This is a genomic window from Streptomyces sp. NPDC002851 (assembly GCF_053591935.1).
In genome coordinates, this window is record NZ_JBSFUT010000003.1 from 57672 (window position 1) to 112813 (window position 55142).

Annotated in this window: 59 protein-coding genes and 1 riboswitch (2 of these 60 cut by a window edge); of the genes, 15 read left to right on the top strand and 44 right to left on the bottom strand. The window is 70.2% G+C overall.

Going from position 1 to position 55142, the window contains the following annotated elements:
- The 3 genes in view from ACWD10_RS03780 to ACWD10_RS03790 are tightly spaced (at most 37 nt apart) and all read left to right on the top strand, a layout consistent with a single transcriptional unit that may run on beyond the window.
- Positions 1-295: the 3' portion of a hypothetical protein gene (locus ACWD10_RS03780; RefSeq protein WP_451086627.1), read on the top strand. The gene continues 173 nt to the left of window position 1, outside the view; the window shows 295 of its 468 coding nt (coding positions 174-468); its start codon lies off the left edge, out of view; the stop codon is at positions 293-295.
- A 37-nt stretch (positions 296-332) separates the two neighbouring features.
- The gene (gene cseB, locus ACWD10_RS03785) at positions 333-1034 is read left to right on the top strand and encodes a two-component system response regulator CseB (protein ID WP_451086629.1); all 702 of its coding nucleotides are present in this window, start codon (positions 333-335) and stop codon (positions 1032-1034) included.
- A 5-nt stretch (positions 1035-1039) separates the two neighbouring features.
- Positions 1040-2266 (top strand): ATP-binding protein, encoded by a 1227-nt coding sequence (locus ACWD10_RS03790; RefSeq protein ID WP_451086631.1) that lies wholly within the window; start codon positions 1040-1042, stop codon positions 2264-2266.
- A 157-nt stretch (positions 2267-2423) separates the two neighbouring features.
- Here ACWD10_RS03790 and ACWD10_RS03795 read toward each other — a convergent pair whose 3' ends face one another.
- Together ACWD10_RS03795 and ACWD10_RS03800 are read right to left on the bottom strand one after the other, a co-directional pair.
- Complete coding sequence (locus tag ACWD10_RS03795; protein ID WP_451086633.1) at positions 2424-4889, bottom strand: polysaccharide lyase 8 family protein; 2466 nt, start codon at positions 4887-4889, stop codon at positions 2424-2426.
- A 232-nt stretch (positions 4890-5121) separates the two neighbouring features.
- The gene (locus tag ACWD10_RS03800) at positions 5122-6780 is read right to left on the bottom strand and encodes a glycine/sarcosine N-methyltransferase (RefSeq protein ID WP_451086635.1); all 1659 of its coding nucleotides are present in this window, start codon (positions 6778-6780) and stop codon (positions 5122-5124) included.
- A gap of 322 nt (positions 6781-7102) precedes the next feature.
- Between ACWD10_RS03800 and ACWD10_RS03805 the strand changes: the two genes are divergently transcribed.
- On the top strand, positions 7103-8440 hold the full coding sequence (locus tag ACWD10_RS03805) for an FAD-dependent oxidoreductase (protein WP_451086637.1): 1338 nt from the start codon (positions 7103-7105) through the stop codon (positions 8438-8440).
- A gap of 38 nt (positions 8441-8478) precedes the next feature.
- On the opposite strand, the gene ACWD10_RS03810 is transcribed toward ACWD10_RS03805, so the two are convergent.
- The 9 genes from ACWD10_RS03810 to ACWD10_RS03850 form a co-directional block, all read right to left on the bottom strand.
- Positions 8479-9099: a TetR/AcrR family transcriptional regulator gene (locus ACWD10_RS03810; protein WP_451086639.1), complete on the bottom strand. Its 621-nt coding sequence runs from the start codon at positions 9097-9099 to the stop codon at positions 8479-8481.
- A 255-nt stretch (positions 9100-9354) separates the two neighbouring features.
- On the bottom strand, positions 9355-10197 hold the full coding sequence (locus ACWD10_RS03815) for a bifunctional 5,10-methylenetetrahydrofolate dehydrogenase/5,10-methenyltetrahydrofolate cyclohydrolase (protein WP_451087195.1): 843 nt from the start codon (positions 10195-10197) through the stop codon (positions 9355-9357).
- A gap of 108 nt (positions 10198-10305) precedes the next feature.
- A riboswitch (ZMP/ZTP riboswitch) is annotated at positions 10306-10416 on the bottom strand.
- A 165-nt stretch (positions 10417-10581) separates the two neighbouring features.
- A complete protein-coding gene (locus ACWD10_RS03820) occupies positions 10582-11004 on the bottom strand; it encodes an acyl-CoA thioesterase (RefSeq protein WP_451086641.1) in 423 nt (140 codons plus the stop codon).
- Between the two features lie 117 nt (positions 11005-11121).
- Complete coding sequence (locus ACWD10_RS03825; protein WP_451086643.1) at positions 11122-11862, bottom strand: hypothetical protein; 741 nt, start codon at positions 11860-11862, stop codon at positions 11122-11124.
- Between the two features lie 216 nt (positions 11863-12078).
- Positions 12079-13260: a transcription termination factor Rho gene (gene rho / locus ACWD10_RS03830; protein ID WP_451086645.1), complete on the bottom strand. Its 1182-nt coding sequence runs from the start codon at positions 13258-13260 to the stop codon at positions 12079-12081.
- A 400-nt stretch (positions 13261-13660) separates the two neighbouring features.
- The gene (locus ACWD10_RS03835) at positions 13661-14920 is read right to left on the bottom strand and encodes an FAD-dependent monooxygenase (protein WP_451086647.1); all 1260 of its coding nucleotides are present in this window, start codon (positions 14918-14920) and stop codon (positions 13661-13663) included.
- A gap of 103 nt (positions 14921-15023) precedes the next feature.
- Positions 15024-16184 (bottom strand): S8 family peptidase, encoded by a 1161-nt coding sequence (locus ACWD10_RS03840; RefSeq protein WP_451086649.1) that lies wholly within the window; start codon positions 16182-16184, stop codon positions 15024-15026.
- A 272-nt stretch (positions 16185-16456) separates the two neighbouring features.
- The gene (aceB, locus tag ACWD10_RS03845) at positions 16457-18085 is read right to left on the bottom strand and encodes a malate synthase A (protein WP_451086651.1); all 1629 of its coding nucleotides are present in this window, start codon (positions 18083-18085) and stop codon (positions 16457-16459) included.
- Positions 18086-18347: 262 nt separating this feature from the next.
- Complete coding sequence (locus tag ACWD10_RS03850; protein WP_451086653.1) at positions 18348-18980, bottom strand: nucleotidyltransferase family protein; 633 nt, start codon at positions 18978-18980, stop codon at positions 18348-18350.
- Positions 18981-19259: 279 nt separating this feature from the next.
- Between ACWD10_RS03850 and ACWD10_RS03855 the strand changes: the two genes are divergently transcribed.
- Positions 19260-19532: a DUF5955 family protein gene (locus ACWD10_RS03855; protein WP_451086655.1), complete on the top strand. Its 273-nt coding sequence runs from the start codon at positions 19260-19262 to the stop codon at positions 19530-19532.
- A gap of 64 nt (positions 19533-19596) precedes the next feature.
- On the opposite strand, the gene yczR is transcribed toward ACWD10_RS03855, so the two are convergent.
- The gene (yczR, locus tag ACWD10_RS03860; RefSeq protein WP_451086657.1) at positions 19597-21066 is read right to left on the bottom strand and encodes a MocR-like transcription factor YczR; all 1470 of its coding nucleotides are present in this window, start codon (positions 21064-21066) and stop codon (positions 19597-19599) included.
- Positions 21067-21399: 333 nt separating this feature from the next.
- On the opposite strand from yczR, the gene ACWD10_RS03865 reads away from it, so the two are divergent.
- The gene (locus ACWD10_RS03865) at positions 21400-21900 is read left to right on the top strand and encodes a universal stress protein (RefSeq protein WP_451086660.1); all 501 of its coding nucleotides are present in this window, start codon (positions 21400-21402) and stop codon (positions 21898-21900) included.
- Positions 21901-21992: 92 nt separating this feature from the next.
- Here ACWD10_RS03865 and ACWD10_RS03870 read toward each other — a convergent pair whose 3' ends face one another.
- Positions 21993-22694 carry a response regulator gene (locus ACWD10_RS03870; RefSeq protein WP_451086662.1) on the bottom strand — a complete coding sequence of 234 codons (702 nt, stop codon included), beginning with the start codon at positions 22692-22694 and terminating at the stop codon, positions 21993-21995.
- Positions 22691-23935, bottom strand: coding sequence for an ATP-binding protein (locus ACWD10_RS03875; protein ID WP_451086664.1), 1245 nt, complete (start codon positions 23933-23935; stop codon positions 22691-22693). Before ACWD10_RS03875 ends, ACWD10_RS03870 begins: the two co-directional genes overlap by 4 nt.
- Before the next feature lie 308 nt (positions 23936-24243).
- Here ACWD10_RS03875 and ACWD10_RS03880 point away from each other — a divergent pair, with 308 nt between their 5' ends.
- Together ACWD10_RS03880 and ACWD10_RS03885 are read left to right on the top strand one after the other, a co-directional pair.
- Positions 24244-25323: an ABC transporter permease gene (locus ACWD10_RS03880; RefSeq protein ID WP_451086666.1), complete on the top strand. Its 1080-nt coding sequence runs from the start codon at positions 24244-24246 to the stop codon at positions 25321-25323.
- A complete protein-coding gene (locus tag ACWD10_RS03885; RefSeq protein WP_451086668.1) occupies positions 25320-26009 on the top strand; it encodes an ABC transporter ATP-binding protein in 690 nt (229 codons plus the stop codon). The genes ACWD10_RS03880 and ACWD10_RS03885 overlap by 4 nt, the downstream gene beginning before the upstream one ends.
- Before the next feature lie 90 nt (positions 26010-26099).
- Here the strand turns inward: ACWD10_RS03885 and ACWD10_RS03890 are convergent, their stop codons facing one another.
- Positions 26100-26909, bottom strand: coding sequence for an IclR family transcriptional regulator (locus ACWD10_RS03890; protein WP_451086670.1), 810 nt, complete (start codon positions 26907-26909; stop codon positions 26100-26102).
- Positions 26910-27361: 452 nt separating this feature from the next.
- Between ACWD10_RS03890 and allB the strand changes: the two genes are divergently transcribed.
- Positions 27362-28699, top strand: a complete 1338-nt coding sequence (gene allB, locus ACWD10_RS03895; RefSeq protein ID WP_451087197.1) for an allantoinase AllB — start codon at positions 27362-27364, stop codon at positions 28697-28699.
- A 4-nt stretch (positions 28700-28703) separates the two neighbouring features.
- On the top strand, positions 28704-29843 hold the full coding sequence (gene alc, locus ACWD10_RS03900) for an allantoicase (protein ID WP_451086672.1): 1140 nt from the start codon (positions 28704-28706) through the stop codon (positions 29841-29843).
- 103 nt (positions 29844-29946) lie between these two features.
- Here the strand turns inward: alc and ACWD10_RS03905 are convergent, their stop codons facing one another.
- Positions 29947-30684, bottom strand: a complete 738-nt coding sequence (locus tag ACWD10_RS03905) for an SDR family oxidoreductase (RefSeq protein ID WP_451086674.1) — start codon at positions 30682-30684, stop codon at positions 29947-29949.
- 210 nt (positions 30685-30894) lie between these two features.
- Between ACWD10_RS03905 and ACWD10_RS03910 the strand changes: the two genes are divergently transcribed.
- Positions 30895-31530 carry a dihydrofolate reductase family protein gene (locus ACWD10_RS03910; RefSeq protein ID WP_451086676.1) on the top strand — a complete coding sequence of 212 codons (636 nt, stop codon included), beginning with the start codon at positions 30895-30897 and terminating at the stop codon, positions 31528-31530.
- A gap of 104 nt (positions 31531-31634) precedes the next feature.
- The gene (locus ACWD10_RS03915) at positions 31635-32060 is read left to right on the top strand and encodes a ribonuclease domain-containing protein (RefSeq protein WP_451086679.1); all 426 of its coding nucleotides are present in this window, start codon (positions 31635-31637) and stop codon (positions 32058-32060) included.
- Positions 32061-32107: 47 nt separating this feature from the next.
- Here ACWD10_RS03915 and ACWD10_RS03920 read toward each other — a convergent pair whose 3' ends face one another.
- Complete coding sequence (locus ACWD10_RS03920; protein ID WP_451086681.1) at positions 32108-32317, bottom strand: hypothetical protein; 210 nt, start codon at positions 32315-32317, stop codon at positions 32108-32110.
- Between the two features lie 179 nt (positions 32318-32496).
- Here ACWD10_RS03920 and ACWD10_RS03925 point away from each other — a divergent pair, with 179 nt between their 5' ends.
- Entirely contained in the window at positions 32497-33780 is a 1284-nt protein-coding gene (locus ACWD10_RS03925; protein WP_451086683.1) for a sensor histidine kinase, read from the top strand.
- Between the two features lie 152 nt (positions 33781-33932).
- Positions 33933-34598 carry a response regulator gene (locus ACWD10_RS03930; RefSeq protein ID WP_451086686.1) on the top strand — a complete coding sequence of 222 codons (666 nt, stop codon included), beginning with the start codon at positions 33933-33935 and terminating at the stop codon, positions 34596-34598.
- A gap of 34 nt (positions 34599-34632) precedes the next feature.
- On the opposite strand, the gene ACWD10_RS03935 is transcribed toward ACWD10_RS03930, so the two are convergent.
- The 4 genes from ACWD10_RS03935 to ACWD10_RS03950 all read right to left on the bottom strand — a co-directional run bounded on the left by ACWD10_RS03935 (position 34633) and on the right by ACWD10_RS03950 (position 37170).
- Positions 34633-35151 carry a GyrI-like domain-containing protein gene (locus ACWD10_RS03935; protein ID WP_451086688.1) on the bottom strand — a complete coding sequence of 173 codons (519 nt, stop codon included), beginning with the start codon at positions 35149-35151 and terminating at the stop codon, positions 34633-34635.
- Between the two features lie 84 nt (positions 35152-35235).
- Entirely contained in the window at positions 35236-36291 is a 1056-nt protein-coding gene (locus ACWD10_RS03940) for a Gfo/Idh/MocA family protein (protein ID WP_451086690.1), read from the bottom strand.
- Between the two features lie 421 nt (positions 36292-36712).
- Positions 36713-37039 carry a hypothetical protein gene (locus ACWD10_RS03945; RefSeq protein WP_451086692.1) on the bottom strand — a complete coding sequence of 109 codons (327 nt, stop codon included), beginning with the start codon at positions 37037-37039 and terminating at the stop codon, positions 36713-36715.
- On the bottom strand, positions 37036-37170 hold the full coding sequence (locus ACWD10_RS03950; RefSeq protein WP_451086694.1) for a hypothetical protein: 135 nt from the start codon (positions 37168-37170) through the stop codon (positions 37036-37038). Before ACWD10_RS03950 ends, ACWD10_RS03945 begins: the two co-directional genes overlap by 4 nt.
- Positions 37171-37197: 27 nt before the next feature.
- Here ACWD10_RS03950 and ACWD10_RS03955 point away from each other — a divergent pair, with 27 nt between their 5' ends.
- Positions 37198-37998 (top strand): SAM-dependent methyltransferase, encoded by an 801-nt coding sequence (locus ACWD10_RS03955; RefSeq protein WP_451086696.1) that lies wholly within the window; start codon positions 37198-37200, stop codon positions 37996-37998.
- A gap of 424 nt (positions 37999-38422) precedes the next feature.
- Here ACWD10_RS03955 and ACWD10_RS03960 read toward each other — a convergent pair whose 3' ends face one another.
- The 23 genes from ACWD10_RS03960 to ACWD10_RS04070 all read right to left on the bottom strand — a co-directional run.
- A complete protein-coding gene (locus tag ACWD10_RS03960; RefSeq protein ID WP_451086698.1) occupies positions 38423-38899 on the bottom strand; it encodes a hypothetical protein in 477 nt (158 codons plus the stop codon).
- Between the two features lie 59 nt (positions 38900-38958).
- Positions 38959-39165: a phiSA1p31-related protein gene (locus ACWD10_RS03965; protein ID WP_451086700.1), complete on the bottom strand. Its 207-nt coding sequence runs from the start codon at positions 39163-39165 to the stop codon at positions 38959-38961.
- Positions 39162-39611 (bottom strand): hypothetical protein, encoded by a 450-nt coding sequence (locus ACWD10_RS03970; protein ID WP_451086702.1) that lies wholly within the window; start codon positions 39609-39611, stop codon positions 39162-39164. The genes ACWD10_RS03965 and ACWD10_RS03970 overlap by 4 nt, the downstream gene beginning before the upstream one ends.
- 248 nt (positions 39612-39859) lie before the next feature.
- Entirely contained in the window at positions 39860-40285 is a 426-nt protein-coding gene (locus ACWD10_RS03975) for a hypothetical protein (protein ID WP_451086704.1), read from the bottom strand.
- Positions 40286-40668: 383 nt separating this feature from the next.
- Positions 40669-41280 (bottom strand): hypothetical protein, encoded by a 612-nt coding sequence (locus ACWD10_RS03980; RefSeq protein WP_451086706.1) that lies wholly within the window; start codon positions 41278-41280, stop codon positions 40669-40671.
- A gap of 64 nt (positions 41281-41344) precedes the next feature.
- Positions 41345-42970: a ParB/RepB/Spo0J family partition protein gene (locus ACWD10_RS03985; RefSeq protein ID WP_451086708.1), complete on the bottom strand. Its 1626-nt coding sequence runs from the start codon at positions 42968-42970 to the stop codon at positions 41345-41347.
- A gap of 68 nt (positions 42971-43038) precedes the next feature.
- Complete coding sequence (locus ACWD10_RS03990; RefSeq protein WP_451086710.1) at positions 43039-43710, bottom strand: hypothetical protein; 672 nt, start codon at positions 43708-43710, stop codon at positions 43039-43041.
- A gap of 57 nt (positions 43711-43767) precedes the next feature.
- Positions 43768-44169: a hypothetical protein gene (locus ACWD10_RS03995; protein WP_451086712.1), complete on the bottom strand. Its 402-nt coding sequence runs from the start codon at positions 44167-44169 to the stop codon at positions 43768-43770.
- 148 nt (positions 44170-44317) lie between these two features.
- The gene (locus ACWD10_RS04000; RefSeq protein WP_451086714.1) at positions 44318-45178 is read right to left on the bottom strand and encodes an N-6 DNA methylase; all 861 of its coding nucleotides are present in this window, start codon (positions 45176-45178) and stop codon (positions 44318-44320) included.
- A 291-nt stretch (positions 45179-45469) separates the two neighbouring features.
- Positions 45470-45847, bottom strand: a complete 378-nt coding sequence (locus ACWD10_RS04005; protein WP_451086716.1) for a hypothetical protein — start codon at positions 45845-45847, stop codon at positions 45470-45472.
- Between the two features lie 106 nt (positions 45848-45953).
- Positions 45954-46484, bottom strand: a complete 531-nt coding sequence (locus ACWD10_RS04010; RefSeq protein ID WP_451086718.1) for a hypothetical protein — start codon at positions 46482-46484, stop codon at positions 45954-45956.
- Between the two features lie 74 nt (positions 46485-46558).
- Positions 46559-47023, bottom strand: coding sequence for a hypothetical protein (locus ACWD10_RS04015; RefSeq protein ID WP_451086720.1), 465 nt, complete (start codon positions 47021-47023; stop codon positions 46559-46561).
- A gap of 21 nt (positions 47024-47044) precedes the next feature.
- On the bottom strand, positions 47045-47569 hold the full coding sequence (locus ACWD10_RS04020; protein WP_451086722.1) for a hypothetical protein: 525 nt from the start codon (positions 47567-47569) through the stop codon (positions 47045-47047).
- Between the two features lie 31 nt (positions 47570-47600).
- Entirely contained in the window at positions 47601-48398 is a 798-nt protein-coding gene (locus ACWD10_RS04025) for a hypothetical protein (RefSeq protein WP_451086724.1), read from the bottom strand.
- Positions 48399-48725: 327 nt separating this feature from the next.
- Positions 48726-49046 carry a hypothetical protein gene (locus ACWD10_RS04030; protein ID WP_451086726.1) on the bottom strand — a complete coding sequence of 107 codons (321 nt, stop codon included), beginning with the start codon at positions 49044-49046 and terminating at the stop codon, positions 48726-48728.
- A gap of 75 nt (positions 49047-49121) precedes the next feature.
- On the bottom strand, positions 49122-49430 hold the full coding sequence (locus ACWD10_RS04035) for a hypothetical protein (RefSeq protein ID WP_451086728.1): 309 nt from the start codon (positions 49428-49430) through the stop codon (positions 49122-49124).
- A gap of 78 nt (positions 49431-49508) precedes the next feature.
- Entirely contained in the window at positions 49509-49856 is a 348-nt protein-coding gene (locus ACWD10_RS04040; RefSeq protein ID WP_451086730.1) for a hypothetical protein, read from the bottom strand.
- Positions 49857-50485: 629 nt separating this feature from the next.
- Entirely contained in the window at positions 50486-51004 is a 519-nt protein-coding gene (locus ACWD10_RS04045; RefSeq protein ID WP_451086732.1) for a hypothetical protein, read from the bottom strand.
- Positions 51001-51414, bottom strand: a complete 414-nt coding sequence (locus tag ACWD10_RS04050; RefSeq protein WP_451086734.1) for a hypothetical protein — start codon at positions 51412-51414, stop codon at positions 51001-51003. The genes ACWD10_RS04045 and ACWD10_RS04050 overlap by 4 nt, the downstream gene beginning before the upstream one ends.
- Before the next feature lie 149 nt (positions 51415-51563).
- Positions 51564-52439: a hypothetical protein gene (locus tag ACWD10_RS04055; RefSeq protein ID WP_451086736.1), complete on the bottom strand. Its 876-nt coding sequence runs from the start codon at positions 52437-52439 to the stop codon at positions 51564-51566.
- Positions 52440-52529: 90 nt separating this feature from the next.
- Complete coding sequence (locus ACWD10_RS04060; protein ID WP_451086738.1) at positions 52530-53675, bottom strand: PD-(D/E)XK nuclease family protein; 1146 nt, start codon at positions 53673-53675, stop codon at positions 52530-52532.
- 78 nt (positions 53676-53753) lie between these two features.
- Entirely contained in the window at positions 53754-54860 is a 1107-nt protein-coding gene (locus ACWD10_RS04065; protein ID WP_451086740.1) for a hypothetical protein, read from the bottom strand.
- Positions 54861-54902: 42 nt separating this feature from the next.
- A protein-coding gene (locus ACWD10_RS04070; protein WP_451086742.1) for a hypothetical protein crosses the window boundary here: on the bottom strand, positions 54903-55142 show its 3' portion. It continues 96 nt past the right edge of the window; only the last 240 of its 336 coding nucleotides appear in the window; its start codon lies beyond the right edge, outside the window; it ends in the stop codon at positions 54903-54905.

The following is a 55142-nucleotide window of genomic DNA, read 5'->3' on the forward strand; positions in this document are numbered from 1 at the left end:
GGGGCACCCGCTGAGCCGCCCCGCGAGCTTCGGCCTCACCGAGTTCACCTCGCTCTCCCACCTGAAGTGGCGGAACTGGGGGCAGCCGAAGGCCGTGGCCACCGGTGAGGTCAGCGGCATGTGGTGCCTCCCCGAGTGCGAGAAATCCGGCTACCCCGCCACCATCGAGCTCTCCGGCCTGCAGCGCCAGGAGAACGTCTCGTACTACACCCGGGCCACCGTACGGTCCTCGCACCTCCCGGCCGAGCAGGCGAAAGAACTGCGCTCGGTGCGTCTGATAGTCCCCGAACCGTGAGATCGTTCCCGAAGCCCAGAGCAGGAGACCGCAAGCGATGATCGACGTACTGCTCGTCGAGGACGACCCGCTGCTCCGTGAGGCGACCCAGCTGTCCCTTGAACGCTACGGCTACCAGGTGCGCACCGCCTCCGACGGGCTCGACGGGCTGGCACAGTTCCGGGACAGGGCGCCGGATGTCGCTGTCCTTGACGTCATGCTGCCCCACCTCGACGGGGTCAGCATGGTGCGCCGTATCCGGGAAGTGAGCCGCGTTCCGGTGCTGATGATCTCCGCCCGGACCGACCCGGTGGACGTTGTCCTCGGCCTGGAGGCAGGGGCCGACGACTATCTCACCAAGCCCTACGACACACCGGTCCTCGTCGCCCGCATCCGCTCGGCGCTGCGCCGGGCCACCGACTACGCCGAGCCCGGGCCGGAGGCCGTGGAGGAACCGCTGCTGCGCTTCGGCGACCTCACCGTGGACCCGCACGCCATGGAGGTCCGCCGGGACGGACAGCTCCTTGAGCTCACACCCACCGAGCGCAAGCTGGTACTGGAATTCGCGGAGCAGCCCGGCGTCGTACTCTCCCGGGCAACCCTGCTTGAGCGGGTGTGGGACTACGCGTGGGGCGGCGACAGCCGGGTCGTCGACGTCCATGTGCAGCGGCTGCGCGGGAAGATCGGGCGCGACCGGATCGAAACCGTCCGCGGCTTCGGCTACAAGCTGGCGGGCGGACCGCCGCCCGAGCACCCCTGACCGCCATGGGACTGCGTACGAAGACGACCCTGCTCATCGCCACAACCGCCGCTGTCGTCGCCGCGCTCATCGGGCTCCTGGTGCACCAGCGCACCGCCGACCAGCAGCGCGGGGACGCGGCCCGCGCGGCCGACGCCCGGCTCGTCCAAGCCCTTGAGGACCATGCCGACGGCGTCGACAGCGACGCCCTGGTCAACCCGCCGGACCTGCCGGCGCCCCTGCGCGCGACCGTCACCCAGCGGCCGGTGCGCGCCACCTACCTCCAGGACAAGGACCCCGGAGACCGCACGGACCGCACGGGCCCGGTGATGTGGGCCGCGTCCCGCAGCGGCGACGACATCCTCGCCGTACGGCGCTCCTACGCACCGCAGACGCGGGCTCTGAAGACGCTGGACAAGGAGCTCCTCGGCGCGGGCGCGGCGGCCGTCGCGCTGAGCTGCGGCCTTGGCATCGCCGTGGCGGCCGCCGTAGGGCGGCGCATCGGCGCGTCGGCACGGACCGCGCAGCAGATCGCGGGTGGCGACCTGACGGCCCGTGCCGAGCCCAAGGGCAAGGATGAGATCGCCCGGCTGGGAGAGGCGGTGAACACGATGGCCGATGCTCTGAGCGCCCGACTGGAGGCCGAACGGCGGGTCACCGCCGACATCGCCCACGAACTGCGCACGCCCGTGGCCGGTCTGGTGACGGCCGTCGGCCTGCTGCCGCCCGGCCGTCCCACCGAGCTGGTCTCCGGGGGCGTGGACCAGCTGCGCCAGCTGGTCGAGGACGTCCTTGAGGTCGCCCGCCTCGACGTGCCGGGCATCGAGCAGGCCCACCGCCAGGCCGTGCCACTGGGCGAACTCGCACGCCGGGCCGCGGCCGCCACGGGCCGGGAAGTCGAGGTACGGATGCACAGCGACGAGGTCGTGGAGACCGACCCGCGCCGGGTCGAACGCATCCTGGCCAACCTGATCACCAATGCCCACCGGCACGGTGCCCCGCCCGTCGTCATGGAAGTCGACGGAACCGCCGTACGCGTGTCCGACAACGGCCCCGGCTTCCCCGCCGACCTCCTGGCCGAGGGCCCGCAACGCTTCCGCACCGGGGCACGCGAGCGCGGCACGGGCATCGGCCTGGGCCTGACCATCGTCATGGGCCAGGCCCACGTCCTGGACGCCCAGGTGACATACGAGAACCCAGCGGAAGGCGGCGCCCGGGCGACCCTGGACCTGGCACCCTCAGGGACCACCTGACCCAGGCAGTGACTCCGACACGGAGGTGCCGAGGTGCCGAGACAACCGGTCATGATCCGGCAGGCAACGGCATTGCCCGCCAGTTGATGCCGTCATCCACCAGGCAGCGGATCGCGTCCAGCATCGTCCGACGACCGTATGCGTGTGTGGGGGGCGCTCAGGCCAGGCGTACCGTCACCCGGTGCGTTGTCCCCGCGCTGCCGCTGAGGCCGCCGTACGTCAGCGTGAGCGAGGGGCCCGTCTGGGCGTCCGTCACCGAACTCGGCTTGCTCACAACGGACTTGACGGGGCGCTTCCAGGACAGGCGCAGGCCCGTGACCGTACGGTTCGGGTCGCTGACCGCGAGGACCGCCGTGCCGTCGCGACGCTCCGTGATCTGGACGCTCACGGCCGCGTCCACGGTGACCTTGCCGACCGTGCCCGGCTTCCAGAAGGTGACCCCCGTGAAACCGAGCGACGGGACCCGAATGCCCTGCGCCGACGGTGAGTTGGCGAGCAGCGTCAGCCAGCCGTCATCCGCGGCGCGCTCCCGCGTACGCGCCGCGCTCGCCCCCGGCAGCAGGACGTACGCGTACGAGGCCGTCGACGGGTCCGTGCCGTGGTCGGCGAGGAGGGTGACGTACCGCCGGGTGATCCGTTCGTCCGAGCCACCGGCGTTGATGTCCTTCCAGGCGCCGGTGCGCTCCGCACGCAGCGCCGTCAGGCGCGTGCCGCCCGGGAAGACATAGCCCGCGTGCCCCTCCAGATGCGCCCAGCGCGCGTCGAGGGTCGCCGACCAGCCCAGGTCGCCCGGGAGCGGGCGGCCGTCGATGGTGAGCGCCGCGGTGCCGGTCGCGCCCAGGTTGCGGTTGTCGATGACCGTCTCGACGCCGGTTCCGTCGGCGGCGGTGATCCCGGCGCCCAGGCAGACCACCGCGTCCGCGAGGAAGAACCAGGACTTCCGCGCCTCCAGCGTCGACGCGAGCCCCTTCAGATGCTGGCCGAGCGTCGCATACGTCCCGTCCGTGGTGCCGCCCACCCACGTCACGTCCGGCCGCGCCGCGCCCCACGTACCGCCCTCGCCGTCCGCGAGCCGCTTGCGGGACGCGGTGGTGCCGGGCAGCCGGTACGGGTCCACGGTGGGCCAGAAGGCGTCGCTGTACTGCCCGCCGTCGGCCGGCTCGGGGTCGGCGTCCGGGCTCCACCAGTAGAGCATTCCGGAACCGGTGTGCCAGCCGCGCACGTTCTCGCCGTTGCCGTTCTCGTAGTACGTGATCCGCTTCGACGCCATCGACAGCGAGGCCGTGAAGGACGGAGTGCGGTGCACCGCCCGGTCCATCGCCGCGAACACCTTGTGCCCGGTCGGCTCGGGCGCCGCCCGCACCGTCTCGTCCCCGAGCAGCGCCATCACCCGGGACAGCGGGGCGACGCCCAGGGTGCGCCCGGACGCGACGGGCGAGTAGCGGTCCCGCGTGAACCAGCCCTTGGCGAGCGCCCGCCAGCGCGCCGCCTCCGCCTCGCTCGCGCCCTGCGCGAGCACCAGGATCGAGCCGATGACGCCGTGCCCGCGTGCGTGGTCGTCCTGCTGGATCCTGCGTACGTCGGTGGCGGTCAGGCCCCGGCTGATCGCACGGCCCGAGACGTTGTCCATCATCAGGCCGTCGTGCAGGAACGGCGCGTACGCCGCCTCGACGGCGTCTAGGAACAACTGCCGCTGCGGATCGGTGACTTCCCAGGACGAGCCGCCGAGCAGCCCGAGCAGCTTGCCCAGACCGTCGATGAGCACGGCGCCGTACGACCCGGTGTACGGCACCCAGGTGTGCTGGATCAGCGAGCCGTCCGCGTAGAGCCCGTCGCCCTTGGTGACGTACGGGAAGACCGGCGAGATCGCGTCCCGCGCGAGCGCCACCTTCGCCGCCGTACCGTCGAGCAGGCCGCGCAGCGCGAGCACCCGGCACAGGTCGATCCGGTTGGCCCCGGTGCTGGTCCCGGTGTACTCGGCGACCTTGGAGTCCGGCACGAAGTGGTCGACCGCCCGAACCGCGGCGGATACCTGCCCGGCCGTGAGCTCCCCGCGCATCAGGATCGACACGTCGAGCAGCCGCTGCGGAGCGCCGATCTCCCAGTTGTACCAATTGCCGTACCGCTTCTGGCCCTCGTGGTACACGTCCGCGATGAGATGGTCGTACGCCGTGCGGATCGCGTCCTTGAGCGCCGCGTCCCCGGTGAGCCCGGTACCCGGCTGCCGGTAGGCCTCGGCCATCGTGCGCAGCCGCTCGTAACTCGCCTGGATCTGCTCGGAGAAGCGGTACGACTCGGGATCGGTGTCCGGCTCCGGATCGGCGTACACCGCGTCCGGCCAGGCATGCCCCGCGGCCGGGGCGAGCTCGCGCTGCCATCTGGCCGCGGTGGCGCCGAGCTCGGCGAGCTTCGACCTGAACGGCTCGACGGTGGGGCTGAAGCCCTCGCCGAGCATCAGGGCCTGCCACTTGGCCCGCAGGGTGGCGAACTCGTCGGCGGCGGGATCCTGTTGGGCGTAACCGGTTCCTGTGCCCACGTCGCCCAGGGCGAGGGAGAGCGAGAGGGCACCGATGAAACCGGAAGTGGCGAGGAAACCGCGGCGGGACCAGGGGGACGTCGTCATGAGGCGCTCCGGGAAGGGGGAGTTGGGTCGCGCTGAGGACGTTCGGTGGGCACCGGGTACGTGGACCCCGGTAGTAAGCGGTTTCTAGCATGGCGGTGTCCGAGGCTCAACACATCGGACGGAGTTGGGTGTTGAGACCGTGGGGGTTTTCGGGTGCAGACGCACGGCACCCCGGGGGCGGCAAAGGCTGCTCCCGGGGTGCCGTGCGTGGATCGGGGGATGGGGCGGTCGATCAGCCCTCCGCATTCCGTATGAAGTGGAAGATCCCCCAGGTGAGTTGGCGGGCGTTGCCGCCGTCGACCCAGTGGCCCAGGCCCTTCTTCATCTGGATGAGATAGTCGTGGCTGACCTTCCCGTTGAGGCCGCCCTCGGCCTCCTGGCGCTCGGTCTCCTCCAGGACCCGCGCGTAGTGGGCCACCAGCTGCTCACGCAGCTCCTCGAAGCCGCCGTCGACCGGCGTGAAGCCGAGCCGTGCGAGGGTGGCCGCGTAGAACCCGGGCGAACCCATGTCGTCCAGGTGGATCCGGTCGAGGATCGGCTGCAGAACCTCCTTGGGGCAGTCGTCCGTCGCCATCGGATCGGTGAAGATCAGGTGGCCGCCGGGCTTGAGGACCCGGGCCGCCTCCTCCAGGACCCGGACCCGGTTCCCGCTGTGCAGGAAGGCGTCCTGCGACCAGACGACGTCGGCGTGGCCGTCCGGGTACGGGATGTCCTCGAAGGAACCGTCCACCACCTCGATCTTTTCGGTGAGCCCGCGGGCCGCGTTCAGCTCCCGGTGCCGCCGGTTCTCCACCTCGCTCAGGTTGAGCGCGAGGACCCGGCTGCCGTACGTCTCGGCGAGATGCCGGGCCGAGCCGCCGAACCCGGAGCCCAGGTCCAACACGGTGGAGTTCTCGGTCAGTTCGAGCTTGCCCGCCATCCGCTCGACGGTGCGGCGGCTGGCGCGGGCGATGGGCTCCTGCGCCTCCTCGTAGAGCCCGATGTGGATGTCCTCGCCGCCCCAGACGGTGGCGTAGAACGTGTCCGCGTCGTTCGAGTTGTAGTAGCTGCGGGCGGTGCTCACCGCCCCGCTGTACTTGGCGTCGGCCTCCTCCTCGGTGAGGTACTCCTTCTCCGCCACATGCACGAAAAAGTCCGGCTGCTCACCGCGGTAGGTGTGCTGGAAGTCGCCGTACGTGTCGATCCGCTGGAAGCCCACCTCGGACATCAGGCGCCGCGTGTAGTCCTTGCGGAGCGGGAACATGTTGAGGTGGTACACCGAGTTGTCCGGGAACATGTACCGCATCCGGCACAGCCCCTCGTCGACGTACTCCGGCTCCACGGTGACGTCCTCACCGCAGTAGTAGTACTTGTGCTGGCTGGTGTAGCCGTCGTCCAGGATCGCGTCATAGTTGCGCTGATCCAGGACGAGGATGCCGTCGTGCTTGAGCATCGCGTAGAACTCGGCCAGGGCCTTACGGCGGTCACGCTCCGAGAACAGGTGCGTGAAGGAGTTGCCCAGGCAGACGATCGCGTCGTACTCGCCGTGGACATCGCGGTTGAGGTAGCGCCAGTCGGCCTGGACCACCCGCATGATGTGGCCGCCGCGCGCCATGCCGTTGGCGAACGCCATCGACAGCATGTCGGCACTGCCGTCGGCACTCACGGTCTCGAACCCGGCGGCGAGCAGCCGCACGGAGTGGAAGCCGGTCCCGGTCGCGACGTCGAGGACGCTCTTCACGCCTCGCTTCCGCAACAGGTCGATGAAGAAGTTGCCCTCGCTCTCTGCTCGCTTCTCCCAATCGATGAGGCCGTCCCACTTCTCCACGAAGCTGGGGACGTACTCCTCGGTGTAGTGACCGGTTTCGCGCACCTCTACGGGGTTGTCTCCGAACTGTTGGGCCGATTGCACGGTGATGAGAAACCCTTCAATTGTGGGGATTCACGCTCTGGCACGGCGGCCCGGGACGGCACAGCCTCAGGGGCGTCGCGGACCGCACGGGTTCTACGCATCGCTATCCCGGATCGGCGGATCCATTCCCTCAACTTTCGTATACAGCCAGATCGTTCATGCGCAGAGCAGCTCTGGCCAGCGGGTTTCGGCTGCGAAGAAAGTTCTTGCCGGGAGGGGGTCGGGGGAGCGGGGTGACGGAGGTCTGACCGATCGGTTAGATTGCTGACCGAGTGGTCAGGGCGGGGTGTGGCGGGGTGTGTGACGGGGAGGCGGCGACGTGATGACCGATGTGAGGAGCCTTGGTGACGGCGGTGACGGCGGTGACGGCCGTGACAGTGGTGACGGCGGTGACAGCGGTCGCCGCGTGAGCGGCCGTACGAGCTGCTGTGTGGTCGGCGGCGGACCGGCCGGGATGATGCTCGGCCTCCTCCTGGCCCGCGCGGGCATCCGGGTCACCGTCCTGGAGAAGCACCGCGACTTCCTGCGCGACTTCCGCGGCGACACCGTCCACCCGTCGACCCTGCGGCTGCTCGACGAACTCGGCCTCGGCGAGCGGTTCGCGCGGCTGCCCGCGCGCCGCCTGGAACAGATGCGGATGAGGATCGGCGCGACGACGGTCACCATGGCCGATTTCCGCCGCATGCCGGGCCGGATCCGGCACAAATACATCGCGATGGTCCCGCAGTGGGACTTCCTCAACCTCCTTGCCGAAGCCGCGGCCGAGGAACCGACGTTCACGCTGCGGATGGGCACGGCGGTAACGGGCCTGCGCACGGAGTCCGACGGCCGCGTGACCGGAGTGACGTACGAGACCGAGGACGGCACCCGAGGCGAGTTGGCCGCGGACCTCACGGTCGGCTGCGACGGCCGGGACTCGGTGGTCGCCCGCGCGGCCGGGCTGCGCCAGGACCGCTACGAGGTGCCGATGGACGTCTGGCAGGTCCGGGTGCCCGCGCACGACCTGGACACGGAGAAGGAGGGGCGGGTCTTCGCCGTGTTCGGCGCGGGCCAGGTGGCGGTGACCATGGACCGCGGCGACTACTACCAGGCGGCGTACCTGATCAAGAAGGGCACGGACGCGGCCCTTCGCGCCCATGACGTCTCCTGGCTGCGCGACCGCCTGGCCGAACTCTTCGGCTGGGACGCCCGGATGACGTCCGCGATCCGCTCCTGGGCCGACGTCAAGCTCCTCGAGGTGACCATGGGCCGACTGCCCCGCTGGTACGCCGACGGCCTGCTGTGCATCGGCGACGCGGCCCACACCATGTCGCCCGTCGGCGGCGTCGGGGTGAACCTCGCGGTGCAGGACGCGGTGGCGACGGCCCGCATCCTGGCCCCCGCACTGCGCCGGGGCCGCGCCCCGGAGTCGGCCCTCTCCCGAGTCCAGAACCGCCGCACCTTCCCGACGACGCTCACCCAACGCTCCCAACTGACCGAACACGAACTCCTGCTACGCCCCGCCCTGGAGGGCAGCCTCGGCTCCGACTCCCTGCCGCTTCCCTTCCGCTTGCTGCGGGACTGTCCGCCGCTGAGGGGTCTTACGGCGTACGTGGGTGGGGTGGGGGTACGGCCGGAACGGGCACCGGGGTTCGCGAAAATCAGCCCCTCCGGCGTTTGAGGAGCGGGGGGGGGGGCGGCCGGGGCGGACCCAGCGGCTCAGCGCAGCGCAATCGCCCGAACAGTAAACGCTTCCAACTCCTCAGCCGCAGCGTCCAGATCAAGCTCAGGATGCGCAAGCCACTGCGCGATCACCCCATCGATCGCCCCACCAATGGCCAACGCCACCACCGCCGGATCGAACGACCGCAACCGCCCCGCCCGCTGCCCCTCCGCGAGCAACTCGGCAAGCCCTTGCCACCGCCCCGCCGTGTCATGCCCTCCGGGCGCCTTCAGCCGCGTACCCCCGGCGTCGTCGAGAAGCATCTCGGTGATCACGCGCACATGCCGCCGGTTCTCCTGCTGATATCCGACCATCGCGCGCACATACGCGACCACCGCGGCCAGCGGATCATCGGACGCGGCCTCGACCCGCTCCCGCACATGGGCCATGAACCGCTCGATGACATGGTCGAAAGTCGCCCGCGTCAGCCGGTCCTTGGACGAGAAGTGGTACAGGACCGCGGCCTTGGACAGCCCGGCCCGCTCGGCGATGGCGGCGAGGGAGGTCGCGGGGTAACCCCGCGTCGAGATCAGGTCGATGGTGCACTCGATGAGCTGCTCCCGGCGCGCCCGCTCCGTGAACGTAGGCTCCGCGGCGCCTGCCCGGCGGGAAGTCACCGTGCTCCCACCTCTCTTCCTGCCATCTCCTGCCAGGCCCGGTACGCCCCCGGCCCGGCCCCGACCGTACACCGCGCCCTGACCAGCACGGCAACGGGGAGCCGGGGTCCGGGGCGTACCCGACAAGCCTGGGACCAGGGCTAGGGTCAGGGCGAGGGCGAGGGCGAGGGCGAGGGCGAGGGCCAGGGCCAGGGCCAGGGCGAGAGCCAAGGCCAATAAGGTCAGGGCCAGGGCCAGGGTCGGCCCGCCCGAGGCTCAGACGGAGGCAGCCGCCCCCGCCTGCCGCTCCGCCGCATCCAACGTCTGCTCAAGAAGTACGGCGATGGTCATCGGCCCCACCCCACCGGGCACCGGCGTGATCAGGCTCGCCCGCGCCGCGGCCGCCTCGAACTCCACGTCGCCGACATTGCCCGGGTTGGACCCGGCGTCGATCACCACGGCACCCGGCTTGATGTCCTCGCCCCGGATGAACTCCGGCTTCCCCACGGCAGCGACGACGATGTCCGCCTCCCGCACGATCTCGGAAAGCCCGACCGTGCGCGAGTGGCAGTACGTCACCGTCGCGTCCCGGGCGAGCAGCATCATCCCGACCGGCCGGCCGAGGATGGGGCTGCGGCCCACGACCACCGCGCGCTTCCCGGTCGGGTCCACGTCGTACGCGTCGAGCAGCCGCATGATGCCGCCCGGCGTGCAGGAGGCGAAGCCGGGCAGCGCGAAGCCCATGGCCGCGAAGGACCGCATGGTCACGCCGTCCACGTCCTTCTCCGGCGCGATGGCCTCGAACGCGGCCCGCTCGTCGATGTGCGCGCCGACCGGGTGCTGCAGCAGGATGCCGTGCACCTCGGGGTCCCGGGACAGCTCGGTCAGCGTGGCGACGAGCTGCTCCGTGGTCGTCTCGGCGGGCAGCGGCGCGTGCCGGGAGAGGATCCCGGCCTTCGCGCAGCGGTTCCGCTTCATCCGGACGTACGTCACCGACGCCGGGTCCTCGCCGACGAGCACGGTCGCCAGGCAGGGGGTGGTGCCGGTGCGTTCGGTGAGGGCGGCGGCGCGGGCGGCGGTGCGCTCCACGATCCCGCGGGCGACGGCGGCGCCGTCCATCAGTCGGGCGGTGTCGGCGGTGGCCTGGGCGTCGGCGGCGGTCTGGGCGTCGGTGGAGTGGGTGGAGTGTGCGGCGTGAGCCATGGGCTGCTCCTGGGTCGTATCGATACGGATCGCCCAGGCGCGCGGCAGCGACGACGGAACCGACGCGAGAACGCCGCAATCCGTCGGGCCGCTCCCCGGTGGTGCTCCACCTCAACGCCAGTCACGGCCAACTCCAGGGTAGGCCAGCCCTCGCCGTGACGGGCGCGTACCCCGCAACACCCGAGAACGCCTGGGTGCCTCGTAACGCCCGAGAACGATTGGGCGCCCCGTAACGCCGAGAAAGCCTGGTACCCCGTAACGCCGAGAACGCCCGGGTGCCCCGCAACGTGCGAGTACCCCTCAGAGCCCGAGCACCGCCGGGTCCGTGGCCAGGGCCCGGAAGTACTCCTGCGGCGCGGCCACCAGCTTGCGGGCCTCGAGGTCGAGCAGGCCGCCCAGGCCGGAGATCTCCGCGGCGACCGTGCCGTCCGCCTTGCGTATCCACTGCTCGACCCGGAACGTCTTGCCCTCGCCCCACTCGAACGCGCAGGACACCTCCACCTCGTCGCCCGCCCGCAGCTCGCGCCGGTAGCGGATGGTGGTCTCCAGGGCGACGGGCCCGACGCCCTTGCCGATCAGGTTCTGCTGCTGAATCCCGGCCGCCTGAAGGATCGACCAGCGCGCGTGCTCCCCGTACTGGAGATACACGGCCTGATTGAGGTGGCCCTGGATATCGGTCTCATAGCCGCGGACGGTCACGGGCACGGCGAACGGTTCGGTCACGGTCAGGTTCTCCTTCGCAACGTTTCGATGGTGCGGCTTCCGTCTCCAACGGCCGCGTACAGCATGGCAGTACGAGTTGATCAGGGGGCGGGCCCGAGCCGAGGAGTGGCCCATGCGTCAGACCCGGCGCGGTGACGCGAGCAGCAGCCGCGCACCCCCGCGCTCCGTATGCCTGCTGACCTGCCACCCGGCCCGCTCGAGGGCGAGGGCACAGCCGTCGAGCCCCATGTCGGTGTCGGATGCCGCGTCATCGCCGGGCGCCGAGGCACGTTCCGACGCCGGGACGCCGCCCTCGGGCCCGGCGCCGCCGGATATCCACCGCACCCCGACCGCGTCCGGCTGCGGCGTGCCCGCGACGCGATACCCGCCACGGCCCGCACCTGCCCCTGCGCCCGGACCTGCCCCTGCGCCCGCCCCCGCGGGGCGGCAGCCCGCCGCCTCGAGGGCGAGTGCGGCGGCCGGCACGAGGTGGGCGTGCTCCCAGGCGCAGGGGCGGTCGGTGGCGCCTGCGGGGTTCGTCAGGCGCCGCATCTCCAGGAGCCCCTCCCAGGCGCTGTGTACCTCCCGTTCCCGGCCGGGTCCGGGCACCGGATCCGTGCCGTTCCCGGTACGGGCGGCGAACACGCCCGGCGCCGCGTCGCTCGCGGGGGCGGCGGGCGGAGGCGTATCGGCGAGCAGTTCCTCGCGCAGCCGGTGCCCCGCGGGCGTCAGGAAGAAGTCATGCGGCGGCCGTGAGTGGCGGAAGGCAAGCCCTCGCCGCACCAGGGCCGCCAACTGTCCCTCCGGCCCCACGAGCCGCCCCGTCACAGCCTCGGCACCCGCCACGATGCGCCGCTGACCGGCACTCGCTCCCCGCACGGGACCACCTCCTCACCCGTCTTCCCCCGCGACATCCATACTGCCGCGCACCACTGACAACGGCCGGGGACCGCAGGTCACGGCCCCCGCACCAGCCCCACGGGGTACCCGCCCGCGGATCAGACCAGCGGATCAGGTCAGCGGATGGAGGAAGGGACGGGGCAAGGGATGGGGGCAGGCGGATGAGGGCAGGCGGATGAGGGCAAGCGGCTCCGATCAGCCCGAGTGATCCCCGCTGTCGGTCGGAAAGGTCCCCCGTACGTCCCGCAGAAAGGCCGCGTTGTCCGGGGTCCGAAGGAGCCGTTCGAGCAGCGTCTCCAGGGCGGCAGGCCCGCCGCCCCGGGCGTCGAGGGCACGCCGCAACCCGTGCACCGCACGCAACTCGCCCTCTGGAACCAGCAGTTCCGAGCGGCGTGTGCCGGACCGGGCGATGTCGATCGCGGGGAAGACCCGCCGGTCGGCGAGCGAACGGTCGAGCCGCAGCTCCATGTTCCCGGTGCTCTTGAGCTCCTCGAAGAAGTACTCGTCGGCCCGCGACCCGGTGTCGACCAGAGCGGTCGCCAGAATGGTCAGCGATCCGCCCTCCTCGGCGAGCCGCGCGGCCCCGAAAAGCCGCTTCGGACCGATCAGGGCACCGGCGTCGACGCCGCCGGAGAGCGTACGGCCGCCGCTGGCCGCGGCGTTGTTGTGCGCCCGGCACAGGCGGGTCAGCGAGTCGAGCAGCAGCACCACGTCCTGCCCCTGCTCCACGAGCCGCTTGGCGCGCTCGACCGCGAGCTCGGCGAGCGTGATGTGCTCCTTGGCGGGCCGGTCGAAGGTCGAGGCGAGCACCTCGCCGCGCACCGAGCGCCGCATGTCGGTGACTTCCTCGGGCCGTTCGTCGAGCAGCAGGACCATGAGGTGGCACTCGGGGTGATGCGCGGCCACGGCAGCGGCGATCCGCTGTAGCAGCACGGTCTTCCCGGCCTTGGGCGGCGCGACGAGCAACCCACGCTGCCCCTTGCCGACCGGCGCGAACAGGTCGAGGAGCCGGGTGGCCGCCCCGGCCGACGCGTGCTCGAGCCGCAGCCGCTCCCGAGGGTGCAGCGGCGTCAGCTCCCCGAACTTGCGACGCCCCCGCAGTTCCTCGACGGGCCGCCCATTCACGCGCTCGACATCTCCGAGCACACGCGGCTGTGTTCTGCCGCCGGCCTCGCCACCCTCGACGAAGTCCCCCTTACGCAGCCGGTATTGCCGCACGAGCCCGGTCGGAACCTGCACGTCCGACGCGGTGGGAAGGAGCGATCCGGGGTCGCGCAGCAGCCCGCCGCCTTTCGGCGTGAGCTCGAGAACACCGGCGTACGCGACCGAAGGCGCCGGTTCATCGGAATGGGTGGGTCGTTCGAGTGTGGTGGTCATGGTGAGGGTCCTTTCGGATGCGTACGGGCATGCCGGAGCAGGGGGGAAGCGGCACAACCAGCCCTGAGGCGCGGCGAGTTCACGCGCGGCGGCGGGTGGCCGGAGAGACACCGGGCAAGGGCCCGGTATCGAGAAGCACACGGAGTGCTGGGAGAAAAGCGGCGCAGTAGCAAAGGAGAGCAGGCGCGCGCCTTTGAGGGCAGAGCGGAAACGAGAGAGAAGATTCAGCGCCGGTGAGGCCGGACGGCCGGATGATGGGGCGCTCGCACGAGCACGGAGGGAGGTGCCACGGAGGCAGGTACCCGTGCATGCGTGCTATTGGCAGAGTAACACGATGTCCGCGGCCCGGGTCCAGGGCCCAAAGTCCGGGGCCGCCCAGGACCCGGGCGCCGGACAGAGCTCAGCCCCGTCGTTGCCGCAGCTCCGCGCCCCCGAACGCCCCCGCCCCGTCCGCCCGTTGCCACCAGCGCTCGAGCCCCGCCTGGTCAAGGGCCGACCAGTCCGGTGTGCGGGTCACCAGGGCGGCGCCCAGGCGGTGGCCCAGGTCGACCATCGTGCGTCCGGCGGTGGCGCGTTCGGTGCCGTACGCGCGGAGGGCCGCGCCCCAGCGCGGGCTGCTGGTGAGGGCGCGCTCCAGGACCGTCGCGTCTTGGAGGGCCTTGACGGCGCCGCCGCCCGTGTGCGGTCGGGCGACCGTGGCGGCGTCGCCGGTCAGGAGGAGGCGGCCGGAGGCGTAGCGGGGTGCGGTGAAGTCGTACATCGGCTGTACGAAGAGGTCTTCGGGTGCGGTGTGCCGTACCAGGGTGCTCCAGAAGGGCGGGAGCAACTTCTTGGCGACATAGGCGAGATGGGCGTGCAGGGTGCCGGGCGGGAGGCTGGTGGGGGTGTCGGTGGGGAGGTCGATGCCGGGTGGGGGAGCGGTATAGAGGACCCAGTTGATGCGCGGGCCGCCGTCCTTGTCGCGCTCGGCTCCGGGGATGCGGTAGACGATGACGTGGCCGCCGGGGAACACGACGTAGGCGCAGGTTTCGGTGGACCACAGGTCCGCGTCCGGGAGTTGGCGGGCTGGGTAGGCGCCGCGCCAGGCCAGATAGCCCGCGTATCGGGGGCGCACCCCGGGGCAGAGGGGCTCGCGGACGACGGAGCGGTAGCCGTCGGCGCCGATGACCAGGTCGTGGCGGTCGGTTCCGGATGGTGTGTGTACGGCCGCGCCCGCGGGCCCGGCCCCGGGGGAGTCCTCGACGCCGTCGACCGCCGTGCCCGCGCGGAATTCGACGGTCTCCGGGACCCGGCGGCGTAACTCGTGCCAGAGCGGCCCCCAGTTGTACGTCCGGAAGGGGAACGGCAGCTCGCCGATGCGCCGCCCGAGGGGGTCGGGGCACGTGTCGTCGCGTACGTACCAGCGGCGGCGGGTGAGTTGGATCCAGGGCGTGGCCGCGTCGAGGTAGCCCGCCGATTCCAGTTCTGTGTAGCGGGAGTTGTGCACCGCGATGCCGACGCCGCGTTCGGCCAGGTGGCCCGTGGCCCGTTCGTATACGGTGACGTGCCCGGCGCCTGCGCGGTGCGCGGCCAGCGCGGTCGCGCACCCGGCGATGCTGCCGCCGACGACGGCGACGCTGCTGTGCGGGAGAGCGCCGTCCGGCGCCTCGTCGGAGAGCATGCTGAGTGTCCGCTCCTCGGGGTTCTCGGGGTTCTCGGGAGCCTGGGGTCCTAGGGGTCCTCAGGGATTGTCTTCCGGCGGTTTCTGCCTGTGTCGAAGCGCTCTAGGGCGCGCTGGGGACCCGCAGGAGCGCGTTCGGTGAGCCCGGTCCGGGGTCCGTGACCACGCCGTGGCTCGCGCCGCTCCGCAGGGCCTCGGCGACCTGCCTCGGGGTGTCGCCGGGCGATTCACCGAGCCGGAGGGCCGCTGCGCCGGTCACGTGGGCGGCCGCCATGGATGTACCGGACAAGGTGGCGGTCGCGTCGTCGGCGCTGTTCCAGGAGGAGAGGATCTTGCGGCCGGGTGCGAACAGATCGAGGACGGAACCGTAGTTGGCCGAGGACACGCGCGTGTCGCCGTCGTCCGTGGCGCTCGACGTCAGGGCCTCGGAGACCCGCGCGGGCGAGAACTGACCGGCGTCGGTGGCGGAGTTGCCCGCCGGAACGGAGTACGTGACGCCCGCCGCGATGGAGTTCCGTACGGCCTCATCCAGGGCGGCGTTGGCGCGGCCGCCCAGGCTCAGGTTGGCCACGGCGGGGTGGCCGGAGGCGTCGCGGGTGACCCAGTCGATGCCCGCGATCACGTCGGAGGTCGTGCCGCCGCCGCTGTCGCCCAGGACCCGGACGGCCACCACGTGCGCCTTCTTGGCGACCCCGAACCGCTGCCCCGCGATGATGCCCGCGATATGCGTGCCGTGCCCGTTGCCGTCCTGCGCGGTGGTGTCGCCGTCGACGACATCGGTGCCGTTCGCGGCGCGGCCGCCGAACTCCCGGTGCCCGACGCGGACTCCGGTGTCGATGACGTACGCCGTCACGCCCTCGCCCGCCGAGTCGGGATACCGGTACACGCCGTCCAGAGGGAGGTGTTCCTGGTCGATGCGGTCCAGGTTCCAGGTGGGGTCGGTCTGTTCGGCGAGCGCGTGTACCGGGGAGTCGGGGACGACGGAACGTACGGCCGGGTCGGTGGCGAGACGGGACGCCTCGTGTCGCGTGGCCGTCACGGCGTAACCGGTTAAAGCGGTTCCGTAGGTGTGCTCGATCCGCGCTCCGGCCGCCGACACCAGTGATCTGGCCTTCTGCGAGCGGGAGTCGGCGCCGTCCGCGAGCGTGACGATGTACGTCGACTCGGGCTCCGCCGCGGGCTGCGCGGGGGGAGCACCGAGAGCGACGAGTGCTGCCGCCGCCGCGGCCGCGGCGGCCACGAGGGACGTACGCATCCGAACCATGCGAGGGGTCCTCCTCTGCGGTGGTGCGCCGGTGGGGAGTTACGCGGGCGCCCGGTGGGGCGTCGCGCAGCGTGAGTCTTCAGGGCGTGCCGTTACCGCACAAGAGCCCTACGCGCCATGACCGTTGGGCCCACCACTGCCGTTGGCCAGGCCAACGCCAACGCCAACGCCACCGCTCCCGGACACGCCACCGCCCCGCGGCGCCGTAAAGGCACCACGGGGCGGTGGCGGTGGCGGGATACTGCGTCGGCCGCGTCAGGCGGCCTCCGGCGTCAGTGCTTGGCGATCAGCTGCTCGTACGCGGGCAGGGTCAGGAAGTCCGCGTAGTCGGCGTCGAGCGACACCTGGAGCAGCAGGTCGTGGGCCTGCTGCCAGTTGCCGGTCCGGAAGGCCTCCTCGCCGATCTCCTCGCGGATCTTGGCGAGTTCCTCCGCGGCGACCTGGCGGGCCAGGTCGGCGGTGCACGTCTGGCCGTTCTCGAAGACGACACCGGCGTTGATCCACTGCCAGATCTGCGAGCGCGAGATCTCGGCGGTGGCGGCGTCCTCCATGAGGTTGAAGATCGCGACGGCGCCGAGGCCGCGCAGCCACGCCTCGATGTAGCGGGTGCCGACCTGGACGGCGTTGCGCAGGCCGTCGAAGGTGGGCTTGGCGTCGAGCGAGTCGATGGCGATCAGGTCGGCCGCCTTGACGTCGACGTCCTCGCGGAGCCGGTCTTTCTGGTTCGGCTTCTCGCCGAGGACCTTGTCGAACGACTCCATGGCGATCGGCACCAGGTCGGGGTGGGCGACCCAGGAGCCGTCGAAGCCGTCGCCGGCCTCGCGGTCCTTGTCGTTCTTGACCTTCTCGAAGGCGACCTTGTTGACCTCGGCGTCCCGGCGCGACGGGATGAACGCCGCCATGCCGCCGATGGCGTGCGCGCCGCGCTTGTGGCAGGTGCGGACGAGGAGTTCGGTGTACGCCCGCATGAAGGGCGCGGTCATGGTCACCGCGTTGCGGTCCGGCAGGACGAACTTGGCGCCGCCGTCACGGAAGTTCTTGACGATGGAGAACAGGTAGTCCCAGCGGCCCGCGTTCAGGCCGGAGGCGTGGTCGCGGAGCTCGTAGAGGATCTCCTCCATCTCGTACGCGGCCGTGATCGTCTCGATCAGGACGGTGGCGCGCACGGTGCCCTGCGGGATGCCGATGTAGTCCTGGGCGAAGACGAAGATGTCGTTCCAGAGGCGGGCCTCGAGGTACGACTCGGTCTTCGGCAGGTAGAAGTACGGGCCCTTGCCGAGCTCGATCAGGCGCTTGGCGTTGTGGAAGAAGTAGAGCCCGAAGTCGACCAGGGCGCCCGGCACGGGGCGGCCGTCGAACGTCAGGTGGCGCTCTTCCAGGTGCCAGCCGCGCGGGCGCATCACGACGGTGGCGAGCTCGTCGGCGGCCTTGAGGGCGTACGACTTGCCGGACTTCGGGTCGGTGAAGTCGATCTTCCGCTCGTAGGCGTCGATCATGTTGAGCTGACCGAGGACGACGTTCTCCCAGGTCGGGGCGGAGGCGTCCTCGAAGTCGGCGAGCCAGACCTTGGCGCCCGAGTTGAGGGCGTTGATGGTCATCTTGCGGTCGGTGGGACCGGTGATCTCCACGCGGCGGTCGTTCAGGGCGGCGGGGGCCGGGGCGACCTTCCACGAGTCGTCCGCGCGGATGGCGGCGGTTTCGGGCAGGAAGTCAAGGGTTGAAGTGCGGGCGATCTCGGCGCGGCGCTCGGCGCGGCGGGCGAGGAGCTCGTCACGCCGGGGCGTGAACAGGCGGTGCAGCTCGGCCACAAAGGCGAGGGCCGCATCCGTGAGGACCTCTTCCTGCCGGGGCAGGGGCTCGGCGTCGACGATGGCCAGCGGGGACGGCGCTGGTGCGGACATGAGCTGTCACTTCCTTCAGCGGATGAACTATGGGCGGCCCGAAGGGCCTCGTCCGAGGGCGGTGCCGGGCGACGCATGGACCACTGCCAGCGGCACTGAGTGCCACGGGCGGGCAAACGCTCCCTGGCGCCACCGCGAGCACGGGGCGCTTCTGACCAGTGGATAGTAGTTTCCTCATAGTGGAACTTCAATCGTCTGTTGACGTCGAGATTCTCTGGCTCAACAGACCATGGCTCTCAGTGCCATGGCAGTCACACAAGGTTCACCCTGCGGGCGGTTCGAGCCGGAAAAGATCGGCTTCCGTATCAATGTCGTACGCCTCGGCCACATCCGCGCACTCGACCGGCGTGATCTCGGCCGCGTGCGCCTCCAGATACCCCCGTGCGCCACGGTCGCCCGTGGCCGTCGCCGCGATATCCGCCCACCGCTGTGCCCCGAACAGGACGGGATGCCCCCGCTTCCCCTCGTACACCGCCGTGACCAGGCTCGACGACGAGGTGCCCGCGAGCCGGACCCGCCGCACCGCCGCCGCCCCGATCCCCGGCTGATCCACCAGCGATACGAGCGCGGCCCGCGCTCCCGTCCCCGCGAGCGAGTCGAGCCCCACCCGCAGCGAGCTGCCCATTCCGGTCTCCCAGTCCGGGTTCTCGACCACCACACAGCCCTCGAGCCGCGCCCGCGCGCGTACGGTCTCCGCGGCCGCGCCCAGGACCACATGCACCGTGGCGCAGCCCCCCTCGCGCAGCACCCGCACCGCGTGCTCCACCAGCGGTCGCCCCCGGTACGGCAGCAGCGCCTTCGGCCGTCCGCCCAGCCTGCGCCCGCCACCGGCGGCGAGCAGCAACCCGGCCACCGGGCCGCCTTCTTCCGTTTCCGCCTTCGTCATCTCCGTCATGTGCCCTGCTTACCTCGCTCCTCCCGTAGGGGCATGTGCCGTAACGAACCGAGTTCTGTCCGGCGAGTGGCGCAAACCGTACGCTCTGGCGTTTACTGACCCGGTGCCCCGGGCGACTGGCCAACGCACGGAGGGGGCCGCGCGGACGCGTATACGGGGGAACGGAACCATCCGCCGGACCGGCACCAGGACATCGCACAACGAGGTGCGAGGGGGAGAGCAGTGTTGCGAAGTACGGATCAACTACGGCCGGAGGCCGGCGGCGGAGGCGGCGACGGCGTGTCGAGAGTGGGGGAGCTGCGCGCCGCCGTGGCCCGGCTGCGGCGCGAACTGGCCGGACATCCGGCCGAGTTCCCCGACCGGGTCATCGCGGAGGAGGAACTGGCCGCACTGGCCGCGCTCGCCGCGGCACCCGCCGGGCACGGCCCCGACGTACCCCGGCTGCGTCGCTCCCTGCTCCTGATCGTGGGTGCGCTCGGCTCCATGAGCGCCCTGGCCCCGGCTCTTGGCGAACTGCGGCGGGCGGCGGACGCTTTCGGTACGCGTCCCTAGCGGGTCGGCGTCGCCCGGTGCCTCCGGTGCGCGTCCGTCACGCTCCGTCGCGCGAAACGTCCGCCTAGGCAACCCAGTTGGGACGGTTCCGGTCGCGGCCCGGTGCTCTGAGGTCGCCCTCGAAGGCCGCCGCGAGGCGCTGCACCGCCTCCGTGCACAGCTCCGCGGGCAGCGAGTACGGGATCCGGAGCCGGTGCTCGAACGTGCCCGGGTCCGCCCCGAAGCGGGCCCCGCCCTCGATGCGTACGCCATGGTCAAGGGCCGTCTCCGCGAGCGCCGCCGCCACCGGGCGACCCAGGTCGACCCAGAGCGAGAGCCCGCCGGGCGGCAACTGCCAGCGCCAGTCCGGCAGATGGTCGGCCAGGGCCGCCGCAAGCGCGTCCCGCTGGGCGCGCAGCTGGGGCAGCCGCTCGGCGAGCACGGACGCGGTCCGCTTCAGGAGGCCGATCGCGACGAGCTGGTCGAGCACCGACGACGCCATGTCGGTCGGGACCCGCCGCGTGGTCAGCTCCGTGATCAGCTGCGAGCTGGCCCGTACCCAGCCGATGCGCACCCCGCCCCAGTGCATCTTGCTCAACGAGCCCACGGTGACCAGCTGTTCGGCGCCGCCGTGCGGGGCGAGCGAGGCGAACGGCGCGGGCGCCGGGACGTCGAGGGCGATATCGGTGAGGGTCTCGTCGATCAGCAGCCACGTCCCGGTGCGGCGGGTCGCTGCCAGGAGGCGGAGCCGCTGCTCGTCCGGCATCAGATTGCCCGTCGGATTGTGGAAGTCCGGTACCAGATACGCGACTCGGGGCGCGGCCTGACGCAGCGCCGACTCGGCCACGTCGCTGTCCCAGCCCGTCTCGGTCACCGGCACCGGCGTGGTGCGCAGGCCCGCGTGCCGGATGGCGTCGAGCGCGACGGCGTACGTGGGGTTCTCCACCAGGACCCGCTCGCCCGGACGGCACAGCAGGCCGAGCGCGAGCGCCAATGCCTGCTGCGCGCCCGACGTGATCAGGATCTGCTCCGGCAGCGTCGGCAGACCCCGCTCGGTGAACCGCTGTGCCACCGCCGCCCGCAACTCCGGCAGCCCATAGGGGTGGTAGCCCGCGCTCGCCGCGTGCCGGGGCAGCTGCTCGCCCGCCTCGGCGAGCGCCTCGGCCAGCTCGGGGCCCGGCGCGTACGGGGCGGCCAGGGCGAGGTCGATGACCCCGTCACCGGACGTGAAGGCGGCCACATTGGTCGGGAGGCTGCCCTCCGGCAGCGCCGTCCAGGTGCCGGAGCCGCGCCGGCTGTGCGCATAGCCGCCCTCGCGCAGCAGGTCGTACGCCGCCGTGACCGTGGCCCGGCTGATGCCGAGTGCCGACGCCAGCTCCCGCTCGGCCGGAAGGCGGGTGTGCAGGGCGACTCGGCCGTCCAGGAGCAGCGTGCACACCGCCTGCGCCAGGGCCCGGTAGCCGGGGCGCTCCCCGGCCGTGGCGGTGAGCAGCCCGGCGAGCGTGCGGCTCCCCAGCGTCCTGTCCACGGAATGGACCGTGTGGATCTCTGCCATGCCAACTTCCCTCGATTGGCCCTGCTCTCCAGGCCAATGACCGTACAGGATCGGGACCGCTGGTGGATGTGGCCGAGGGTCGGGCTACGTCGACTCAGCCGGTCGAACCGGTCGAACCGGTCGAACCGGTCTAACCGGTCTAACCGGTCTAACCGGTCTAACCGGTCTAACCGGTTTAACCGGTTTAACCGGGCGGTCCAGTCGGCGGTTTAACCGGTTTAACCGGTCTAACTGATTGCGCCGGTTTGGCCGGTCGTGGGGGCGGGTGCGCCCTGGGTGGCGTACGGGATGTTCGAGACGGAGAGGAAGGGACCACAGATGGAGCGGGGACCGATGGGGAGCGGACACGGCGGGCGGGTCGTCGTCGGAGTGAGCGACTCACCGGCCGGCCTCGCGGCGCTGCGTACGGCGGCGGCAGAGGCACGGAGCAGCGGGCGGCCCCTGGTCGCGGTGCACGCCTGGGAGCCGCCCGAGGGCGAGGTGCTCTATCTGCGCAACCCCGACCGCATCTGGGCCACTTACTGGCGGGAGCAGGCCACCGGCCGCCTCGACCGCGCCTTCGACGCCGCCTTCGGGGGTATGCCGCCGGGCGTGGAGGTGGAGCGCGAGGTGCTGCGGTCCCGGCCGGACCGGGCGCTCCTGCGCGCCGCGGACCAGCCGGAGGACCTGCTCGTCATCGGCGCCGGGCGGCGCGGCCGAGGCGGCCGGGTGCAGCGGCGCGTGCTGCGCCGTGCCGCGGCCGCGGTCCTGACCGTCCCGGCCCCGGCGTTCCCCAAGGGGCTGCGGCGCAGGCTGCGGAGGCTGAACGCGGAGGATTTCGCGCGCTGCTCCTGACGGTGCTCTGATCCTGACGCGTGAGGCTTCCGGCGGGGGACACGGGGGATACGGGGGCACGGGGGAGCGGGGTGTGCTGCGGCGACGGGGGATCAGTGCCGCAGCATGCCCCGCGCGCGTGCCGCCGCCACTGCCGCCGTGCGTGACTCGACCCCCAACTTGGCGAAGACATGCACGAGATGGGACTTCACGGTGGCCTGGCTGAGGAACAGCCGCTTGCTGATCTGAAGGTTCGACAGGCCGTCCGCGACCAGGTGCAGCACTTCCAGCTCGCGGCGGCTGAGCGCTTCGGCGGGGGCGCGCATCCGGTCCATCAGACGGTGCGCGATGGCGGGGGCGAGCGCGGACCGGCCCGCCGCGGCGGTGCGTACGGCCGCGGCCAGCTCCTCGGGTGGCGCGTCCTTGAGGAGATAACCGGCGGCGCCCGCCTCCACGGCGGCGAGGATGTCGGCGTCCGTGTCGTAGGTGGTCAGGACGAGCACGCGGGGACCGCCGTCGCGGGCCGCGGTCTGCCGGGTGATCGCCGCGGTCGCCTCCGCACCGTGCATCTGTCCGGCCCCGAACTGAAGGTCCATCAGGACCACGTCGACCGCCTCGGTAGCCGCGAGGCGGACGGCCTCCGCGGCATCGGCCGTCTCGGCGACGACCCGGAAGCCCGGCTCGGTGTCCAGCACCGCCCGAAGCCCGGCACGCACCACGGGGTGATCGTCGGCGAGCAGCAGGCGAATCGGCTCACCAGGGGTGCTGGCTCGGCCGCGGGTGCCGAGGGTTTCGGGGATGCCTGGGGTCGTCATCGCGTGCTGTCCTGCCGTTCGGGGAGCGGAAGAGGGAGCGTGATGGCCAGTGCCGTGCCCTGCCCGGGGGCGGACTCCACGCTCAGGGTGCCGCCGAGATCCTGTGCGCGGGAGCGCATCGCGGGCAGTCCGAAGCCGCCGTCCGTACCGACATCCGTACTGGCCGCGGCGGGGCCCGGGACGGTCGCCGGGTCGAAGCCGCGGCCGTCGTCCACGACGTCGAGGGCCACCGATGTGTCCATGAAGCTCAGCGTGATCGACGCGCGTGCCGCGCCCGCGTGCCGCACCGCGTTCGCGAGCGCCGACTGCGCGACCCGCAGTAGCGCCACCTCGTACGGCGTCGGCAGTTCCACCGGGTTGCCGCTCAGTTCGAAGTCCACCCGCAGCGGCCGCGCCGCCCCCGCCGCCCCGGTCCGCCCCGACACCGAGGCGCAGAGCCGCTCCAGTGCGCCCGCCAGGGAGCCGTGCTCCAGGTCGGGCGGGGTCAACTCGCGTACGAAGCGGCGGGCTTCGGCGAGGTTGTCCACGGCCGCCACCCGGGCCTCGCGTACATGTGTGAGCGCGGGCGCGTCCGCGGGCAGCGCCCGCTCGGCGGCCCGCAGCAGCAGCTGGATGCTCGACAGGCCCTGCGCGAGCGTGTCGTGGATCTCGCGGGCGAGCCGCTCCCGTTCGGCCAGGGTGCCCGCCGTGCGTTCCGCGGCGGCGAGCTCCGCCCGGGCGGCGAGCAGCTCTTCGATCAGCTCGCGGCGCCGCTCGCTCTCCCGGTACAGCGTGCGGTACCCGAGCACGGTGCCCACCGCCACGGCCGCCCCGAGCAGCGGGCCGAGCACCGCGCCCGGCGACGCCGTCCCGCCGTGCCCCACGAACCCGGCGATCGCCGCGCCCGTCGTCACCGCCACCGCGGGCAGCGCCCAGCGCAGCGGAAGCAGGTGCAACTGCAGGAAGAACAGCGGGAAAGCGACCCAGAGCGCGTCCGGCGTCAGGGCCAGCAGCGCCACCCACAGCGCGCAGAGCAGCCCGAGCCAGCCGACGGACAGCGCCCGCGGGCGGCGTGCCGCCAAAAGCACGAGGCCCGCGGCGTAGACCAGACCGAGCGCGCCGCAGACGGCCACCACCGCGGCCGCCCCCGGCCGGGCCTCCGTCACCGCGCGCAGGACGGGCAGCACGAGCAGCGCGGCCATCAGCAGATGCAGACAGCAGCGCAGGGCGCGCAGCACGGCGGAATGCGAACGGTTGTCCATGGCCCCACCAGCCTAGGGCCCGTCTCCCTGATCTTCGCGGGCCCGCGACGCCTGCCACGGCACCTCGCCGCACGGCCGCATCACCCACGTACGCCCAGTACGAGGCCGATCCGGCCGCACACCGATACACCGATACACCGATGCGCCGCAGCCGCACACCGATACACCGCGGGTTCGGTCCGGTTCGTCCGTCGTCTGTGCCAGGGCGGATCAACCGAAAGTTTGATCAGGCCGTGCGCCTTTCGATGCCGCACATCCCACCCGTGGCGCGATGCCCGGAGGCCCCCGCTGCCAGCAAGGTGGAGGGCATGTTCGTCGCGTGGAGAGATCTCAGGTTCGCCAAGGGGCGGTTTGCCCTCATGGGTGCGGTGGTGGTGCTGATCACCCTGCTCGTCGGGCTGCTCTCCGGCCTCACGGCCGGGCTCGCCCGCGAGAACACCTCGGCGATCACCGGGCTCCCCGCGGATGCCCTCGCCTTCGCGGCGCCGCCGCAGGGCCGGTCCGTCTCCTTCACGCACTCGACCGTGACCGAGCGGCAGTGGCGCGCCTGGGAGCGACAGCCCGGGGTCGACGGGGCCCGGCCGGTCGGCATCCGTACGCTCAACGCCGCCGCGGGTGAACGTACCGCCGCCGTCTCGGCGTTCGGCGTCGAACCGGGCGCGGGCCTCGCGCCCGGCGGCACGCTCGGCCCCGGCCGGGCGGTGCTCTCCGAGAAGGCCGCCGAGGAGCTCGGCGCGGGCGTGGGCGACACCGCGCGCGTGGGCGCTGTGGAGCTGCGCGTCGCGGCCGTCGCGGGCACCGCTTCGTTCAGCCATACGCCCGTCGTGTGGACCACGCTCGACGACTGGCAGCGGATCGGGCAGAACGGCGCCACTACAGAAGAGCAGGCCACCGTCATCGCCCTCAAGGGGCAGCCGAAGGACCGTACCGCCGCGGACCGGGCGGCCGGTACGACGACGAAGTCCCTCGACGACGCGCTCACCGCGATCGGCTCCTACCAGGCCGAGAACGGCTCGCTCCAGCTGATGCGGGGATTCCTCTTCGTCATCTCGGCGCTCGTCATAGGGGCGTTCTTCACGGTGTGGACGATTCAGCGCAGCGCCGACATCGCCGTGCTCAAGGCCCTGGGCGCCGCGACGCCGTACCTCCTGAAGGACGCGCTCGGGCAGGCCGTCGTGATGATGACCGCCGGTACCGCGGCCGGGACCGGGCTTGCCGCCGGGATCGGCGTGCTCATCAGCGGCGGCGACGTGCCCTTCGTCCTCGACCTGCCGACCGTCCTCGTCCCCGCCCTCGTCATGATCGTCCTCGGGGCCCTCGGCGCGGCGCTCTCCATCCGCCGTATCACCGCCGTCGACCCCCTCACCGCGCTCGGGAGTGCCCGTTGACCGCCTCGCACCTCGTCCTCGACTCCGTCACCCTCACCTACCCGGACGGCGACGGTCGGCTCACCGCCCTGGACCGCGTCGGCCTCGACGTGCCCGGGGGCAGCATGACCGCGATCGTCGGCCCGTCCGGATCCGGCAAGTCCAGCCTGCTCGCGGTCGCGGCGACCCTGGTGACCCCGGACGGCGGCCGGGTCGTCGTCGCCGGTACGGAGACGGGCGGACTGAGCCCGGCCGAGAAGGCGGTGCTGCGCCGGGCACGGATCGGCATCGTCTTCCAGCAGCCCAATCTGCTGCCGTCCCTGACCTGTGCCGAACAGCTCGAGGTGATGGCCCACTTGGACGGCCGCAGGCCCGGACAGGTGCGCGGCCGCGCCCGTGAACTGCTCGACGCGGTGGGCCTCACCGACAAGGCGGACCGGCGGCCGCACCAGCTCTCCGGCGGTCAGCGGCAGCGCGTCAATATCGCCCGGGCTTTGATGAACGATCCGGCCGTGCTGCTCGTCGACGAGCCGACCAGCGCCCTGGACCACGAGCGCGGCGCGGCCGTCCTCGACCTGCTCGTCCGGCTCACCAGGGAGCGCGGCACGGCGACGGTGCTTGTCACGCACGACCGCGCGCACCTCTCCGAGGCGGACGAGGTGCTTGCCATGGCCGACGGCCGGTTGAACGCCCTAGCCGCGGTATAGCGGCCGGATCGGCGGGGCGTGCGGGCCCTCAGGACCCGCCAGGGGCAGCTAGGACTCGCGCCAGGGCCCGCAAGGACCCGTCAGAACCGATCAGGACCCGTTCGTGCTGGACAACGCACCCGCGAGTTCCGTCGCGACCTGCTGAAGGATCGGCACGATCTTGTCGGTGGCCGCCTCCGTGACCCGGCCCGCGGGGCCGGAGATCGAGACGGCGGCCGGGGTGGGGGAGTTGGGCACCGAGACCGCGAGGCAGCGGACCCCGATCTCCTGCTCGTTGTCGTCCACCGCGTAGCCGGTGCGCCGTACGTCCTCGAGGGCGGCGAGGAAGCCCTCCGGCGTGGTGATCGTCTTCTCGGTCGCGGCGGGCATGCCGGTACGGGCGAGCAGCGCGCGCACCTCGTCCGCGGGGGTGTCGGCGAGCAGCGCCTTGCCCACGCCGGTGGAGTGCGGCAGCACGCGGCGGCCGACCTCGGTGAACATCCGCATCGAGTGCTTGGACGGCACCTGGGCCACGTACACGATCTCGTCGCCGTCGAGCAGCGCCATGTTCGCGGTCTCGCCGGTCTCCTCGACCAGGCGTGCGAGGTACGGCCGGGCCCAGGTGCCCAGGAGGCGGGACGCGGACTCGCCGAGGCGGATGAGGCGGGGGCCGAGCGAGTAGCGGCGGTTGGGCTGCTGGCGTACGTAGCCGGTGGCGACGAGCGTGCGCATCAGGCGGTGGATCGTCGGCAGGGGCAGCCCGCTGCTGGCGGAGAGCTCGCTCAGACCGACCTCGCCGCCCGCGTCCGCCATGCGCTCGAGGAGGTCGAAGGCGCGCTCGAGTGACTGCACGCCACCACTGGCGGCGGGCTTGGAGGCGGCGACTTCTGCGGCGGCGTCGCTGGCGCTGGGGGTCGGCACGGGGCGCGGTCCTTTCAGTGCTCCAGGTCAGGAGGGGCATCCCGAAGGGATTCAGTTGAGGGCGGTGGTGGGAGACGGGCGGGCAGAGGGGAAGCCTACCCGTCGGTTCCACCGGAGTGGGGGCCCAGGTCAAGGAAGATCTCCGCCGGTCAGTGACGGTTTGTCCGTGTGTTGCCCCTCACTTCACGACGGTATCCGGCTCGCCTACTGTAGAGACCTATATTCTGCTCCTCGAAAATGTTGTTCCGCTTTATGGAAAGCTCTAAACTGGAGCAGTGACCGGAAGGGAGCCCTCCGGAAGTCTCCGGGCGGGCTCACGGGGGTCTTGACGGACTCTCGTCCCGAGGTGAAGATTCGTTTCAACAGAACGTTGAATTCCGCTTTGCGGAAGACGCTCTGCCGAGAATCTCTCCGGAATACGGAATTACGGAAAAGGAGACCGGGTGTCCGACGTGGAAGCCGTGGAACTGGTACTGCGCTCGACGCGCGTCCTCACCCCGGAAGGGACGCGCCCGGCCTCGGTCGCCGTCGCCGCCGGGAAGATCGCCGCGGTGCTGCCGTACGAGACCGAGGTGCCCTCCGGCGCCCGGCTCGAGGACGTCGGCGACGATGTGCTGCTGCCCGGCCTCGTCGACACCCACGTCCACGTGAACGACCCGGGCCGCACCGAGTGGGAAGGCTTCTGGACCGCCACCCGCGCGGCCGCCGCCGGTGGCATCACGACCCTCGTGGACATGCCGCTCAACTCCCTGCCGCCCACCACCACCGTCGCGAACCTGCGCACCAAGCAGGAGGTCGCCCGCAGCAAGGCGCACATCGACATCGGCTTCTGGGGCGGCGCCCTGCCCGACAACGTCAAGGACCTGGAGCCCCTGCACGACGCGGGCGTCTACGGCTTCAAGTGCTTCCTGTCGCCCTCCGGCGTGGATGAGTTCCCGCACCTCGACCAGGACCAACTCGCCGTCTCCATGGCCGAGATCGCGGGCTTCGGCGGCCTCCTGATCGTGCACGCCGAGGACCCGCACGAGCTGGACAGCGCCCCGCACCTGAGCGGCCCGAAGTACGGCGACTACCTGCAGACCCGGCCGCGCGTCTCCGAGGACGTCGCCATCAAGCGCCTGATCGACACCGCGAAGCGGCTCGACGCGCGCGTGCACGTGCTGCACCTCTCCTCCTCCGACGCGCTGCCGCTGATCGCCGCCGCCCGCGCCGAGGGCGTCAAGCTCACCGTCGAGACCTGCCCGCACTACCTCACGCTCACCGCCGAGGAAGTCCCCGACGGCGCGAGCGAGTTCAAGTGCTGCCCGCCGATCCGCGAGAGCGCCAACCAGGACCTGCTCTGGCAGGCCCTCGCCGACGGCACCGTCGACTGCATCGTCACCGACCACTCGCCGTCCACCGCGGACCTCAAGACCGAGGACTTCGCGACCGCCTGGGGCGGCATCTCCGGCCTCCAGCTCAGCCTCCCGGCCATCTGGACCGAGGCCCGCAAGCGCGGATACGGCCTCGAGGACGTCGTGCGCTGGATGTCCGCGCGTACGTCGGAGCTGGTCGGCCTGGACCAGAAGGGCGCCATCGAGGAAGGCCGCGACGCCGACTTCGCGGTCCTCGCGCCCGACGAGACCTTCACCGTCGATCCCGCGGAGCTGCAGCACCGCAACCGGGTCACGGCGTACGCGGGCAAGACCCTGCACGGCGTCGTGAAGTCCACCTGGCTGCGCGGTCAGCGCGTGTACGCGGACGGCGAGTTCACCGAGCCCACCGGCCGACTTCTGGAAAGGAACAACTGACACCGTGGCGTCCTCTTCTGCCATACCCTCCTTCACCGGTAACGCGAACCCGTACGCGGGCGGCGACCCGTACGCCGACTACCGCACCGCCGAGTTCCCGTTCGCCCAGTACGCCAACCTCGCCGACCGTCAGCTCGGCGCCGGTGTCATCGCCGCCAACGACGAGTTCTTCGCCCAGCGCGAGAACCTGCTCGTGCCCGAGCGGGCCGAGTTCGACCCCGAGCACTTCGGGCACAAGGGCAAGGTCATGGACGGCTGGGAGACCCGCCGTCGGCGCGGCGTCTCGGCCGAGCAGCCCTGGCCCACCGAGGACGACCACGACTGGGCCCTGGTCCGTCTCGGCGCCCCCGGCGTGATCCGCGGCGTCGTCGTCGACACCGCGCACTTCCGCGGCAACATGCCGCAGGCCGTCTCCATCGAGGCCACGTCGGTGGACGGCGCCCCGACGCCGGAGGAGCTGCTCTCCGGCGACGTCAAGTGGACGACGATCGTCCCCCGCACCCCCGTCGGCGGCCACGCCGCCAACGGCTTCGAGGTGACCGCGGAGCAGCGCTTCACGCATCTGCGCGTCAACCAGCACCCGGACGGCGGCATCGCCCGCCTGCGGGTGTACGGCGAGGTCCTGCCGGACCCCAAGTGGCTCGCCGCGCTCGGCACGTTCGACGTGGTCGCCCTGGAGAACGGCGGCTCCGTACAGGACGCCTCGAACCGCTTCTACTCCTCGCCCGTCAACACCATCAACCCGGGCCGCTCCCGCAAGATGGACGACGGCTGGGAGACCGCACGCCGCCGCGACAACGGCAACGACTGGATCAACTACCAGCTCGTCGCCGAGTCCTCGATCCGCGCCATCGAGATCGACACCGCGTACCTCAAGGGCAACTCGGCGGGGTGGGCCGCCCTGTCGATCAAGAGCAGTGAAGGCCCTGAAGGGGAAGAGGGAGCGTGGCAGGAGTTCCTGCCCCGCACCCGCCTCCAGCCCGACACCAACCACCGGTTCGTGCTCGACACCCCGGCGGTCGGCTCCCACGTACGGATCGACATCTACCCCGACGGCGGCTTCTCGCGGCTCCGCCTGTACGGCTCGCTGACCGAGAACGGCGCGGCCGCACTGGCCGCCCGCCACCAGGAGCTCGGCGGCTGATTGCCCGCCCCCTGAGCCGGGCGGCTCCGACACCGCCCATGGGGCGCACCGGGAGGACAGCCCCGGTGCGCCCCAACCGCTTTGTGCGGACCGTGCGTTGGCGTCAGGCGGAGTGCCCGCCGTCGATGACCAGCTCGGCGCCCGTGATGTACGCCCCCTCGTCCCCGGCGAGATGGGCGACCAGGCCCGCGATCTCCTCCGACGAGCCGAACCGGCCGAGCGCGGTCCCCGCCCGCTGCGGCTCCGCGAACGGGCCGTCGGCCGGGTTCATGTCCGTGTCGACCGCCCCCGGGTGGATCACGTTCGCCGTGATGCCGCGCCCGCCGAGCTCGCGGGCGAGCGCCTTGGTCAGACCGGTCAGGGCGGACTTGCTCATCGCGTACAGGGATCCGTAGCTGCCGGGTCCGCCCGCGTGCCGGGCCAGGGCCGAGCCCATGGAGATGATCCGGCCGCCGGACGACAAGAGCCCGGCCGCCGCCTGCGAGGCCAGGAACACCCCGCGCACATTGGTGTCGAGCACCCGGTCCACATCCGCCGCGGCCAACTCCCCGACGGGGCCGAGGGCTGCGACGCCCGCGTTGTTCACCAGGACGTCGATCCTGCCGAAGTGCTCGTGAGTGCGGCGCACGGCCGCCGCGGGCGCCTCCGGGTCCGCCGCGTCGGCCCGGAAGGCCACCCCGCGCCGCCCCATCGCCTCGATCTTCGTCACGACCTCACGGGCCGCGTCCTCGCCCTTCACATAGGTGAGGGCCACATCGGCGCCCTCCCGCGCGAGCCGCAGCGCGATCGCGGCGCCCATCCCACGGCTGCCGCCGGTCACCAGTGCCACCTTGCCGTTCATGCCGAACCCCTTGCCTATGGAGACTGTTGTTACGGGTTCAAGAAAACCGGCGGGCGTACGGCGACGCTGGCGGAGATCGGACACAAAAGTTCTCCCGTACGGCCGATGAGTTCCCGGCGCGGCGACGGTCCTCCCTGCGAGGCGCCAAACGCAGACTGATCGCAGCCTGGCGTGCACGACCCGCTCCCCGCACCGGAAGGACCCCTGGCCATGAAGCTCACCCTCACCCAGTTCGTCACCCTGGACAGCGTCTACCAGGCCCCGGGCGGCCCCCAGGAGGACACCAGCGGCGGTTTCGAGCACGGCGGCTGGCTGGTGCCGTATATGGACGATGCCTTCGGCCAGTTCGTCGACGGGATCTTCAGCCGCGTCGACGCCTTCCTCCTCGGCAGGCGAACGTACGAGATCTTCGCGGGCGCCTGGCCGAAGGTGACCGACCCGGACGACCCGGTGGCCGGCAGGCTCAACGCCCTGCCGAAGTACGTCGCTTCGACCACGCTCACCTCGGCCGACTGGTCGCCCTCGCACATCATCGGCGGCGACGACCTGGTCAAGGAGGTCACGGAACTCAAGGAGCGGCCCGGCCGCGAGCTGCAGATGCACGGCAGCGGCGCGCTCGCCCGGACGCTGCTTCAGCACGACCTGATCGACACCCTGTACCTGTTCACGTATCCGCTGGTCCTCGGCACCGGCAAGCGGCTGTTCGGCGACGGCTCCCGGCCGACCGCGTTCCGCGCCACGGACTCCCTGATCACCAGCACGGGCGTCACCATCACGACGTACGACCTCAAGGGGCGCCCCGAATACGGGGAGTTCGACCTCGCGAAGATGAACGACGAGGGCTGAAAGGGAAAGAGGCGGTCCGGGACTCCGAACAGCGGGGTAACAGTCGGAAAAACTCTGCGACTTGACATTGACACGTCATGCTCTACGCGCGTCATTCTGAGGTCATGCGAATTCCCCCACGTATCGCAACCGGTATCGCTCTCGCTGCCGCGCTCCTCGTCGGCGGCCCCGTCGCCGCCAACGCGAGCCCGGCCGAAGCCCCCACGACCCGCACCGTCGCCACGGCGCCCGCCGAGACCGCCGCGGTCGGCGACATCTGCTACTCGGCGCTGCCGCCCGAGGCCCACGACACCCTCGACCTGATCGAGCAGGGCGGCCCCTACCCGTACCCGCAGGACGGCACCGTCTTCCAGAACCGGGAAGGGATCCTCCCCGACCAGGAACAGGGCTACTACCACGAGTACACGGTCGAGACCCCCGGCTCCGACGACCGCGGCGCCCGCCGCATCGTGACCGGCGAGGCCGAGCAGGAGGACTACTACACGGCCTACCACTACGAGTCGTTCGACCTGGTCGACTACGCCTGCTGAAGCGAAGTTTCAGCTGAAGCGGAGTTTCAGCGTCCGAGCCGGAAGGGCTACCCACGGCCCTTCCGGCTCTCCGCCGCCGCGAACAGCGCGAACGCCAGGACCACCAAGGCGATGCCCGCGTACAGCTCATAGCCGTCGAGGAAGTGCAGGCGCTGCACCACGCCCCACCCGGCCAGCCAACCGGTGAGCTCGTGCACCACGGCGGCCACGCCCTGGATCAGCAGAATCAAGCCGAGAACCTCAAGTGCTGCCTTCATGGGATCCAGGCTCGCCCGCCGCACGGCGGCCAGGCATCGGCCGCGGGGCGATGCCGTCCGCACCTAAGTCGGCGCCGCCCGGCGCCCCCACCGCCGAAAGTCTCGACGTCCCCGACTTTGGTCGGTGATCCGCCCTTGAGCGCGCCCCCGGGGGTCACGACTGCGTAGATTTGTCGACCATGAGTGATGTGCAGCAGCCGCGGGGGGCCACCGCGCTCCCCGCGGACGACCGGCCAGGACCGCCCTTCCGGTGGCCGTCGCTGCTGCCCGCCGCCATCGCCGCCGAACTCGACCCGGACCGGGCTACCCGGAGCGGCCGCCCGAAGCGGACCGTGCGGGACTGGATCGTCGACTTCACCGCCTTCCTCCTGGCCGTCGGCTTCGGCCTGGTCATCGCGGAGACGGTCAGCGACAACCCGCACGTCTCCACCAACCTCGCCTACCTCGACCAGGTTCTCGGTGCCCTGGCCTGCGCCGCCGTCTGGCTGCGCCGCCGCTATCCGGTGGGCCTGGCCATCGCCCTCGTCCTGGTCGGCCTCGTCTCCGACACCGCGGGCGGCGCCGGGGCGGTCGCCGTGTTCACGCTCGCGGTGCACCGGCCGTTCCGGTACGTCGCCTGGATCGGCGGGGCCTCGATCGCCCTGGTGCCGCTGTTCTTCTGGCTGCGGCCCGATGCCAATGAGCCGTACCTGGTGTCGGTGACCTTCTCCGTCCTGGTCAGCGTCACCGTGATCGGCTGGGGCTGCTTCGTCAGGTCACGGCGTCAGCTGCTGCTCTCGCTGCGCGACCGGGCCCGCCGCGCCGAGGCCGAGGCCGCGCTCCGCGCCGAGCAGGCCCAGCGCCTGGCCCGGGAGGCCATCGCCCGCGAGATGCACGATGTGCTCGCCCACCGGCTCACGTTGCTCAGCGTGCACGCGGGTGCCCTGGAGTTCCGGCCCGACGCCCCGCAGGAACAGGTCGGCCGGGCCGCCTCGGTGATCCGCGAGAGCGCCCACGAGGCGCTTCAGGACCTGCGCGAGATCATCGGCGTACTGCGCGCCCACGAGCCCGGCGACGAGAGCGGCCGCCCCCAGCCGACCCTCGCCGCGGTCACGTCCCTGGTCGGGGAGTGCCGCGAGGCCGGGATGAAGGTCACGCTGGACAGCCGGATCGACGACCCCGCCGCGGTGCCCGCCGCCACCGGCCGCAACGCCTACCGGATCGTCCAGGAGGGCCTCACCAATGCCCGCAAGCACGCGCCGGGCGCCGAGGTGACGGTCCTCGTGACCGGGGCGCCCGGTGAGGGGCTGACGGTCGAGGTCCGCAACCCCGCGCCGCCCGGCGACGTCCCCGAGGTCCCCGGCTCCGGCCAGGGCCTGATCGGCCTGACCGAACGAGCGACGCTGGCCGGGGGGCGCCTGGAACACGGGGCTGACGGGAGCGGTGGCTTTCGCGTCAACGCGTGGTTGCCGTGGGCGAGTTAGGACTCGTCTTACGGCCCGTAGGCGCTCCGTCGGCTCGGGTGCCGTCTTCTGGGGGCTGCGCCCCCAGACCCCCCTTCGCCCCTGAACAGGGCTCGTCCTCAAACGCCGGACGGGCTGAGTTGGTGATCCCGCGGCTGACTACCGTAGGGCGCATGAACCCCATCCGGCTGCTGCTTGTCGACGACGATCCTCTGGTCCGTGCGGGCCTGTCCCTGATGATCGGCGGTGCGGACGACATCGAGGTGGTGGGCGAGGCGGCCGACGGCACCGAGGTGCCCGGCCTGGTGGACCGGCTGCGCCCCGACGTCGTCCTGATGGACATCCGGATGCCGTCCGTCGACGGCCTCACCGCCACCGAGCAGCTGCGCGGCCGCAAGGACGCCCCCGAGGTGGTCGTGCTCACCACCTTCCACGCCGACGAGCAGGTGCTGCGGGCGCTGCGCGCCGGAGCGGCCGGGTTCGTGCTCAAGGACACCCCGCCCGCCGAGATCGTCACGGCGGTACGCCGCGTCGCGGCCGGTGAGCCGGTGTTCTCCCCGGCCGTCACGCGCCAGTTGATGACCCACGCCGCCGGTACGCGCCCGGACACCCGGCAGTCCGATGCGGCCGACCGGCTCGGCGCCCTGAACCAGCGGGAGCGCGAGGTGGCCGTCGCGGTCGGCCGGGGCCTGTCCAACTCCGAGATCGCCGCGGAGCTCTACATGAGCGTGGCCACCGTCAAGGCGCATGTGTCCCGCACCCTGGCCAAGCTGGACCTCAACAACCGGGTCCAGATCGCCCTGTTGGTCCACGACGCGGGGCTGCTCGACGCGGAGTAGCCGTCCTCAAACGCCGGACGGGCTGGATATGCAGTCAGTCCCGGAGCCTGAAGGCGAGCTCCGTCTCCCACTTGTGCAGGTCGGGCTCGACGCGCGGGTCCGTCTTGTAGCTCTCCAGACGGCAGCCCCACACCTCATCGCCCCGCTCCGTGTGCGTCATGTCCCAGTCGAGGCCCTTGGCCCGGGCCCACTTGAGGACGAACGTGGTCACGTCGAACAGCTCGTCCGGATGCCCGACATGCGTGACCGTGACATAGCGGCCCGCGGGCAGCATGCCGCCGAACATGTCCGGCCAGTCCGTCCCCTCGAGCCGCACCCGCTCACCCACCGGAACCCCGGCCACCACTTCGAGCTCACGCTCCCGGTCCGTGGGGTCGAGCACCTCGTACTTGAAGAAGGGCCCGTCCACGGGCTTGATGCCGCGCTCGGCCAGCCAGCCGATGATCTCCGGCAGCCGGTCGGCGACCTCCCCGAACGTCGCCCAGGTGACCCGGCCCCGTACCCCCACGAAGGGCTGCGCGCCCCGCTCCACGATCCTCGGTTGTGTCGCCATGGGCTCGATGGTGCCGGGCCCGGGCCATCGGCGCACGTGGGGGAGCGGTTCTTCGGTAGGGGGTGCGGGACTCGTGGGACGACGTCAGCGCTTCTCTGTAGAGCCGATTTCCTCTGTAGGTCCGATCTCCGCCAGCCGTACCGGCCGAGCCTGTCGCCGTGACAGTTCGCACGCCTCCGCGATGCGCAGGGCGTGCAGGGCCTCGCGGCCGTCGCACGGGTTGGCCCGCTCGCCGCGTACGACCTCCACGAATGCCCCGAGCTCCGCCTCGTACGCGGGCGCGAAGCGCTCCAGGAAGCCGGTCCACGGCTTGTCGGGGGCGGGCGGGCCCGCCGGTTCCGCCGAGGTGAGCGGGGTCCGGTCGTCCCAGCCGACGGCGAGTTGGTCGTCCTCGCCCGCCAGTTCCATGCGTACGTCGTAGCCCGCGCCGTTGCAGCGCGTGGCCGTCGCCGTGGCGAGCGTGCCGTCGTCCAGGGTGAGGACGGCCGCGGCCGTGTCGACGTCGTCGGCCTCCCGGAACATCGCGGGCCCCGCGGCCGAGCCGACCGCGTACACCGCGGTCACCTCACGCCCCGTCACCCAGCGCAGGATGTCGAAGTCGTGCACCAGACAGTCCCGGTAGAGCCCGCCGGACAGCGGCAGGTACGCGGCCGGGGGCGGCGCCGGGTCCGAGGTGATCGCCCGCACCGTGTGCAGCCGGCCGAGCCGCCCGCCCCGTACCGCCTCGCGGGCCGCCGCGTACCCGGCGTCGAAGCGCCGCTGGAAGCCGAGCTGGAGCACCGACCCGGCCGCCTCCACTTCGTGGAGCGCGCTCAGGGTGCCCGCCAGGTCGAGGGCGATGGGCTTCTCGCAGAACGCGGGCAGTCCGGCCCGCGCCGCCCGGCCGATCAGCTCGGCGTGCGCGGCGGTCGCGGCCGTGATCACCACCGCGTCCACGCCGCCGGGGCCGCCCTCGAAGAGCTCGGGCACCCCCGCGGCGGTCACCTCGGCCGTCGCCGTCGTGCCGATCCGCCGCGCCAGCTCGTCCGCCCGCGCGGGCTCCGCGTCGGCGACGACGAGCGCCGCCACATCCGGATGCCGGGCGAGCACCCCGGCGTGAAATGAACCAATACGTCCTGTCCCGATGAGTCCGATGCGCATGCCCCCAACCTGGCATCGGCACCCGGCGCTGTCCAGGGTTTGTCCTGACAATCGAACTTCCGGAATGGTGGAACTTGCTTACGCGATCAAGGGCATCATCCGGAGACTGGCCAGGTCAGAGCCGCATCAATGCAGGTCATGGACCTGTAGGCGCAGGAAGGGGTTTGTAGCAAGGGGGAGTTCTTGCCTGATCTTTCCCTAGCTTTCCTTAGCCTTTGTTAGGCCTCTGTCCCCCGCCCGTCCCCCGAAGTATCCCCCGCGATGCCATGCGGCGCTTGCATCTGGAGAGTTGCGTCAAAGCCCCAGGTGACCGGCTGCTGGGCATTCGACTGACTACCGGTCCGGGTTCGCGCTCTGCCTGGAGACACTGTGTTTTACCCGTGAGGCGGTGATGCCATGGAGGTGGACATGAGGGTCGGGGCTACGTCGCGTGTCGGAGGCGCATGCCCTGTCGGTCCTCGTTGATCCTTACGCGGGCCTGTGCGACCGCTTCCATGTCTACGGGCGCTTCCACTCCGAGCACGGCGTGGACGCGCTGATAGATGCCGTCCTCGACGAGCGCGAGGTCGATGTTGCGCCATGGGGTCGGGCCGACGAGCACGGTGAGCTTCTTGATCCGGTCGGTGAGGAAGTCGCACCGCATGGACCACTGTCCCTTCAGGGCGCTGTCGCGGGCGCTGCTGAGGTCGTCCCACAGGTTGTTGAGTTCCTCGCGGAGTGCCTCGCGTAGGGCTTCTAGCTCGCTCATGTGGTCTTCCGTCCTGTCTCGGTGCCGGTGTCATCCTTCCGCTTGGGCTTGGGTGTGGTGTCCGATGTGGACTGTCCCTTCTTCTTGCGGTGCTCCCGGACGTTCGGCCCGCTGTAGCGTCTGGTGGCCATTGTCAGCGGTGAAGAGCGGAGCGGCCCATGCACAGCGCGGGTGATCGGATTGACACCTCGACGGCACATTCGGCGCGGGTGTACGACTACATTCTGGGTGGCAAGGACCATTACCTTGTCGACGTCGAGGCAGGCGACGCCATGTGCCGGCACTGGCCGGCGCTGCCCGTGCACATGTTGGAGAATCGCCGGTTCATGCACCGTGCTGGGCACTTCCTTGCCCAGGAGATGGGGGTGCGGCAGTTCCTCGACATCGGCACTGGTCTGCCCACAGCCCCCAATCTGCACGATGTGGTGCAGAAGGCGGCACCGGAGTCGCACGTCGTCTACGTCGACAACGACCCCATCGTCTTGGCGCACGCCCGCGCCCTTTTGCAGAGTTCGCCCGAGGGCGCGACCGCGTACGTCGATGCGGACATGCACGACCCGGACGCCATCTTGGACAGCCCTGAATTCTGTGCGCTGATCGACCTGGACGAGCCGGTCGGCCTGATGATCATTGGGATGCTGCATTTCATCCTGCCGCCGGACGACCGGCACTTGGTGCAGCGGCTGCTCGAACCGCTGCCGTCGGGCAGCTTCCTGGCGATGACGATCGGCACCGCCGACTTCGCGCCCGAGGAGGTGGGCCGGGTGGCCGAGGAGTACGCCCAGCAGGGCATGCCCATGGCGCTGCGTGACCTGCCGACCGCGACCTCCTTGTTCGATGGGATGGACCTGGTCGACCCGGGTGTCACCCAGGTCCACAAGTGGCGGCCGGGCCCCGAGCAGGACGGTATCGACGACCGGGCCATCGCTATGTACGGGGCGGTGGCGCGTAAGCCCTGACGGGTCAGGTCGCGTGGGGCGAGGCTTCCTCGGGGAGGTAGCCCAACTCTTAGGGTGAGCGGTGCTCACAGTATGAGGAGCACATCGTGGCCTCGTTCTGCGTTTGGCCCTTGCCGCAGGTCTGGCAGTTGGCCCGGGGCCGCGCGGTGAACACCACCTTGGGGGAGCCGGATAGATCCTCGTATGCGGCGTGTGCGGTGATTTGCGGCTGGTTGAGTTCCAGCCATTCTTGCCCAGCTTGAGTGTAGAAGTTGATGATGTTTCGTCATGATTCTTCCGGATTCTGTGCTGTGGTGTGCCGCATGCGGAGCCAGCCTCAGATCGAGGTGCTCCGCAGCTGGGCTAGTGGCTCGCTCTGGTCGTCGTCGGAGACGATGCGCAGGCGGTGCGGTCGGCTGAGTTGTCTCGCCGGTGGGCGCGGTGGCTACGGGGTGGGGCGGTTGTTGATGTGCTGTTTGGCGGCGGCGAGTTCGGCGTCCAGCCGGACCTTGGCCCTGTTGAGGCGTTGCTGGGCGGCGCGCAGGCGTTCCTCTGCCCCGACCAGGGCGTGCTTGTGTCGGGCGATGAGTGCGGTGAGGCGCTTGACCTGCTGCGTGTAGTGGGCGACCTCGTTCGCGAGGAGGGTGATGGTGGGGCGCTGTGCCTTGGGGGTTCGGCGGCCGCCGCGTGGCTTGCCGAGTTGAATGCGGGCGAACTCGAGGAACTCTTCACGCACAACCCATTTGACCTGCTTGGTGGGTGGGCCGGTCAGAAGGGCGAGCAGGGGGAAGTTCTTGTGGCGCTTGGCCCAGTTGCTGACGGCGGAGCGGGAGATGCCGGCGAGGCTGGCTGCGGCGGAGAGCGTTATCAACTCATCTTCACGGCCTTTGAATTCGGGCCTGAGCCAGATGATGGGTTCCACGGGTCGTCCTTGAAGTGCGTGATCAGGGCAGGTAGCGGTAGGCGTGGCCGTCGATGAGTTCAGTGATTTCGGCGCTTGCTGTGAGGTCGCCGGGGGTTGCGGTGAGCGCGGGTGGCGACGGGGCGGTGGTGTTCGCTGCACCAGCGGGTCCAGTGCCACAGGGAGCCGTCGGGTGCGGTGTAGGGGCGGGTGAGGTCGTAGGTGATGCCGTGGAAGGTGAAGACGGTGGTGGGGAATGCCGCCTGCCAGGCGATGCGGGGGTTCATCGGCCGGATTGCCGCAGTTGGGCGTAATCCTCGGCTGCCTGCTCGTTGCCGGGGGTTTCGAGGGCGATGGTCAGCGCGATGAGGAGGCCGGTGACGATGGCTGCCGCCTCGCTACGGTGGGCGGCTTTCATGCCCTGTCCGGGAGGCTGGTTGAGGTCGTCATGGAGGCGGGATCGGCGGCGATTGATTTCGTCGGCGAGTTGCTCGCGTACCAGCTGAAGGTGCTGAGCGCGCTGGTGAGCGTCGCGTGCGGATCGCTGTTGGTCTGTGCGCTGGAGCCGCTGGCAGTTGCCGCACAGCTCGTCCGGGGGTGGTTCGGGGGTTTCGCGAAGGGTGAGGCGTCCGCAGCGGGCCAGGGCGAGTTGGTTGGGGTCGGTGGGCCAGGTGGGAAGCGGCACGATGTGCGGCATGCCGGAGACGGAGGTGCCGTAGATGAAGTTGCTCATGAGTGGGCGCCGAGGTTGGTCTGGGCGGGCAGGCAGGTGAAGGTGTCGGTGACTTTGGGTGCGGGGGTGCGATGGATTGAGGGCATGAGGGGTCCTTGGTGTGGGGTAGCGGGAGGGTGTTGAGGGGGGTGCGGGCAGGTGCTCTGCCCGCACCTAGGGCTTCCCTCAACCGTTGAAATTATTCTACTAACCCTGAGGTGGGGTCAACTCCGTTTGCCCAGGTCAGATGGGGCGTAGGTGGCGCTAGATCAGTTCGCCGCGTTGCCCGAGCTGCGCTCGGCGGCAAGCATCAGTGCCAGTCCGCGGGCGAGCTTGCGTACCTCGACGCTGTACAGAACCAGCTCGGCCGCTCCGCCGTCGGCGCCGACACGGAGGCGGTCGTCGTACTGGGCGCGCTGTGACTTCGCCCGGTAGTGGCCCGGCCGGGCACATGCCCAGTCCTCTGCCCCGCGGAAGCGTCCTTGGCTGAACCAGGCGCGGTCCATAGCGGCGGCGACGAAGGTACCCCACGCCTTTGCGGGCGCACCCTGCGCTTCGACCCGTGCAGCCGCCCCCTCGTTGCCGACCACGATGTACCAGCGGCCGAACAGTTCGCTGTCGAAGCTGAGGATCTGCCCGTAGCGCGGCTGCAGTGCCGGCCACACCATCCGGATGAGTTCCACTGCTCGGCTCACGGCGGCCTGCTGGGGTGACGGCGGCCTGGAGCGGCTGCTGGTCGCTGGTGTAACCGTCACCATGGTCACGGTTGGCTACGCGTACCTGCGCACTTCGCAGGATCAGTGCCTGCCCGAGCTTCTCCGCCTGCTCAGGTGTCAGCTCAGTGACCAGGAGGCGTTCTTGGAGGACCGCGGTGAGCGTGACGTGCCGTACGAAGTCCTGCTCGTCGGGCAGCGAGTCGACGATGCGCGGATTGCGCAGCGCGAAGGCGGTCGGAACGTACTCGTCGCCCTCCTGCTTCCTGGTCCAGGAAGTGTGAGCCATGACGGCCTGGCCGGTGAGAGCGGGGATGACCGGGTACCAGGTGGTCTTGCGGCGGTTGATCTTCATTGCGTGCCGTTCAGAACGTGAGGCCGATAGGCGGGACGGCTGACGAGGACCGGTCTTCGGCAGGACCGACCGCGCGCAGCACGTCCCCGAACGCGCTGGTGGGTAGTTCGGTCAGGACGAGGTGCCGGATGCGGGCACTGCCCTCGTCATCGGCGTGGATGATGGCCCGGCCCCCAGGCCAGCGCAGATCGGCGACCCCTGGGCGCGAGCCGTAGCTGACCTGGGCCTCGGGTCCAGCCAGGCGCCGGGCCTTCGCCATATACGCCTCGAGGTTGTGGCGTGTGCGTTCGGTACGCCGGTCCAGTTCGGCGCGGAGCGTCTTCCAGGAGGGCAAACCGGCGGTGCGGATGGCGTCGGCGAGAGCCTGCGGGTTGCCGACGGTTCTGGTGACCTTCGGGCAGGGGTCGCTGCGCCGTGGCCAGACGAGGCTGCCCGGCAGCGACAGGGTGACCGTCACCGGGGTGGAGGCACGGACAGGGGCGGTGGTAGTGACTTCCAAGCCCAGGCTGGGCCCGTGGAGGGCTGCCAGATCGGCGCGCCCGCAGCTGTCCGCTGTCCAGGCAGGTCCCAGCAGGGTGGCGATCTGGCGGGCGTACTGGAGCGTGGAACGAGCAGTGTGCATGAAGAAACCTTCGTCGTGAGAGGGGCGGGGAGGCCCGCTGTGCGGCGGGCCTCCGGGGGTGCCGTCAGGCTGCGGCCGGGGCGGGTTCCCGGTCCGCCCCGTGCTCCTGGTGCTCGCCCCGGTCGCCGTCGTCTCCTGTCTGTTCGGCCTCGGCGTCCTGCCGGTCCTTCTGCTCCTCCTGCTGGGCGCGTCCCTTGGCGACCGTGTCCGCCTCGATCGTGCTGAGCGCGTAGCCCTCGGCCTCGAGGAACGTCAGCCAGGCGACGGTCTGCGAGGTGATGTGGTTGCGCCAGGCCGCGTCGCCCATGTACTCGCTTTCGTGGGCGGCGGCGACGTGGGCGAGCAGGATCCGCCAGGCGTGGGCCGGGCTCGTGCGGGCGATCATCGTGCCGAAGGGGGCGCTGACCCGGTCCCACTGGGAGCGGTCCTTGTTGGGGTCCTCGACGCCGAGGAAGTGCGCGGTCAGGTCGGTGCGCTTGCGGTCGATGAAGTGCTCGTACGCGTAGCTCGTGCCGGTGATCATCGACAGGATCAGCGGCCACACCCGGGTACTTGGCTCGGGCTGCTGACATAGGTCCTTGATGAAGTCCAAGCGCACGGTGCGGGCTTGGCGCCACGCCTTGTTGTTGGCGATGACGATGCGCCGCTCGGCCTTGGCTTCTTCCTTGTCCGGCCCTGCCTGCTCCTTGTCCTTCTGGGCGGCTTCGGGGGTGAGGGGGTGGCCGTGCCGGTTCCAGGCGGTGCACAGCCAGATCACCTCGGCCTCGCGATGGTCCACGCACGCCGCGTGCCCGGTGCAGTCCTGGTGGGTTTCGGGAGTCTGAGGCTGCTGCTCGTCGGTGAGGAGATCGGTGAGCGGGCGGATGCTGGTACCCGACCAGTTCCAGCGCCAGTTCTCCACCGTGATCTCCGCGGCGGTTAGCTCTGCGACGAGCCCCGCGCATTTGTCGGCGAGTTCCTTCTCGGCGCGCAGCTCGGCCAGGGCGTGCTTCCAGTGGCCGCGTTTGGTGTTGCCCTCCCGCGCGTCGCGGGCCTTGGCCCGACGCAGGGTCCACAACGCATCGTCGACGCTTTCGACTTCCTGGAACTCGCCCAGCTCCACCAGGTCGAAGCCCTCATCCACGGCTTCGGAGAGGTTTTCGTCTGAGAGCTTGGATGCCTGGGTGGCGGCGGCCAGTTCGGCGGGCTTGAAGCCCATCGCGCGTGCGTGCCGGTTCTTGCGGGCCTTCGGAACGCTCATGAGCGAGAGCTGCTTGGCGGCGTCGATGTCATCGCGGATCGTGGCCTGGCGGCGATGCTTGTTCTCGATGAACGACACCGTCAGCGCCGCATCGTCCACGCCAGCCAGGTCATCGCGGATGATCGCCGGGACGAGCCGGTAGGGCTTCTTCTTCGCCTTCGCCTTCTTCGCGGCGGCCAGGGCCGCGTTGTTGCGCCGCTGTCCGAAGATGATGCCGAGCGTTCCCTCGTGCTCGCCGTTCTGCGGGCGCAGCACGAGCGGCGTGAGAACACCCAGCTCATCGACACTCGCCTGAAGTTCCGGATCGGGTTGCGTGGTGTCCTCGTCCTCGGTGTCGCGGTTCTTGCGGTGGTTGTACGGGTCTACGACCAGGTCGTGCGGGTCAACCCAGGCGAAGCGGCCGGTGAAACCCTCGACGGCGGCCGGGCGGTCTTCAGCGGTGGTGCTCATGCTCGTGGTCTTTCCTGTGAGAGGCGGGCGCACGGCGAGGTGCGCCCGCCCGGTGTCGTGAGGGTGGGTCAGGCGACCGCGGGGGTGGTACGGCGCTTGCTCGTGCGCTTCGCTGCCGAGGCGGTACGGCGCCCCCCGCTCTTCCTCGCCTTGGTCTTCGTGCTGGCCTTGGCCGCCGAGGAGGCGCTGTCCGTCTGCGGGGCAGGCTGGTCCGTTCCGGTCGTGGCGTCCGGGGTGTGCTCGGAGGGCGCCTCGGCAGCGGGAGGTATCGGGGTGCTGTTTGATCGCACGCGGGGCCGCTGCCCATCGAAGGCGGGCAACAGCACCGTGCGAACGGCGGTGAGGATCTCCTCCAGCGGGGAGGCGGTGGCGAAGTGAACGCCGGTGCTGTAGCGCACGCCCTTGGGCAGCCGGTTCGTGCCCGTCTCGCCGGTGTCGGCTGACTTCTTGGGAGCGGGGCCGCCGACGGCGAAGGTCTGCACGGCCTGGCCTTGCCACATGTGGCGTACACCGATGGTGCGGCCGTCGGGGTGGATGAGGCGGATCGCCTTGTCGGCGAAGCCTGCGGGGCTCTCTTCGGTGTCCTCGCTCCAGCCATCACCGAGGGCTTCGGCGAGGGGCTTGGCCAGCAGGTACAGGTCGATCTCGCTGAGGACTGCAGCCTCGGGTGCTTCGGCGTCGGCCGTCTCAGGGCCAGTGGTGTCGGCGGTGTCGGGTGCGATGGTGGCCGTGTCGCCCATGGGGGCTCCTGTTCCAAGAGGTGTGTGCGTTAAGCGTGTTGGTGTCGTCGGGGTGGGTCAGGGACCGGTGCGGACGGCGGCGGGGAAAGCGCCGGGCGTGTCCGGCTCGACTGTGCGGATGGTGCGCACCGTCTCGTCGCTCAGGTCCGTCACGCGGATCTTGGAGGTGAACCCGATGAAGAGGGCCGGGCCCTGGACTTCGGCGATCAGTGCTTCCTGGTCGAGGAGGAGGTGCCAGGCGATGGCCGCGTACATGTTCATCGGCTGGCCTTCGCTGTTCTCGGCGGCGAGGACGGCGGTTCCGGTGCCATCGGGGGCTTGTACGTAGGAGAGGATCTCGGGGTTGTCCTGGAGGGCCTGGTGGAGCTGGGCGCGTTGAGTGGGGTCGCTGGTGCTCAGTCGTAGGTCCGTGATCGTGCCGTCGGTGGCGACGAGCAGGGCGTGGACGGTATCGGGCATGGGTGAGTCCTTCGCGTGACGGTGAGGGTTACCCCTTCAACTGATAGAATTATTCTACTAACGCAAGGTGGGGTCAACTCCGTCCGCCCAGGTCAGGGGGTATGTGCCGTACGTCTCGACGCGGGGTGCGTCGGCTGTACGCAGGGGGTCAGGCTGCGATCCCCGGCACCTGCTGCAGCATCTGCTCAGCCTGCCGGATCGCCGCGACGAGGCGAGCCTTTCCGAGCAGCTCGTCACGGTGCTCGAACACGGCGCGGGCCTGCTTCATCGCGTCTGTGACCGCGTTCGGGTTCGCCAGGGAGTCGTCGCATGCGACGGTCACCTTCGGGCCGAGCGCCCAGATGATCGCGTTCACTGCGCCGCATGCTGCGGCTATCTGATCGATGTCAACCATCGACCACTGGAAATCTGCCGGGTCGAGGTCGTGCTCGCGCAGGTGCTGCGCGGCCGCCCGCAGGAGTCCACCGCTGCCGGCGGCCGGGTCATGGATGTGTTCGCCCCGCTTCGGCTCGTCTGCCAGCAACGGGATCTCCATGACCTGTCCGGCAACGACCATGTCGGCCATCGCGTCGGCCACCGGCGCCGGAGTGTGGAACTCGCCGAGTCCCTGTCGCGCCCCATGGGAGCGCAGGCACGTCATCGCCGCGGACAAGACATCCGTCGCCGCACGCAGGAAGGGGTCTGCGTGCGCGGTCAAATCGAACAGGCCCCGCCGGAGGGCGATTTCAGCGACGGCCTGTACGGCAGACACGCGGTACTCATCAACGTCATCGTTCAGCCACTCGTGGAGAATGCGGGCGCGGTCGATCAGGTCAGGCCTGTGCAGCCAGTGCATGGACCAGATCTCGCGGAGCATGGCGATCAACTGCGGCCCATCCTGGGCGAGGATTTGCTCTTTGAGGTCCGGGCCGTCCAGGTCCTTCTGCCTGATGAGCGCGAGTGCGGCAACGACGCCGATCGGCACCTCGATAGCTGTGCCGCCGTGGCGGTTATGCCACCGCTCGGCCACCGCCTCGCCGATCTCCAGAGCGCGCCGGTGCGGGTCACTGACTGGGTGCGGGCGGCCGGACCGGCGGCCTGCGGCGCTGCTTGCCGCCGGGGTCGGCCGAGGGGCTTCGGGGTGCGGCGGCGGAGATGCCTTTGAGGCGGCGCTGAATGTCGCAGGGGGTGCGGGTTCAGGTGTGAGCTCCGCGAACAAGTCGAGCTGCTGAGTCACGGCAAAATCGCTTTCCGTGAGGGGAGTTGGGCATAAAGGGACCCGCCCCCGACAGGGGCGGGTCCGGAAGGAAGAGGTCGGCTCCTATACCTGCAGCAGGTGCTTCACCTCGCGCAGGAAGGCGCGCATGGCATCGTGGTGCTCCTCTGCGAGCGCCTTCTTGATCAAGCTCGTTGTGCGCAGCGCCCCGGTCTGGGTGAGTTCATCGATCACACGCTTGTGGGCTGCTGCGAGGGCCTGCTGGGTGGCTGCCTCCGGCGTCCTGCCGTGCTCGGTGAGATCCTCGATCTCCTCGGCGACGGCACTCCACAGCGTGTGCACCGCCTCGGCCTGCGCCAAGGGCTCGATCAGGAAGTCGTCGAACGGGCGGCCCGCCTGGAGCGCCGCGGTGAGCGCCTGCCGCTCCTTGTCGTAGTTGTCGGCAGCCTTCTTGATCCGCTTCCCGGCCTCGGTAGCGAGCACGTACATCTCCTTCGTCTGTGGAGTTCGGGCCCTTCCCTCACTCACTTAAGAATTATTCTACTAACTATCGAGGTGGGGTCAACTGCGTCTATGCAGGTCAAAGTGGTCAGCCTTGGTCAATCCAGCAGACGCCGTACGGCGTCTGCCACACCCGGGACAGGCCTGCCTTGTTGATCTCCTGCCTCACCTGGTCCCACCACACCCGGCCGAACCGGTCGGTGTGCGGTTCGACAGCACAGGCGGCCGAGGTCCCCACGGGAGATCGTGCGATTTCCTCAAGTGTCGATGCGAAGCCGTGTACTCGCGCCCGCAGCCCTTGGTGCAGTTCGCCGACCTGGACGCGCCAGCACTCGTCGCGGATCCGTTCGCCGCGCTCGGCTGCCAGCGGCCATCCGTTCTCGGTGATCGCTCCGCACTGCTGAAGGGCTATCCAGGCCACTGCGCGCGTCCACGACCGGACCGCTGGCCGGAATGTCACCTCGCTGATGACCATGCCTTGAACCCACCTCGGGTCGGTCATTCGGGCGATGTTCTTCGTGTGCTGCTCCTTGGCCTCCGCTCGTGCCGCCACGTCGGTACGAGCCTTCCAATGGGGGACGAGGTAGGCCCATTCACCGCTGTTGCTCTGCGGGTGCATGAATCGCACCCGCCACAGTCCACGCATGTCCACGCTGGCTCTCCTTGACCCGCTCAACTGCGCTGTGGTGGGTGCTACTTGGGTGATGCGGTGAACGCGACCATCCACTCGGTGAGGCCGTTCGGGTCGACGGCCTGCCAGTGCTGTATGTAGTGGCTCGCCATGCGGGCGTGCAGAGCCCGGGCCTTTTCGGTGAACGGCACTCGCACCGGCAGATGCCCACGGCCCGAGGGCCAGGTCAGGCGGGTGGACTCAGGCGCGGCAGCCTCCAGGTACCAGCGCAGGTTCGCCTCGAGCCTGCCTGGAGTCTGCTGCTCGATCGGCTCTCCCTCCATGTGCGCGATGCCGTCACTGTCGTCGGCGTAGAAGGAGAGCAGGCTGCCCAGGGCGGCGTCGTCGGGCATGTTGACCCACACCATCTGCCCGTGCTCATCGTGCGGTTCGATGTCGATGACCGGGCGGTTGTAGGCCAGGCAGGTGCCGTTCATCTTGGACAGGTACAAGACGCTGACCCGGTCCCCGGGTTCGTAGGTGGTCATGAGCTTCCTCAACTCGAATGGTTACTTGGCGGTGGACTTGTACGCGGTGGCGGCGGCTGCACGCGCCCCGGTTGCCGGACAGGCGCCCAGCAGGCTCCGCAAGTGGGCCAGGACGCGGTCGTCGTCACCGTGCCGCTGGGCAAGGGCCAGGGCATCGATGGCCGCGGCTACTTCCCCAGTGGTGGTGGCGTGCGCGGTGCGGCAACGGCAGGTGTCCGCTGCGTACGTGGACAGTGCGGAGAGCAGTTCGCGGTGCGTGCTCTGCGGTGCGCAGCCGCGGTGGCGCATCGCCGGGCGGGCTCGACGGAGATGGCTGTAGAAGCGCAGGCCGGACCATCCGCACAGCAGGCAGTGCACGGGCCACAGCACATCGCTTCCGGGGTAGCCCGCGAGCGGTGCCCAGCCGAGTTCGTCGATGCGCGCCACTGCGCGAGCGGCAGAAATGATGTTGCGGACGGTGGGCTGAAGGCCAGCGAGGTAGCGGCCGATCTCCTCGGCAGTCGTTGGCGTATCGGTGGGAGGTGTGGGCTGCAGTTGGGGTGTCATGGCTGGAGTCGTCCTCGTGGCGTGCCGTGGACTACTTGGCGGTGTAGGCACGCAGCACGGCGTAGGCGGTGGCGATGCTGGTCTTCGGGATGGAGAGGGCCAGTGGCGTGTCAGCGGAGACGGCTGCCATGTCGTGGCGGATCTTGATGCTGCTGCCGGGCGTCTGGACGATCGTGAAACGGGGCCCGGCCATTGACGGGGTGGCGTTGAGTCCTGGGAATGCGTCGAGCACGCTGTGCACCTCGGCAGCGAAGGCGGCCGAAGGGGCCTCTGCGTCGGGTAGTTGCGCGGGGATGGCCGGTCGGGCGCAACGGATGGCCTGGTCGACAGTGAGCCGGTCCAGCAGCAGGCCGACATGCACAGCGTCGTCGCGCGGCGAGGTCATGACGAGTGAGATGAGGGGGTTTCCGCCATCGTCTGCCCGCAGTTCAATCTCGGTGCGTTCCACGCTCCCCTGACAGATCGCTGGAATGTGCGCGTCGCGCAGCGGCAGGCTCAGCAGGCGCAACGCTGCGATGGCATCCTTTCGACCGAAGTGCGGCAGGACCTTGGAGTGGATGACGTTCGCGACCGTCGCGCCGTCCAGTCGAGCCATCGGTGTCGTGGCGATGACCGGCTCGGCAGGCTGCGCCGGATCACTGGTCGTGCTGACGAAGGCCGTGATCCGGAGGCTGTCCCTGTCGGCGTTGAGGCTGCAGTGAAGGCCAAGGGGGTGGGACAGGATCGCGGTCTGCAGCAGGCCGAGGACCTTCCACTCCCGGCCCAGGGCGGCGGCGGTGTTGCGCGCAAGGGCGAGGAGGTGTGCGGGAACAAGTCGTGTGTCGTACATGGGTCTCTCTGTGGTGAAAGAGGGCAAGGTGGTGTCGCAGCCCGGTCGGACCCAGGGCTGCGACAGTTGGTGCGTATGCGTGCGGCGGGTGGGGCGTGAGGGTCCTCCATCCCCCAGTCGCCTAGTAATTATTCTACTAACTGAGGGGTGGGGGCAACTGCGGAATCCGGTCAGGGCGGTGGTGAGGATTGCGGGGCGAGATCCTCTGAGCCCTCTAGCCAAGGGCCTTTGTGGTCGAGGATGGTGACGGTGCCGCCTTGCAGGCGGGCGGGCCAAAAACTGGTCGATATGGAAGACGCAGGGTGCCGTTCGGTAGCAGGTGTTGGGTCATGAGTTGGCCGGTCGCTGGGCGCAGTCGCTGTGGGCGGCTCGAAGGTGGCGGGCTGCGGTGATCAAGGTGCATGCCTCGGCATCACGGCCCAGTTGGCTCATGGCGCAGACCTCGAACATCAGCGCCCAGTCGTGCGCGGGAACACCGTCGGCGAACTCGTCGAAGGTAGGCGGTCGGCGTGCTGCGGAGAGCCGCTTGTAGGCGTTGCGGACAATGCGCTGCATGGTCCGGTTCGCGCGCCTGGTCTGGCCGCTGGTCAGGCCGAGTTCCCCGACGATGTCGGCGGCGGCGTCCAGCGGCAGGTGCTTGTCGAGCACAGTGGCGATCGTCTTTCGGGAATCAGAGGAGTAAGAGAGCGCCGGGGCCGCGCGGAGGCGACCCCTCGGCGGGCGTCAATAGGCGGCCAGCCCGAAGATGAGCCAGCCGTCCTCACCGGTGTCGGTGGTGATCGGCAGTGCGCCGGCGGGTCCGTACTTGGAGCTGACCCGCGGGTCGTCGTTGTTGATCAGTTCCTCGGCGCGCAGCGTGGCGTCCTCTTCACTGCGCTGTGGCTCGTTGATCAGCGTGACCTTGTCCTTCTCAGCGACAGTGCCGGTGTAGCCGGAGTGTCCGTGATCCCACGCTGCTTGCTCGCGGACGGTCTTGAATGCGGTCTCAAGATTGTCTCCTGTGGCGATCGTGAAGAAGTCGACGGCGCCCATCTGGCGTGTCCTTCCGGTAGTTGAGGTGGCGGCATGCGTAGGCCCGCCCCGGTTCGGAGCGGGCCGATAAGGTCAGAGTCAGCGGATTCGTACACGCGGCCGGTTGGTGCGCAGTACGCGCTGGCGGTGAGGCTGCTGTATGTCCTGCTTGCGATAGATCTCGGCGAGCACCTTGTCGGCGCCTGTCACCGCCGATATCGCTTCCTGCAGGAGGGAGCGGCGCTCCTGCGTGCCGATCAGGTCGCCCCAACGCTCCATGGCCGCGCTGTCCGTGTGGTCCAGCCCCCAAAAGTGCGCGTACTCGCGCCACGCGTGGATCAGCATGTGCCCGGCCCAGGTCATCGCGGTCGCTGCCTGCTCCTCGGAGATGTCGTGTTCCGCGGCGACCTGGAGCACGGCGAGGGGGTCATGCAGCGTCTCGTTCACAGCAGATGGTTCCTTTCGCGTTCCAAGAAGTAGCTGGAGGAGCGCCCTCCAACTAAGAATTATTCTACTAACCTAGGGGGGGTGTCAAACCTGCTGTCCAGGTAAGAGGGGCGGGCATGGCGCGACTTCATGACTCGTCAGCAGGCGGCGGCAGCTGTCTCGTGGCGCCGCGAAGCCCGCTTGCGAATGCTCGCCGCCCCCGCACGCCGAGCCTCCGCCCGCTGCGCTGTAACCCGGCACTCTCCGCACAGCGGTTCCCCGAGACGTCGATGTCCCGCCACCCCGCTGCTCGTCCCGCATATCCCCGCCCGCGTCTCCAGCTTCGGCAGTGCTGGAGCGTCGTCGGCGGTAGTGACCGGCTTGCCGTTGATCCAGATCCGCCCCGCGCACACCCCGTCGAACAAGCTGGCCTCCGGCCGTACCCGCTCGTGGCACCGCAGCATGAATGGGCAGTCCGCGCATACCTCTAGTAGAGGCGTACAGACCTCAGCCAGGCGCCGAGGGTGGCGCACGAGGTCCTCGTCAGGCACATAGCCGTCAATGCCAGCGCACGGCGCAAGGGTCGTCCAGGCAGCGGATGTTGTAGAGGTGATCACGAGCAGGTCTTTCTCGCAGGGAGCGGTCAGGGGCTAGAACAGGGCGGGCTGCGCCACCGCCGCAGGCAGGATCACGTCGAAAGCGGAGGAGGCCAGCAACTCGAGCGCGGATGATCGCCGAGCCCATGGCCGGTAGAACGCGAACTCCCACTCCTTGGCCGTGCGGAACGGCCCAGGACAGGGCACATAGGCCGACTCGTGCGCGACTATGGCCTCGACGGCTTCGCGAAGTGCGCCGTAGCGCACCGGCGTCAGTGCCGCCTCGACGGCATGGTGGACGGTCTGCCAGGCGACGCGTCCGCTGCGGCCACCGCCATCAGACCAAACTTCGTAGACAAAGCCGTCGGCGTCGGGAGTCCAGAGCGTCCTGCAGCCAGCATCCGGCTCACCCGACAGGCGGCGCACGCTGCGCCGACCGCCCGCGTTCGCGAACTGGCGCCCACCCCACGCCGCACGCGCTGGGCGATCGGGCAAGTCGATGAACTCAAGCAGTGAAGGAGGGTCGAAGAAGTCGCGGACAGCCATCTTGAGGTCGTCGTCGGTGAGCTTCACGACGCGCTCACCGCGAGCGTGTGGGTGCACGACGCCAGGTGTCGAGTCACGGAGTCGACAAGCGACTCCAGGCTCATGTCACCGCGAGGCGCCTGCAGCGGACCATCAGGCAAGGTGTCGTGAACGATGCAGCGCCACGCCGGACTGGGATCGTCCTCGGGGACGTGGCTGACGTGCCAGCCCGTCAGCGCCTCGCGCCGCAGGGGAAGGGCGTCCTGGCCCCCAACGACCAGGAGCGTGCCGTTCGCGGTGACAGCACAGACGGCGAGGCCTCCGCGGGTCTCTATGTACGGGTGCAGGCCCATGCCGTCGAGTGCGGCATGTAGGTCGCGGTAGACCTCCAGTGCCTCCAGCTCGTCCGGCCCATAGTCGGCGCGAATCGTGGCGATTTCTCGGGCGAGGTTGTGCATGCCAGTTCCAATCAGTCAAGTTAAACATCGGCCTATATCTCACCAGTCGGCTGAGTCGGTGATCTGGGTTGAAGCTCCGAGTGCTCCCGGTCTGGTGCCAAAACCGCGGTGTCGGTAGCGGGGTGCGCGGGTGACGCCTTTGATGTCCCCTAGGTAAGTACCAGCCTATTTCCTGTGCTGGATTCGCCGTTCACCACCCCCTCCCGCAGTTGCCGCATCCGCACAGCGCGCATCTCCGCGATCCGCTGCACCGCAACGTCCGACAAGCCCTGGTCATCAGGGCGCTGCCGCATCTCGGCCAGCAGCCTCTCGCTTGCCTCCCGCTCGCGGACCTTGCAACGTTCCTTCTCTGCCCGTTCCCGCGCCCGCCGCTGCTCGCGGGGGCTGGTGCCGCAGCCACGGCACGAACTCCCCGGCCTGTCCGGGTGCGCCGGACACGACGGTGCCTCCGGCGCAGCTGCCTTGCCGTCAGCGTCGGCGGGCTCCCCTGCGGCGTCAGCCGCGGGGGTAAGGGGGGTCTCTTTCTTTGAGTACTTGCTCTGGTTACTACCTATAAACCCCGGTGAACCCGGGCCCGGTGAACCGCCCCCTGGAGAACCGACCCCCGGAAACCCGGTTTCGGTCGCCGCCCCCTTGTCCTCGGTCTTGGCGGCGGTGGCCTTCTTGGCGGCCCGCTTTGATCGGCGCTTCACGCGCTGCTCCTCGTGCCTGCGATATTCGTCCGCCGCCCACTCCTGCGCCTGGTCATACACCTCCGTGATTCGGTGCAGCGTGCCGTCCACGAGCCGCTCGGTCACCACGCGGTAGTAGCCGGCGTCCTTCAACTCGCGCAGCGCCGTCCGTACTGCTTCCACGCCCTCCTTCCCGGCATTGGCGATCGTCTCCGCCCGCACCTTCCACGAGTCCGGCTTCGCCAGCAGGTACGCCAAGATGCCCCGTGCTCGAAACGACAGCCGGGCATCTTCGAGGGTGGCCGTCGGCAGCACGGTGTAGCCGGTGCTGAGGTGGCGGCGCAGGATGGTCACGGAGCATGCCTCCAGGGCGGTACAAGAAGCAGAACGGTTCGAGGGAAGGGGGAGCGGCCCCCAGGTGATGGGAGGCCGCCGCAGGGCATGTCAGACCGGCGGGCGGGCCGGGCTGACCCTGATGGTGCGCGGCGTCTTCTGCCCGGCAGCATTGCGCCTGGGTACGACCATCCCGGCCCGGCGCAGAGTGTCGATCATGGCGTCTTTGTCCGGGACCATGGGCACGACCAGGTCGGCGTCCTCGAACCTCTCCACCATTGCGGGCACGTCCACTTCCTCTTTGGGATTGCCTCCGCTCCAGCCGAGGTGGTTCGACCCGTAGTTGCCCTCCGCAGAGTCATGCAGCGTGGCGCGGGCCTTCTTCTTCAGCCGCTCACCCTCGCGGTACATTTCGTGTCCCCGGACATAGTCGGCCAGGGCCTGGGCACGGTCGGCGTCGTCATGGACCAGGACCGTCTGCGCAGGCACCCCCGGAGCCGAGACCGGCCAGCATGCCTCAGCGAAAGGGCAGTTGTCGCAGATCACCGAGAGGCCGGGCCCGTCGTGATCGCGGGACAACTCCTCGGGGCTGGCAGCTTCCAGTACCCGGTCCACCCACCAGCGGGCCTCGTCGGCCAGCCAGGGGTCGAAGTCGAACTCTGCGATGTGCTCCTCGCCGGTGTCACGGCACACAAACCTGAACCGGATCCTCTTGACATCGAGGGGGCCGAGCCGGTGCAGATACCTCTGCCCGGGAATGTCGGCGAAACCGGCGGTGCGCAACAGGTCCGTGTACAGCAGGACTTGCCGCATCTCAGCCGCAGTAGGCCCGTACCGTACGACCCGGTCCCAGATCCTGCCGGACTTCGTCTTCACGTCCTCGACCGTGACGACCTCAGCAGGCTGGATGGGCCGGTGCCGCTTCGGCAGCCGTGCGGCCGTTGCCTCATCGAGTTGGACGACGTCGATGTGCCCGCGCAGTACGTCATCGGTGACGGTGCGCTCGATGAGCCAGTTGTATTCGCGCCGTGCGTCCTCGAGGAGGCCGCGGTGAATATAGGTGCCGAGGATGGCGGCTCTCATGTCCGGCGAACCGGTCCGCTCGGTGCCGGCGAGGATGTATCCGGCCCGGCGGGAGCAGATCGTGTCGGAGGCGCCGAGCTGCTTCTGGAGCGAGCGGGGGCTGCGGGCATCGACAGCATGGGCGGCATCCCAGATCGACACCGGAGGTGGTGCTGTGGTGGCGTGCGTGGTCACGCTGATCTCCAAGAGGGCATGCCGGGGCCCGGCCCTGAGCTGTGGGCCCCGACAGCAGTGAGCGGTGAAGGGTGTCGGTCAGGCAGCGGCGAACTCGTCAGCGGGCGGTTCCTCCGCCGCGTCTTCGGCCTCGGAGTCCTGCCCTTGCGCGGCGGCAGCAGCCCGCAGTTTCGCGTCATCCCCGGTGGGATCCGACAGTGCCTCGGGGTTCTTCAACTCGGCGGCCTGCCGCTCGATCGCGGCCCGCACGACGCGGATCTCCTCACGGGAGAGGGCATCGTCCGCACTTGCGTCGGTCCACAGCTTCTTCAGCTCATCCAGGCCGTCCTTGGCGGCCTTCTTGACCTTCGGCAGCCACCGCTGCGCGAGGTCGCCGGTCAGTTCGGGGGTCACCCTGGGCTGGGTGTGCACGGAGCAGCCCATCAGGTCGAACACGAGGCGCTCGACGGTGAAGTCCGGCAGCGTCTTGGGCTGTCCGCTGCGCGGTACCTCGAACTTCAGCGACCGTGCCCCGATGATCTGCGGGTCGCTGTCGCGCTGCAGCCGCACCCACACCGTCGCGTCGTAGGCGAGGGATTTGTGTCCCTCGACGCGCCAGTCCTTCGTGTTCGGGATCGGGTCGCCGTTGCCGTCCACGGCGGCGATCTCCTTGCCTCGGGCGAGCAGGATCACGATGCCCGGCATCGTGCGCACGAGGTACATGACGGCCGCCCATCGCTCGTAGGCGTCGTTCCACAGGTTCATCGTGGGTTTGACCTCGGCGTCCGGGTCCTGCCGCAGCTTCCTCTGGCCCTTGGGGGAGCGCCGGGCACGCTCGTTGGTCCAATTGACGAGCATCCGCCACAGCAGGGAGATCGAGTCGATGACCAGGACGACTGGGGGTTCCTGGGCGGCCGCCGCACGCTTGGCTTCGGCGTGGACAGCCTCGATCTGGCCGAGGATGTCGCGGTAGGTGCCGTCGTGGTCGATCAGCAGGTAGTCCGCGCCCGGTACCTGGGCGTACTCGTCGGCGGTGTCCTCGCCGAGCTCCAGCCAGTACGACTGACCGGTGCGCTCGGAACCGGTGAACTGCGCGGCGATGAATGACTTGCCTGCCTTCTCGTGGCCCTCGATGAGGATCTTCGGCCACGGCACGATGCCGGTGGGCTTGCGCGTGCGCAGGCGCGGCACGGTCACGGTAGACATACACATCTCCCAAAAAGCGAAGTAGTTAAGTATCGGCCTACTTCAGTGGCTGCGGAGCTGCCGGGTCTCGAACAGGGACGACCACTCGGGATGCTGTTCCAGCAGTCGGCGGGCGTAGCGGGAGCGGAAGTCATTGTTCAGCTTCCAGGGTTCACCGCGCGTTGCGCGCCCGTACTGCCAGCGCAGAACCTCGAACAGCATCCCTATGCCGACCCGCTTGAGTCCGCGGTCGACGCAGTCGGCCGTCAGGATCTCAAGCTGCTCCAGGATCCACGGGTTGAG

Excerpts from the sequence above, each read along its gene's own strand:
- cseB (WP_451086629.1), top strand. The coding sequence starts at position 333 with ATGATCGACGTACTGCTCGTCGAGGACGACCCGCTGCTCCGTGAGGCG.
- ACWD10_RS03790 (WP_451086631.1), top strand. The coding sequence starts at position 1,040 with ATGGGACTGCGTACGAAGACGACCCTGCTCATCGCCACAACCGCCGCT.
- ACWD10_RS03795 (WP_451086633.1), bottom strand. The coding sequence starts at position 4,889 with ATGACGACGTCCCCCTGGTCCCGCCGCGGTTTCCTCGCCACTTCCGGT.
- ACWD10_RS03805 (WP_451086637.1), top strand. The coding sequence starts at position 7,103 with ATGACCGATGTGAGGAGCCTTGGTGACGGCGGTGACGGCGGTGACGGC.
- ACWD10_RS03815 (WP_451087195.1), bottom strand. The coding sequence starts at position 10,197 with ATGGACGGCGCCGCCGTCGCCCGCGGGATCGTGGAGCGCACCGCCGCC.
- rho (WP_451086645.1), bottom strand. The coding sequence starts at position 13,260 with ATGACCACCACACTCGAACGACCCACCCATTCCGATGAACCGGCGCCT.
- ACWD10_RS03835 (WP_451086647.1), bottom strand. The coding sequence starts at position 14,920 with ATGCTCTCCGACGAGGCGCCGGACGGCGCTCTCCCGCACAGCAGCGTC.
- ACWD10_RS03840 (WP_451086649.1), bottom strand. The coding sequence starts at position 16,184 with ATGGTTCGGATGCGTACGTCCCTCGTGGCCGCCGCGGCCGCGGCGGCG.
- aceB (WP_451086651.1), bottom strand. The coding sequence starts at position 18,085 with ATGTCCGCACCAGCGCCGTCCCCGCTGGCCATCGTCGACGCCGAGCCC.
- ACWD10_RS03850 (WP_451086653.1), bottom strand. The coding sequence starts at position 18,980 with ATGACGGAGATGACGAAGGCGGAAACGGAAGAAGGCGGCCCGGTGGCC.
- yczR (WP_451086657.1), bottom strand. The coding sequence starts at position 21,066 with ATGGCAGAGATCCACACGGTCCATTCCGTGGACAGGACGCTGGGGAGC.
- ACWD10_RS03865 (WP_451086660.1), top strand. The coding sequence starts at position 21,400 with ATGGGGAGCGGACACGGCGGGCGGGTCGTCGTCGGAGTGAGCGACTCA.
- ACWD10_RS03870 (WP_451086662.1), bottom strand. The coding sequence starts at position 22,694 with ATGACGACCCCAGGCATCCCCGAAACCCTCGGCACCCGCGGCCGAGCC.
- ACWD10_RS03875 (WP_451086664.1), bottom strand. The coding sequence starts at position 23,935 with ATGGACAACCGTTCGCATTCCGCCGTGCTGCGCGCCCTGCGCTGCTGT.
- ACWD10_RS03880 (WP_451086666.1), top strand. The coding sequence starts at position 24,244 with ATGTTCGTCGCGTGGAGAGATCTCAGGTTCGCCAAGGGGCGGTTTGCC.
- ACWD10_RS03905 (WP_451086674.1), bottom strand. The coding sequence starts at position 30,684 with ATGAACGGCAAGGTGGCACTGGTGACCGGCGGCAGCCGTGGGATGGGC.
- ACWD10_RS03910 (WP_451086676.1), top strand. The coding sequence starts at position 30,895 with ATGAAGCTCACCCTCACCCAGTTCGTCACCCTGGACAGCGTCTACCAG.
- ACWD10_RS03915 (WP_451086679.1), top strand. The coding sequence starts at position 31,635 with ATGCGAATTCCCCCACGTATCGCAACCGGTATCGCTCTCGCTGCCGCG.
- ACWD10_RS03920 (WP_451086681.1), bottom strand. The coding sequence starts at position 32,317 with ATGAAGGCAGCACTTGAGGTTCTCGGCTTGATTCTGCTGATCCAGGGC.
- ACWD10_RS03925 (WP_451086683.1), top strand. The coding sequence starts at position 32,497 with ATGAGTGATGTGCAGCAGCCGCGGGGGGCCACCGCGCTCCCCGCGGAC.
- ACWD10_RS03930 (WP_451086686.1), top strand. The coding sequence starts at position 33,933 with ATGAACCCCATCCGGCTGCTGCTTGTCGACGACGATCCTCTGGTCCGT.
- ACWD10_RS03935 (WP_451086688.1), bottom strand. The coding sequence starts at position 35,151 with ATGGCGACACAACCGAGGATCGTGGAGCGGGGCGCGCAGCCCTTCGTG.
- ACWD10_RS03940 (WP_451086690.1), bottom strand. The coding sequence starts at position 36,291 with ATGCGCATCGGACTCATCGGGACAGGACGTATTGGTTCATTTCACGCC.
- ACWD10_RS03945 (WP_451086692.1), bottom strand. The coding sequence starts at position 37,039 with ATGAGCGAGCTAGAAGCCCTACGCGAGGCACTCCGCGAGGAACTCAAC.
- ACWD10_RS03950 (WP_451086694.1), bottom strand. The coding sequence starts at position 37,170 with ATGGCCACCAGACGCTACAGCGGGCCGAACGTCCGGGAGCACCGCAAG.
- ACWD10_RS03955 (WP_451086696.1), top strand. The coding sequence starts at position 37,198 with ATGCACAGCGCGGGTGATCGGATTGACACCTCGACGGCACATTCGGCG.
- ACWD10_RS03965 (WP_451086700.1), bottom strand. The coding sequence starts at position 39,165 with ATGAACCCCCGCATCGCCTGGCAGGCGGCATTCCCCACCACCGTCTTC.
- ACWD10_RS03970 (WP_451086702.1), bottom strand. The coding sequence starts at position 39,611 with ATGAGCAACTTCATCTACGGCACCTCCGTCTCCGGCATGCCGCACATC.
- ACWD10_RS03980 (WP_451086706.1), bottom strand. The coding sequence starts at position 41,280 with ATGCACACTGCTCGTTCCACGCTCCAGTACGCCCGCCAGATCGCCACC.
- ACWD10_RS03985 (WP_451086708.1), bottom strand. The coding sequence starts at position 42,970 with ATGAGCACCACCGCTGAAGACCGCCCGGCCGCCGTCGAGGGTTTCACC.
- ACWD10_RS03990 (WP_451086710.1), bottom strand. The coding sequence starts at position 43,710 with ATGGGCGACACGGCCACCATCGCACCCGACACCGCCGACACCACTGGC.
- ACWD10_RS03995 (WP_451086712.1), bottom strand. The coding sequence starts at position 44,169 with ATGCCCGATACCGTCCACGCCCTGCTCGTCGCCACCGACGGCACGATC.
- ACWD10_RS04010 (WP_451086718.1), bottom strand. The coding sequence starts at position 46,484 with ATGCACCCGCAGAGCAACAGCGGTGAATGGGCCTACCTCGTCCCCCAT.
- ACWD10_RS04015 (WP_451086720.1), bottom strand. The coding sequence starts at position 47,023 with ATGACCACCTACGAACCCGGGGACCGGGTCAGCGTCTTGTACCTGTCC.
- ACWD10_RS04020 (WP_451086722.1), bottom strand. The coding sequence starts at position 47,569 with ATGACACCCCAACTGCAGCCCACACCTCCCACCGATACGCCAACGACT.
- ACWD10_RS04025 (WP_451086724.1), bottom strand. The coding sequence starts at position 48,398 with ATGTACGACACACGACTTGTTCCCGCACACCTCCTCGCCCTTGCGCGC.
- ACWD10_RS04035 (WP_451086728.1), bottom strand. The coding sequence starts at position 49,430 with ATGGGCGCCGTCGACTTCTTCACGATCGCCACAGGAGACAATCTTGAG.
- ACWD10_RS04050 (WP_451086734.1), bottom strand. The coding sequence starts at position 51,414 with ATGCACAACCTCGCCCGAGAAATCGCCACGATTCGCGCCGACTATGGG.
- ACWD10_RS04065 (WP_451086740.1), bottom strand. The coding sequence starts at position 54,860 with ATGTCTACCGTGACCGTGCCGCGCCTGCGCACGCGCAAGCCCACCGGC.